General features: G+C 69.2%; 49 protein-coding genes and 1 pseudogene (2 of these 50 running past the window's edge). 21 read left to right on the top strand and 29 right to left on the bottom strand.

The annotated features are described in order from the left end of the window. Positions 1 to 2,078, bottom strand: partial view of a DNA polymerase gene (locus tag ABN034_RS22730; RefSeq protein WP_349693029.1) — the 5' portion only. It extends 10 nt beyond the left edge of the window; only the first 2,078 of its 2,088 coding nucleotides appear in the window; it begins with the start codon at positions 2,076 to 2,078; its stop codon lies beyond the left edge, outside the window. An 88-nt stretch (positions 2,079 to 2,166) separates the two neighbouring features. On the opposite strand from ABN034_RS22730, the gene ABN034_RS22725 reads away from it, so the two are divergent. After that, positions 2,167 to 3,795, top strand: coding sequence for a serine/threonine-protein kinase (locus ABN034_RS22725; protein ID WP_349693028.1), 1,629 nt, complete (start codon positions 2,167 to 2,169; stop codon positions 3,793 to 3,795). 38 nt (positions 3,796 to 3,833) lie between these two features. Here ABN034_RS22725 and ABN034_RS22720 read toward each other — a convergent pair whose 3' ends face one another. The 3 genes from ABN034_RS22720 to ABN034_RS22710 all read right to left on the bottom strand — a co-directional run bounded on the left by ABN034_RS22720 (position 3,834) and on the right by ABN034_RS22710 (position 6,255). Continuing rightward, complete coding sequence (locus ABN034_RS22720) at positions 3,834 to 4,997, bottom strand: winged helix-turn-helix domain-containing protein (protein ID WP_349693027.1); 1,164 nt, start codon at positions 4,995 to 4,997, stop codon at positions 3,834 to 3,836. A gap of 176 nt (positions 4,998 to 5,173) precedes the next feature. Beyond that, the gene (locus tag ABN034_RS22715; protein WP_349693026.1) at positions 5,174 to 5,377 is read right to left on the bottom strand and encodes a DUF397 domain-containing protein; all 204 of its coding nucleotides are present in this window, start codon (positions 5,375 to 5,377) and stop codon (positions 5,174 to 5,176) included. A 5-nt stretch (positions 5,378 to 5,382) separates the two neighbouring features. After that, on the bottom strand, positions 5,383 to 6,255 hold the full coding sequence (locus ABN034_RS22710; RefSeq protein ID WP_349693025.1) for a helix-turn-helix domain-containing protein: 873 nt from the start codon (positions 6,253 to 6,255) through the stop codon (positions 5,383 to 5,385). 261 nt (positions 6,256 to 6,516) lie between these two features. Between ABN034_RS22710 and ABN034_RS22705 the strand changes: the two genes are divergently transcribed. Then, positions 6,517 to 6,846, top strand: coding sequence for a hypothetical protein (locus ABN034_RS22705; RefSeq protein ID WP_349693024.1), 330 nt, complete (start codon positions 6,517 to 6,519; stop codon positions 6,844 to 6,846). Between the two features lie 179 nt (positions 6,847 to 7,025). On the opposite strand, the gene ABN034_RS22700 is transcribed toward ABN034_RS22705, so the two are convergent. Together ABN034_RS22700 and ABN034_RS22695 are read right to left on the bottom strand one after the other, a co-directional pair. Beyond that, positions 7,026 to 7,475 carry a hypothetical protein gene (locus ABN034_RS22700; protein ID WP_349693023.1) on the bottom strand — a complete coding sequence of 150 codons (450 nt, stop codon included), beginning with the start codon at positions 7,473 to 7,475 and terminating at the stop codon, positions 7,026 to 7,028. A gap of 36 nt (positions 7,476 to 7,511) precedes the next feature. After that, a complete protein-coding gene (locus tag ABN034_RS22695; RefSeq protein ID WP_349325829.1) occupies positions 7,512 to 8,285 on the bottom strand; it encodes a phytanoyl-CoA dioxygenase family protein in 774 nt (257 codons plus the stop codon). Between the two features lie 101 nt (positions 8,286 to 8,386). On the opposite strand from ABN034_RS22695, the gene ABN034_RS22690 reads away from it, so the two are divergent. Beyond that, positions 8,387 to 9,199 (top strand): helix-turn-helix transcriptional regulator, encoded by an 813-nt coding sequence (locus ABN034_RS22690; RefSeq protein ID WP_349693022.1) that lies wholly within the window; start codon positions 8,387 to 8,389, stop codon positions 9,197 to 9,199. 230 nt (positions 9,200 to 9,429) lie between these two features. Here ABN034_RS22690 and ABN034_RS22685 read toward each other — a convergent pair whose 3' ends face one another. From ABN034_RS22685 to ABN034_RS22670, 4 genes are all read right to left on the bottom strand, one after another. Beyond that, a complete protein-coding gene (locus ABN034_RS22685; protein WP_349693021.1) occupies positions 9,430 to 10,722 on the bottom strand; it encodes a glycosyltransferase 87 family protein in 1,293 nt (430 codons plus the stop codon). Then, the gene (mptB, locus tag ABN034_RS22680) at positions 10,719 to 12,296 is read right to left on the bottom strand and encodes a polyprenol phosphomannose-dependent alpha 1,6 mannosyltransferase MptB (protein WP_349693020.1); all 1,578 of its coding nucleotides are present in this window, start codon (positions 12,294 to 12,296) and stop codon (positions 10,719 to 10,721) included. Before mptB ends, ABN034_RS22685 begins: the two co-directional genes overlap by 4 nt. 215 nt (positions 12,297 to 12,511) lie before the next feature. Continuing rightward, positions 12,512 to 13,357 carry an alpha/beta fold hydrolase gene (locus ABN034_RS22675; RefSeq protein WP_349693019.1) on the bottom strand — a complete coding sequence of 282 codons (846 nt, stop codon included), beginning with the start codon at positions 13,355 to 13,357 and terminating at the stop codon, positions 12,512 to 12,514. Between the two features lie 11 nt (positions 13,358 to 13,368). Next, positions 13,369 to 15,267 carry an IS1634 family transposase gene (locus ABN034_RS22670; protein WP_349693018.1) on the bottom strand — a complete coding sequence of 633 codons (1,899 nt, stop codon included), beginning with the start codon at positions 15,265 to 15,267 and terminating at the stop codon, positions 13,369 to 13,371. 230 nt (positions 15,268 to 15,497) lie between these two features. Here ABN034_RS22670 and ABN034_RS22665 point away from each other — a divergent pair, with 230 nt between their 5' ends. Together ABN034_RS22665 and ribA are read left to right on the top strand one after the other, a co-directional pair. Beyond that, positions 15,498 to 18,125: a bifunctional FO biosynthesis protein CofGH gene (locus tag ABN034_RS22665; RefSeq protein WP_502879077.1), complete on the top strand. Its 2,628-nt coding sequence runs from the start codon at positions 15,498 to 15,500 to the stop codon at positions 18,123 to 18,125. Then, complete coding sequence (ribA, locus tag ABN034_RS22660; RefSeq protein WP_349693016.1) at positions 18,122 to 18,772, top strand: GTP cyclohydrolase II; 651 nt, start codon at positions 18,122 to 18,124, stop codon at positions 18,770 to 18,772. Before ABN034_RS22665 ends, ribA begins: the two co-directional genes overlap by 4 nt. A 23-nt stretch (positions 18,773 to 18,795) precedes the next feature. Here ribA and ABN034_RS22655 read toward each other — a convergent pair whose 3' ends face one another. Continuing rightward, complete coding sequence (locus tag ABN034_RS22655; protein WP_349693015.1) at positions 18,796 to 19,290, bottom strand: hypothetical protein; 495 nt, start codon at positions 19,288 to 19,290, stop codon at positions 18,796 to 18,798. A 1-nt stretch (position 19,291) separates the two neighbouring features. On the opposite strand from ABN034_RS22655, the gene ABN034_RS22650 reads away from it, so the two are divergent. Then, positions 19,292 to 19,696, top strand: coding sequence for a DUF4352 domain-containing protein (locus tag ABN034_RS22650; protein ID WP_349693014.1), 405 nt, complete (start codon positions 19,292 to 19,294; stop codon positions 19,694 to 19,696). A 61-nt stretch (positions 19,697 to 19,757) separates the two neighbouring features. Here ABN034_RS22650 and ABN034_RS34520 read toward each other — a convergent pair. After that, a pseudogene (locus ABN034_RS34520) lies at positions 19,758 to 20,081 on the bottom strand (VOC family protein); the annotation flags it as partial. 20 nt (positions 20,082 to 20,101) lie between these two features. Continuing rightward, positions 20,102 to 21,067, bottom strand: coding sequence for a magnesium transporter (locus ABN034_RS22645; protein ID WP_349693013.1), 966 nt, complete (start codon positions 21,065 to 21,067; stop codon positions 20,102 to 20,104). Positions 21,068 to 21,210: 143 nt separating this feature from the next. On the opposite strand from ABN034_RS22645, the gene ABN034_RS22640 reads away from it, so the two are divergent. Beyond that, positions 21,211 to 22,011 carry an IclR family transcriptional regulator gene (locus ABN034_RS22640; RefSeq protein ID WP_349693012.1) on the top strand — a complete coding sequence of 267 codons (801 nt, stop codon included), beginning with the start codon at positions 21,211 to 21,213 and terminating at the stop codon, positions 22,009 to 22,011. Between the two features lie 78 nt (positions 22,012 to 22,089). Here the strand turns inward: ABN034_RS22640 and ABN034_RS22635 are convergent, their stop codons facing one another. The 5 genes from ABN034_RS22635 to ABN034_RS22615 are packed head-to-tail and all read right to left on the bottom strand — an operon-like array spanning position 22,090 to position 26,020. Beyond that, a complete protein-coding gene (locus ABN034_RS22635; protein WP_349693011.1) occupies positions 22,090 to 23,247 on the bottom strand; it encodes a PAS domain-containing sensor histidine kinase in 1,158 nt (385 codons plus the stop codon). Positions 23,248 to 23,301: 54 nt separating this feature from the next. Then, positions 23,302 to 24,372, bottom strand: coding sequence for a SpoIIE family protein phosphatase (locus ABN034_RS22630; RefSeq protein WP_349693010.1), 1,071 nt, complete (start codon positions 24,370 to 24,372; stop codon positions 23,302 to 23,304). Continuing rightward, entirely contained in the window at positions 24,369 to 24,791 is a 423-nt protein-coding gene (locus ABN034_RS22625) for an anti-sigma regulatory factor (RefSeq protein WP_349693009.1), read from the bottom strand. The genes ABN034_RS22630 and ABN034_RS22625 overlap by 4 nt, the downstream gene beginning before the upstream one ends. Before the next feature lies 1 nt (position 24,792). Then, positions 24,793 to 25,170 (bottom strand): STAS domain-containing protein, encoded by a 378-nt coding sequence (locus ABN034_RS22620; RefSeq protein ID WP_349325843.1) that lies wholly within the window; start codon positions 25,168 to 25,170, stop codon positions 24,793 to 24,795. Further along, a complete protein-coding gene (locus ABN034_RS22615; RefSeq protein ID WP_349693008.1) occupies positions 25,163 to 26,020 on the bottom strand; it encodes a PAS domain S-box protein in 858 nt (285 codons plus the stop codon). The genes ABN034_RS22620 and ABN034_RS22615 overlap by 8 nt, the downstream gene beginning before the upstream one ends. A gap of 800 nt (positions 26,021 to 26,820) precedes the next feature. Here ABN034_RS22615 and ABN034_RS22610 point away from each other — a divergent pair. Further along, positions 26,821 to 28,029: a cytochrome P450 gene (locus ABN034_RS22610; RefSeq protein WP_349693007.1), complete on the top strand. Its 1,209-nt coding sequence runs from the start codon at positions 26,821 to 26,823 to the stop codon at positions 28,027 to 28,029. Between the two features lie 13 nt (positions 28,030 to 28,042). Here ABN034_RS22610 and ABN034_RS22605 read toward each other — a convergent pair whose 3' ends face one another. From ABN034_RS22605 to ABN034_RS22595, 3 genes are read right to left on the bottom strand one after another with little or no spacing between them, the layout of a single operon-like run. After that, complete coding sequence (locus tag ABN034_RS22605) at positions 28,043 to 28,888, bottom strand: SAM-dependent methyltransferase (RefSeq protein ID WP_349693006.1); 846 nt, start codon at positions 28,886 to 28,888, stop codon at positions 28,043 to 28,045. Further along, on the bottom strand, positions 28,888 to 30,015 hold the full coding sequence (locus ABN034_RS22600) for an ABC transporter ATP-binding protein (RefSeq protein WP_502879074.1): 1,128 nt from the start codon (positions 30,013 to 30,015) through the stop codon (positions 28,888 to 28,890). Before ABN034_RS22600 ends, ABN034_RS22605 begins: the two co-directional genes overlap by 1 nt. Next, positions 30,005 to 31,111 (bottom strand): ABC transporter ATP-binding protein, encoded by a 1,107-nt coding sequence (locus ABN034_RS22595; protein ID WP_349693005.1) that lies wholly within the window; start codon positions 31,109 to 31,111, stop codon positions 30,005 to 30,007. The genes ABN034_RS22600 and ABN034_RS22595 overlap by 11 nt, the downstream gene beginning before the upstream one ends. Positions 31,112 to 31,321: 210 nt before the next feature. On the opposite strand from ABN034_RS22595, the gene ABN034_RS22590 reads away from it, so the two are divergent. From ABN034_RS22590 to ABN034_RS22560, 7 genes are all read left to right on the top strand, one after another. Beyond that, complete coding sequence (locus tag ABN034_RS22590; RefSeq protein WP_349693004.1) at positions 31,322 to 32,533, top strand: dipeptidase; 1,212 nt, start codon at positions 31,322 to 31,324, stop codon at positions 32,531 to 32,533. Next, the gene (locus ABN034_RS22585; RefSeq protein WP_349693003.1) at positions 32,530 to 34,155 is read left to right on the top strand and encodes an ABC transporter substrate-binding protein; all 1,626 of its coding nucleotides are present in this window, start codon (positions 32,530 to 32,532) and stop codon (positions 34,153 to 34,155) included. Before ABN034_RS22590 ends, ABN034_RS22585 begins: the two co-directional genes overlap by 4 nt. Positions 34,156 to 34,188: 33 nt before the next feature. Further along, entirely contained in the window at positions 34,189 to 35,148 is a 960-nt protein-coding gene (locus ABN034_RS22580) for an ABC transporter permease (protein ID WP_349693002.1), read from the top strand. Next, positions 35,145 to 36,119: an ABC transporter permease gene (locus ABN034_RS22575; protein ID WP_349693001.1), complete on the top strand. Its 975-nt coding sequence runs from the start codon at positions 35,145 to 35,147 to the stop codon at positions 36,117 to 36,119. Before ABN034_RS22580 ends, ABN034_RS22575 begins: the two co-directional genes overlap by 4 nt. Before the next feature lie 3 nt (positions 36,120 to 36,122). Then, the gene (locus tag ABN034_RS22570) at positions 36,123 to 36,962 is read left to right on the top strand and encodes an alpha/beta fold hydrolase (RefSeq protein ID WP_349693000.1); all 840 of its coding nucleotides are present in this window, start codon (positions 36,123 to 36,125) and stop codon (positions 36,960 to 36,962) included. Further along, complete coding sequence (locus tag ABN034_RS22565) at positions 36,962 to 37,933, top strand: Lrp/AsnC family transcriptional regulator (RefSeq protein ID WP_349692999.1); 972 nt, start codon at positions 36,962 to 36,964, stop codon at positions 37,931 to 37,933. The genes ABN034_RS22570 and ABN034_RS22565 overlap by 1 nt, the downstream gene beginning before the upstream one ends. 280 nt (positions 37,934 to 38,213) lie before the next feature. Continuing rightward, positions 38,214 to 39,113, top strand: a complete 900-nt coding sequence (locus ABN034_RS22560; protein ID WP_349692998.1) for a hypothetical protein — start codon at positions 38,214 to 38,216, stop codon at positions 39,111 to 39,113. Between the two features lie 55 nt (positions 39,114 to 39,168). On the opposite strand, the gene ABN034_RS22555 is transcribed toward ABN034_RS22560, so the two are convergent. Continuing rightward, complete coding sequence (locus ABN034_RS22555) at positions 39,169 to 39,990, bottom strand: phytanoyl-CoA dioxygenase family protein (protein ID WP_349692997.1); 822 nt, start codon at positions 39,988 to 39,990, stop codon at positions 39,169 to 39,171. A 45-nt stretch (positions 39,991 to 40,035) separates the two neighbouring features. Then, positions 40,036 to 40,803 carry a phytanoyl-CoA dioxygenase family protein gene (locus ABN034_RS22550; protein ID WP_349692996.1) on the bottom strand — a complete coding sequence of 256 codons (768 nt, stop codon included), beginning with the start codon at positions 40,801 to 40,803 and terminating at the stop codon, positions 40,036 to 40,038. Between the two features lie 298 nt (positions 40,804 to 41,101). Between ABN034_RS22550 and ABN034_RS22545 the strand changes: the two genes are divergently transcribed. Beyond that, complete coding sequence (locus tag ABN034_RS22545; protein ID WP_349692995.1) at positions 41,102 to 41,479, top strand: VOC family protein; 378 nt, start codon at positions 41,102 to 41,104, stop codon at positions 41,477 to 41,479. A 70-nt stretch (positions 41,480 to 41,549) separates the two neighbouring features. On the opposite strand, the gene ABN034_RS22540 is transcribed toward ABN034_RS22545, so the two are convergent. The 3 genes from ABN034_RS22540 to ABN034_RS22530 all read right to left on the bottom strand — a co-directional run bounded on the left by ABN034_RS22540 (position 41,550) and on the right by ABN034_RS22530 (position 44,379). Then, positions 41,550 to 42,443, bottom strand: a complete 894-nt coding sequence (locus ABN034_RS22540) for a GNAT family N-acetyltransferase (protein ID WP_349692994.1) — start codon at positions 42,441 to 42,443, stop codon at positions 41,550 to 41,552. A gap of 134 nt (positions 42,444 to 42,577) precedes the next feature. After that, complete coding sequence (locus ABN034_RS22535; protein ID WP_349692993.1) at positions 42,578 to 42,814, bottom strand: hypothetical protein; 237 nt, start codon at positions 42,812 to 42,814, stop codon at positions 42,578 to 42,580. A gap of 341 nt (positions 42,815 to 43,155) precedes the next feature. Then, complete coding sequence (locus ABN034_RS22530; RefSeq protein WP_349692992.1) at positions 43,156 to 44,379, bottom strand: MFS transporter; 1,224 nt, start codon at positions 44,377 to 44,379, stop codon at positions 43,156 to 43,158. A 408-nt stretch (positions 44,380 to 44,787) separates the two neighbouring features. Here ABN034_RS22530 and ABN034_RS22525 point away from each other — a divergent pair, with 408 nt between their 5' ends. From ABN034_RS22525 to ABN034_RS22505, 5 genes are all read left to right on the top strand, one after another. Further along, on the top strand, positions 44,788 to 46,476 hold the full coding sequence (locus ABN034_RS22525; protein WP_349692991.1) for a rhamnosyltransferase WsaF family glycosyltransferase: 1,689 nt from the start codon (positions 44,788 to 44,790) through the stop codon (positions 46,474 to 46,476). After that, positions 46,470 to 47,048, top strand: coding sequence for a hypothetical protein (locus ABN034_RS22520; RefSeq protein WP_349692990.1), 579 nt, complete (start codon positions 46,470 to 46,472; stop codon positions 47,046 to 47,048). The genes ABN034_RS22525 and ABN034_RS22520 overlap by 7 nt, the downstream gene beginning before the upstream one ends. Positions 47,049 to 47,051: 3 nt before the next feature. Further along, the gene (locus ABN034_RS22515) at positions 47,052 to 50,300 is read left to right on the top strand and encodes a glycosyltransferase (protein ID WP_349692989.1); all 3,249 of its coding nucleotides are present in this window, start codon (positions 47,052 to 47,054) and stop codon (positions 50,298 to 50,300) included. 69 nt (positions 50,301 to 50,369) lie between these two features. After that, positions 50,370 to 51,053, top strand: a complete 684-nt coding sequence (locus ABN034_RS22510) for a class I SAM-dependent methyltransferase (RefSeq protein ID WP_349692988.1) — start codon at positions 50,370 to 50,372, stop codon at positions 51,051 to 51,053. Positions 51,054 to 51,066: 13 nt separating this feature from the next. Then, on the top strand, positions 51,067 to 52,275 hold the full coding sequence (locus tag ABN034_RS22505) for a glycosyltransferase family 61 protein (protein WP_349692987.1): 1,209 nt from the start codon (positions 51,067 to 51,069) through the stop codon (positions 52,273 to 52,275). Here ABN034_RS22505 and ABN034_RS22500 read toward each other — a convergent pair. The 3 genes from ABN034_RS22500 to ABN034_RS22490 all read right to left on the bottom strand — a co-directional run. Continuing rightward, on the bottom strand, positions 52,268 to 54,922 hold the full coding sequence (locus tag ABN034_RS22500; protein WP_349692986.1) for a glycosyltransferase family protein: 2,655 nt from the start codon (positions 54,920 to 54,922) through the stop codon (positions 52,268 to 52,270). The genes ABN034_RS22505 and ABN034_RS22500 overlap by 8 nt on opposite strands. After that, positions 54,919 to 55,728, bottom strand: coding sequence for a class I SAM-dependent methyltransferase (locus ABN034_RS22495; RefSeq protein ID WP_349692985.1), 810 nt, complete (start codon positions 55,726 to 55,728; stop codon positions 54,919 to 54,921). Before ABN034_RS22495 ends, ABN034_RS22500 begins: the two co-directional genes overlap by 4 nt. Positions 55,729 to 55,834: 106 nt before the next feature. Continuing rightward, positions 55,835 to 57,042, bottom strand: partial view of a glycosyltransferase gene (locus ABN034_RS22490; RefSeq protein WP_349692984.1) — the 3' portion only. Its footprint extends 1,018 nt past the window's final position; the window shows 1,208 of its 2,226 coding nt (coding positions 1,019–2,226); the start codon falls outside the window, past its right edge; it ends in the stop codon at positions 55,835 to 55,837.

Raw genomic sequence — 57,042 nt, 5'->3', positions numbered from 1 at the left:
GCGTCGGACCAGCGGGATACGCAGGTGATGTCGGCGACGAACCGCACACCACTGCCGGCCGCCCACACACCGGCGGTGGAGTCCAGGGCCCGGGCCAACAGCCCGGCCGCCGCCTCAGCGTGCTCGGCGGGCACATGGACGAGCAACTCGTCATGCAGGCACAGGACAATCTGGCCACCGAAAGCCTGCAGCCCGATCCGAGCGGCGGCAGCCCACGCCTTGAACAGTTCGGCCGCCGCGCCCTGGACCACGGCGTTGCGCGCGAACCGGCCGTGCCCGGTGACGGCGTGGCTACCCTGGCCCGGCCCCACGTCATGGACCGAGGCGGCATCAGCGCCCTCGACGCGTTCCTCGGTGGCCTCCGGCCAACCCAACCGGATGAGCCGGCCGCCGAACGTGCGGACGTCCTGGCGGTTGTTGCCGGCCTGCTCGGCGGCGCGAAGGTAACCGATCGCGTCCGGATAGGCGCGTTCCATCCGCTTGAGCGCCTCCCCTGCCGCTCCCGACGTCTGGCCGTACATCGCGGCCAGGACCGCGACCTTGGCCGTCGGCCGGTCGCAGTGGAGCGCGGCGGCGACCGGTGCGTACATGTCGTCGGCGCGGGCCGCGGCCGTGAGTCCGGCGTCGCCCGACACCGCGGCGAGCACACGTGGCTCGACCTGGCCGAGGTCGGCACGGACCAGGGCGTGGCGCGGCTCGGCCACGACCGCGACCCGCAGCCCGGCCGGAAGGTTGTGCAAGCCTGCCGACGCGGTCATCCGGCCTGCGGCGGCGTCAGCGGCGCCCCACTCGCCGCGCAGCCGGCCGTCGGACCCGACGTGCCGGTCGAGCCAACCGTAGCCGTAGGTCGTCGCGATGCGTTCGGCCTTGCGCCAGTCGAGCAGTGCCGCCACGCCACGATGGGTCGACCGGAACGGTTCCAACCGCCAGGACCGCGTGTCGGGATAGGCGAAGCCGACCCGCGAGAGCAGGTCACGCACCTGCGCGGGGTTGCGCAGGTCGCAGCTCACGCCGGCAGGGAAGTGCGCGAGGACGGCCGCGTCCCGGCGTTCGCGGACGGCGACCGCCTCCTGCTCGTCGGCCGGGCGCGGACCGATGAACTCCGCGATCATCGCCTCCGCGGCCTGCCGGTCGATCGGCAGACCGTCGTGTTCGAGCTCGAGTGCGAGTAGTGCCGCCGCCGACTCGGCATACGCGGTGAGGACGGACAGCGGCAGCGACCGTGGTGCCGCCCGGGGGTCGGGGAGGGCGCGGAGGGCGCGCTCCTGGCGGGTCTGGACCGCCAGGGCGAGGGTTGCCCAGGTCGGCGCGGCCGCGAGCAGGTCTGCAGCCTCGGCGGCGTCCACAGCGTCGGCGGAGCCAGCAGCGTCGGCGAGGGCGTTGGCCTCGGTGGGAGGGACGCCGGCCAATGCCCAGTCGCGGTCGGTCCACCGACGGCGGAGCTGGCCATCGGGGCGGAGGGCGGCCTCGGCTCCGCCGCCCATTCCGCCGCCTATTCCGCCGCCTATTCCGCCGCCGAGGTCGCGGGCGCCCACGCCATCGATCCCGCCGCCCACCCCGCCCGCCACCCCGCCGCCGACCCGGCCATCGACCCCGCGGCTGATCCGGCTGGCGCCGGTGGCCGGCGCGACCGCCTCGTCGTCCTCGTGCGCGGCGAAGTCGAGCAGGGTCACCTCCCGGCGTACGACCGGTCTCGGCGGTTCAGGTAGGCCGTGACAGGCCGCCCACACGGCGCCCGGGTCCCCCCGGTGACCGCCGTGGAGCACCCGGTGAACGGCCGCGAGGTCCCAGCACGTCGTCAGACGTACGCCGGACTCGAGCAGCGGCCTGGCCGTCGTTCGCGCGTCCCACCAGACCCACCGGGGCCGCAGCAGCGCGGCGACCTCGCCCACCACCCGCGCGGGATCGCCGGCGATGCCCCACTGGGCGGAACCGTCGGGGGTCGCAGCGACGCCGACGCCGGTCCCCGGCGCCACGACGAGCGCCAGCGGGTCACCCGGGCCGACCCCGGCTGCGACGAGGGCGTCGACGAGCCGCGGGACGTCCACCACCTGACCGCCAAGGCTCGGTTGCCGCACCCGCCCATCTTCGCGCCACCCACCGACACCCCGTCGCGATTAGGCTCCTCCCTGACGACGCAGGCGTCAGGAGTGGGAGATCCTTCCGGTGCAGCCATTGCAGAGCGGCGACCCGCGGCAGATCGGCGTGTACGCACTGCAGAGCCGCCTGGGCTCGGGCGCGATGGGCACGGTCTACCTCGGCATCTCCCCCGGCGGGCGTCCGGTCGCGGTCAAGATGGCCAGGGCCGAGCTCGCCGACGACCCGGACTTTCGGGAGCGGTTCCGCCGTGAGGTCGAGATGGCCCGCTCGGTCGGTGGCTTCTGGACCGCCGCCGTCGTCGACGCGGATCCCGACGCCGAGCGGCCCTGGCTCGCCACGGAGTACGTCGCCGGGCCCAGCCTGCACCAGGCCGTCTCCGAGCACGGCGCGTTGCCCGAGTCCGCCGTACGCCGGCTCGCCGCGGGCCTCACCGAGGCCCTGGCGGCGATCCACGCGGCCGGCCTCATCCACCGCGACCTCAAGCCGTCCAACGTCCTGCTGGGCGGCGACGGGCCACGGGTCATCGACTTCGGCATCTCCCAGGCGCTCGAGTGCGCGAAGCTGACGGCCACCGGAACCTTCCTCGGCACACCCGGGTTCCTCTCCCCCGAGCAGATCGCGGGCGATGCCGTGGGGCCGGCGAGCGACGTCTTCGCGCTGGGGGCGGTGCTGGTCTACGCGGCGACGGGACACGGGCCCTTCGGCGATGGGCAGACCTCCGCCCTCATGTACCGCGCGATGCACGCCGAACCCCAGATCGACGGCGTACCCGATGCGCTGCGCCAGCAGATCGCCGCGTGCCTGCGACGCGACCCGGCACTGCGGCCGTCACCCGCCGCGTTGCTGAGCGAGCTGGGTGGGGCCGAGATCCCGCCGGCGACGGCGCCCGGATGGCTACCGCCGCCGGTCCAGACCCTGGTGGAGAAGTACGCCACCCAGCTGCGGGACCATGCCGGACCGGGCGGGGCGATACCGTCCAGCGCCGTGGTCGTCGCTTCGGAGGTCCCGGGCACCGGGGCTGGTCCGACCGGCACCGGTCCGACGGGCACCGGTCCGACGGGCACCGGTCCGACGGGCACCGGTCCGACACCGACCAGGCCGTACACCCAGCTCTTCCAGCCCGGGAACGCCGGACAGCCGCAGCCACCGGCCGCCGCGCCCGCTTACAACGGCGCCGCCACCGGGGGCGTACGCTTCGGCAGCTCCCGCGGCACAGCGCTCGCCTGGGGAGGCGCAAGCGCCTTCCTGTCGCTGATCGCCGTCGACATCGCCCGGGATTCCACGGATGCGCAGCAGCCCGTGGTCGCGCTCGTCGCGTTCATTGCCTTCGTCATGCTCCTCGTCACGGCCGCGCGGTTGCTCTACATCGCCGCGCGCCCGCAGCTCAGCCTGGAGGTCAGCACCGAAGGCCTCACCGTCGCCAAGGGCCGCGACCGGTGGCAGCTGCCGTGGTACGCGGTCGCCCGCACCCGGGTCGTCCAGCAGGGCTCGCGTCCGTGGCTCGCGGTGTGGCTGGCCCCTGGGTGGATGCCGCCGCGGACGTTGGGCGGCAGCGCCATTCGCACGTACCACGGTGGAATCCGGCTCTTTCCCGTCGCGCACGAGCGCCGGAGGCGTCGGCGGGAACGTGAGGTCCGCGAACTCCGGGCCGCGCTGGCCTGGCACGGGCCGCAGGCGTTCGACCGCAGCCCCTGACCGCCGCGCACCGCCCAGCATCCGTCACCGGCGCGCGCTCAGGAGCGCAGCTGGAACGTCTCGAACCGGTCGAGCTCTGCTTCGATGCGCGCCTTGTGGGCGGAGGCCGTGCCGTTGCCGACCCAGGTCCACTGCTGGATGAGCAGCGCGCCCTTCTCGCGGTCGGTCTTGAGGTCGATGGCCGCGACGATCTCGTCGCCCACGAGCACCGGGAGCGCGAAGTAGCCGAAGACCCGCTTCTCCTTCGGTACGTACGCCTCGAAGATGTGCCGGTAGTCGAAGAAGAGCGCGAGCCGTTTGCGTTGGATGATCAGCGGGTCGAACGGCGACAGGACGCGCACGAGTTCCTCGGCAGGGGCGGCGGTCGACTCGAGGGTGTGCGGCTCGGCCCAGTGCTCGACCTTGCCGGCACCGTCGAACGTCACCGGTACGAGTTCCTTCCGGCGCACGCGGGACTCGATCAGGGCACGCATGGCCGGCTTGGCCCTGGGCTCGTGGTAGCAGGCAGAGTCAAGGCTCACCAGGCCCTGCGCGCGCAGAGCACGGTCGAGTTTGTAGGCGAGAATCTGCCGCTCGGTCGCCGGCCTGGGTGGCTTGTCCCAGCCGAAGTGCCGGCCGGTGAGTTCGTACGTCTTGACCATGCCGGTGCGTTCGCTGACCGTGACCACGCCGCGGCGGAACTGCTCCTCCAGCGCACGCTTCGACGGTTTACGGCTCGCCCAAAGCCAATCCTTTTCCACCAGGACGTCATCGGTGATATCGCGGATGGTGAGGGCGCCGTCTTTGCGAATCAGGTGGTGGACCTTGCGCAGATCCTCGTCGGTGACCGTGCGGTTCCAGGGCATCCTGGGTGCTTGACGGTTGCGCTTCATCCCCGGCATGAAGAACCGGAAATCGTTCGACGGCACGTACGCGAGGGCGTGGGTCCAGTACTCGAAGACGGTCTTGTCGATGGTCTGCGCCTGATGGAGATGCGCGCGCCGATAGTCCGGGATCCGGGTCCAGAGAATGTGGTGGTGGCAGCGCTCGATGACGTTGATGGTGTCGATCTGCACGTAGCCCAGGTGCTCGACCGCGGAGTGCGTCGCTCCGGCCCCACCGCCGAACGGTGCGCGGGCGTCGAGCCGCTGGGCACGCAGCCAGATGCGCCGGGCGTCGGTCTTGGTGAGCGCCAACGGTGCGCGTCGGGGCGAGGTGGCCATGGCGCGTCAGGGTAACCGGAGCGCGACTCGGCGCAGAAGCCCTCCGACCTGCCGCCGGTGGGCCCGGCCCAGGTCCAGCAACATCGGTACGGACTGTGAGAATGGTCCGCCGAACGACAGCGGCACCCCACATGCCTGTGGGGTGCCGCTGCCCTGCGTCGACTGAGCCCGATCAGCTAGCGATCGAAGTCACCGGCACGGATGCTCGAAACAAAAACGTTCCACTCGCGTGACGTGAACGCGAGCACAGGACCGCTGCGATCTTTTGAGTCACGAACACCCATCGCCGCTCTGTCGAGAACAGCGACCTCGACACAATTTCCGTTGGATGCGCTGTAGCTGCTTGTGCGCCACGTGGGCGCAGTGGACGTGGACTTCACGGACCTCACCTCGACTTCGCCTCCTGCGCTCTGACACGTCGGGCGAGCAGCGCCTTTGTCTCGCCAGGGTCCAGTGCCATTGCGCTCAAATGTCTATAGGCCAGGCTATACCGGTGCACTTCGTGCGGGTCAGCAAGATAGGTGTTTCTGGTCATCGTTTCTAGGTAAACCACGTCGGCTTCCCAGCTCTCCGGAAACTCGAGGATGGCGAATGCCCCGGTCAGACCCGGGTGAGCGCCCTTCACCGCGGGGAGTACCTGCAGATCGATGTTCGGGAGTTCGGCCAGGTCGAGCAGGTGTCTCATCTGGTCGACCATCACCTCCGGCGCCCCGACAGTGGTGTCGAGCACGGTCTCGGCGATGATCACCCACACGTGGAGCGGGTCCGTCTGCCTGGTCAACGCGCCCTGGCGCGCCATCCGGATCTCGAGCCGGCGGTCGATCTCGCCGGGTGAGAGCAATCCCATCGAGTGGCCCTCCATGATCGCCCGGGCGTAGCTCTCGGTCTGCAACCGGCCGTACAGCACGCTGGTGTCGAACGCACGGACGCCGACGGCGAGTACCTCCATCTCCAGATACTCCGTGTAGTCGGCGGCGACGAACTGCTCGTAGGCCGCCCACTGCCGCCGGCCGGCCGTGGAGGCCCGCTCCATGAGCTGCGCGCGGCGTTCGGCGGCGACGCCGTAGTAGTCGAGAAGGACACCGAGGTCCTTCAGACTGACCCCGCTGACCGCGGTCTCGACCCGCCCGAGTTTGGCGGTTTTCCATCCGATGGCCTCTGCGACCTGCGCAAGCGTGGTCTGCCGGGTCTCGCGGAGGAACCGGAGCTCAGCCGCGAGACGGCGTTCTCGCAGAGTGGGCTGTCGTCGGCGTGGCATGTGCGGTGTTACGCCTCCCCGCGGTCGAGCGGTCGCGGTCTGCAATCGATTGCGAGCTATTGTGCCCTGCCCGCCGGACACGACAACTTTGACTCTGGGTGAGAATTCTTACCGCAATTGCTTGCCGCCCACACGATTTGAGTACTACGGTCGGTTTCGTCCCGCGGACAGTCTGTAGCGTCCCTGCCCCCGATTGCTCGGCGCCTTGCGGGTCGACCGAACAACGGCAGGGTGACCCGACCTCGACGGGGAGGACTCGGAATGATCTGGGCTGAACTGGAAGCAATCGCCGACCGACGTCTCGCGGAGCGACGATCGATCCAGGAACAATACGTCCGAAAGCTTTACGACCGTGTCGTCACGGACGGTTACCGCGCGGAGGTTCTCGACCAGTCACGCGACGGCTGGCACGTCCGCGTCCAGTACCCGCCGTCGTCCGACGTGTGGATCACCGTTCGCTGCGTCGTCGCCGACGGTCGCGCCCGCTTCGAATGGTGCAGGTGGCTCCCGTGGACCTGCGCGGCCGACGACATCGACACCGCGGCGTCCTTCCTCCGCGACCTGCTCGGCGCCCCTGACCAGACTTTCTGACCTACGCCGGTTCGACCTGACGTACGCCCAGAAGCACAGCACGGCACCGCACGCGCCCGGGGGAGGGTGATCCGGCGAGGGCCACCGTGGCCTCACCCGAGTGAGTACACGGTGGCCCTCGTCGCTTTCTGCCTCGCACCGCTGGACACGGCCGGCGCCTGACTCCCTGACCTGTCCGATCAGTTTTCGGCGATCAGGCAGGCGTACGGCTGCTGCCCACCGCGTGGGCGGCAGCCGGCCGCCACGATCTTCCAGTTCTTCGCGCTCACCGCGAGGAAGACGGTGTCGCGGGCAAGCGCCACCTGGGCCTGGTCGCCGGCGAGACGGACGGTACGTACGTCACCCGCCGCGGCGAGCTTCCCGGCGAGGACAGCCTTCGCGCACGGGAGCTGGCTGACACGTTCGAGCGCTCGCCTCGTCTGCGGTGCCAGCAGGTCACAGGCCGCCGGGCCCTGGCGGTGGTCGACCGCGGCGTGAAAGGCGCGCGCGACCGAGGCGGCCGCCTTCTCCTCATCGGCCGGCGCGCCACAGCCGGCCGCCGTGGCGAGCGCGGCAGCCACGGCGAACGACGCGACCGCGGCGGCTGCCGCACGCCCCACACTTGTTACTTCGTGACCTGATGCCATCACGCTCCGTGGCATACCCGCCCGGTGGTGTGCTATGCCTCAGAGCTGGGCGACCACGTTCCCGCCATCGAGGAACTGCTCGAACGACCCCCACGGCTCGGTCCCGTCCTTGCTCATGATGACCTCGCCGGAGTACTGCGCGAGGTAGACCCGGCGCAACCTGTCCGTCGTGTTCGGCCCACTGCGGTGCAGGACCACACTGGAGAAGACGACGATGGACCCGGCCGGCGCGGTCATCGGCAGGCCGGGATCGGAGCCGAAGTAGCCCACCCGGTCGTTCACCCTGGGGTCCTCGATGTGCTTGACGTAGGAACGGATGCCCGAGCGGGAGTACGGCAGCAGGTAGACCGAGCCGTTCTCCTCCGTCACGTCGTCGAGCGCGATCCAGCAGGTGAGGTAGGGCTCGTGGTCCTCGTGGACGTAGCCCGAGTCCTGGTGCCAGGCGAAGGACGTGTCGGGGTCGGCGGCCTTGATGACGTACTGCTCCCAGAACAGATAGGCGTTCTCCCCCAGCGTCGCCTGGCAGATCTGCGCCATCGTGTCGCTGAACAGGAACTGCCGCAGCTCCGGACGGTCCTGGTAGATCATGTTGCTGAAGTACCGCTTGCCGCGCGCGTTGATCCCGATCCGGTCGACACCTGCCTCGTCGAAGGCGGCGTCGAGCTTGTCGACGGAGTACTGCGCGCCGCCGCGGAGCAGTTCCAGCTGCTCGTCGGTCAGGGCGCGCTCGAGGACGAAGTAGCCCTCGTTCTGGTACTGCTCACGCATCTCGTCGGTGACCAGGCCGGTGCGTCGGGCGTCGGTCGCGGTCATGGGCTCCTCCATGGCGGGCTCGTCTCGGTGCTACGACGCTAAGCCGCGAAGGCGACCGGCTGGAATGGTCGAGCCCGACCGGGACATGTACGTTCTGGCGTGTGGATCCCCGCGACCCCCGCGCCAGGATCGCCGTCTCCGACGCGCCGCAGACGAGGCTCGGGCAGCTGGTGCTCGCCGGCGAGGTGGTCGACGACGAACCGGTGATGCCGGCGGGGCTCCGCGTCATGCCGGCGTACGTCCTGTCGGTCATCCTCGCCGGGCAGGGGCGCTACCGCGACGCTGACGGGCGCGACGAGCCGATCACCGCGGGCGCGCACACCCTGGTGGGTCCGGGCGATCCCCACTGGTACGGAACGGCGCCCGGCGAGCGCTGGACCGAGCTGTTCGTCGTCTTCAGCGGGCCGCTGTTCGACACCCTCGCCGAGACCGGGGCACTGGCGACGACCGGGCCGCGGTATCCGCGACCCGCGCCGTCGATGGCTGCGCTGCGTACGGTCCTGCGGGCCACTCCGCGCTCGCACCGGGCGGCCGAGCACCAGTTGCTCGCCCTGGCCGACTGGCTCCTCGACACCGCCGATCCGGTCGGCGCCACCGGGCCGAGCGCGGCCATCGCCGCGGCCGTCGACCGACTCGCCGACGACCTCACCGCCCGGGTCGACATGCGCACGGTCGCCGCGGAGACCGGCCTGTCCTACGACACGTTCCGCCGGCGGTTCACCGCGGAGGTGGGCCAGCCGCCGCTGGCGTTCCGCAACTCCCGGCGGCTCCAGGCCGCGGCGACCCTGCTGCGGTTGACCGACATGACGCTCCGGGAGATCGCGCGGACGCTGGGGTTCACCGACGAGTTCCACCTGTCGCGGCGGTTCCGCGCACACTTCGGCATGCCGCCCAGTGCCTACCGCCGTCCGTAGCCGCTGGCACGGCGTCCGCTGCGAATGACCACGCTGAGCATGGTGCTCCCCTGCGAATGACCACGCTGAGCATGCCTGTGAGCGCAGGACAGGCGTCGATGCCCGTTCCTGGGGCTACAGGCATGCTCAGCGTGGTCATTTGCAGCAGCGCGGCCCGGGGCCGCAGGGCGGAGGACCAGCGCGGAGGACCAGGGCGGAGGACCAGGGCGGAGGACCAGGGCGGACGGCGGCTACCGCCGGCCGAGGCCTTCCCGCCCGGGCGCCGCTCCCGAGCCCGCCTGCCGATATGCCGCACCCGGGCCCACGTGCCCAGGCGTCGCGCCCGCCATGGCTGCCGGATGCGTCCCCAGAGGCAGGGCGGCGGTCGCCGTTCCCCGCACGACCGGCAGGCTCATCAGCAGGCCGAGGGCGACCCACGTGAAGGCGCTCCCCCCGAGGAACCCGTCCACCCCGCCGGCATCGAACCGCCAGAGGAAGACGAGGCTGCTGCAGAGGACGAGGTACGCCGCCGCGGCCGCGCCCAGCAGCCGGCGGCGTCGCGCCACCACGGGCTCGCGCAGTCCCGCGTCCACGGTCAGCACCAGCCCGGGGATCAGCCAGACAAGATGGTGGACCCAGCTGATCGGGCTCACCAGGCATGCCACCGCACCGGTCAACGCGAAGCCGGTCAGGACGTCGGACCGGTCGAGGGAGCGCCGGACGTGGTACGCCCACAGCGCCAGCGCCGCGGCCACCAGCACCAGCCAGACCAGCGTGCTCGGCGGCCTCGACGGGTCCAGCCGCACGAGCGCCCCCAGGATCGACTGGTTCGAGATGTACGCCAACGAGCCGACCCGCTCTGTCTGCCACAACGTCGCCGTCCAGTACGTCCACGACGTGCCCGGCGCGATCACGGCCGCGAGCAGCGTCGCGCCGGCGGCCGTCCCCGTGGCGATCGCCGCAGCACGCCGGCGGCCGGTCAGCACGAGATAGATGACGAAGATCGCCGGGGTCAGCTTCAGTGCGGCGGCGAGACCGATGCCCACCCCTGCGTACCGGCCGAAGCGACGGAACCGGGTCGTCCCCGCGAGCAGCCGGGCGTCGGCGAACACCAGCACCATGAGGACGAGGTTGACCTGGCCGAAGCTGAACGTGTCGTACACCGGTTCGAGCAGTGCGAGCAGGCAGGCCGCCGCGATGACGGCGAACCAGGGCGTCCATCGCCGTCGGCGGGCGATCGGGGTGACGAACCAGTACGCCAGCAGGGCAAGGCAGCCGAGGTTCGCCAGCACGCTTCCCGCGATCACGACGGGCCAGCTCACCACCGCCATGGGCGCCATGGCGAGCGCGGCGAACGGCGGATAGGTGAAGCCGTACGACGTCTCCGGCAGCAGGTAGTCGTACAACGCGCCGCCGTCGGACCAGAAGCGCACCGCGCCGAAGTAGATGCTGAGGTCGAAGAATCCCCGCCAGTACTGCACGCCCGCGAGGAACCCCACGGTCACCGTGACCATGGCGATGGCGAGCGCCGGCCGGGCTCTCATCGCGGGTACGCCTGGTAGGCCTGCACCGCCTGGGAGGTCCGGTACGCCGCTGTCCCCGCCGCCTGCGGAAGCGGCTCGGTCCCGTGGAGCGGCCAGTCCTCCCGGTCGGCGAGGGCACTGGCGATGAGCAGCGCCCCGATGGCCATCGCGACACCGAGCACCGCGTGTCCGATGTCGGAGTACTCAGGTGCGAAGCCGTTGGGCAGCACGACCATCGCGAGCACGCCACAGCTCGCCGCGATGGCCCACAACAGTCGAGGCGACAGCGAAGTGACGGCGAGCAGGACGACGGCCCACAGCAGGTACCACGGCCGCAGCGCCGGGCCGAGCAACACGATCGCGCCCAGTGCGAGCCCGAGCGCGCGGACGGGCCCCAGCCGTTCGCGCTGCCACCAGCAGGCGACTGCCGCGACGACCGCGAGACACAGGCCGACCCACCGCCACAGCTCCAGCACGTCGGCGGCCACGCCGACGCCGACCAGGTCGAGGAAGCGTGCGGTGATCCTGGCGAGGGCGCTGGTGATCGACCAGTTGCTCGGTGACGCGGGCGTGCCGAGCGCGTGCACCCAACCGAACCCGGTGCCCGCTGCCGCGGTCAGTACGACGGTCGCGCCGGCGGCGACCGCGGCGGTGCTGAGGCCGGCCTGCACCTCCCGCCACCGGCCTGTCGCCCGGGCCGCCGAGGGCGAGGCCTCGCGGGCGGCCGAGTGGGCAGTCGCACGGGTCGCCGCGTGCGCGGCCCAGAGCGGTACGACGAAGAGCAACCCCACCACCGCCGGCACCTTCACCAGGGCCGCCATGGCGATCAGCGTGACCCCGACGACCCGGCGTCCGGCCGTCACGAGCGCGAGCCCGGCGACGAGCAGGGCGAGCATGACCGCGTCGTTGTGGGCGCCGGCCACCAGGTGCGTGAGTACGAGCGGGTTGAGGACACCGAGCCACAGGGCCTTGGTGGGCGAGGCGCCACACCGGCGCGCCAACCAGGGCAGGCAGACCGCGAGCCCGGCGACGCCGAGCAACGCGACCGCGCGCATGGCGAAGACGCCCAGCACGGTGTTGGTGCCGACGACGTGCGCGATCGCGGTGGCGTAGAGGACGAACACCGGGCCGTACGGTGCCGGCGTGTCCTGCCAGATCGCCGGTACCTCCGCCGCGAGCGGCCCTCCGAGGGTGGCTGGACCGTGGCTGTAGATGTCGATTCCCGCACGCACCATCTCGCCCTGGGCGAGATAGCTGTAGACGTCGCGGCTGAACAGTGGCGGGCAGAGGACCAGCGGCGCCGACCAGGACACCAGCGTGACGAGCAACGCGTGCCTCGTCACTCCGGTCTCGGGGTTCGTGAGCAGTCGCCCCAACCGCCACCAGGCCACGACCAGCAGCGTCAGTCCGAGATAGACGCAGACGACGGCGGGATCGACGTGGTCGCCGATGAGGCGGGTACGTAGGGCCACCAGCTGCGGTCCACCGACCGGCAGCGATCCCGCGAACGAACCACCCGCGGCGACAGCGAGAGCGCCGATCGTCCCGAGTGCGCGAATCTGGACAAGGGACAGGCGCGGTGCGGCTGTCAGCACCCCGGCACCCTGCCACTGGCGTGTTGCGCGCAGTCGACGTGGCCCTGTCGGGACGGTGTCCCGCCCGTCGGCCCGGGAGCAGCCCGCCGTCGACCCGCTCGCATAGGTCCTGTCCGCACGGGCCGACGATAGCGTTCGGTGTACCGCGAGTCACATACGCACGGAGTGTCCCGCGCAGGTTGTGCGGATGACGCGGCGTACGCCGCCGAGCGATGTCACCCCGCGTAGCGGCGGAGGAATTCGGTGACCGCGGCGAGGTAGGGCTCGCGACGGTCTCTGCGGATGTTGTGACCGGCGCCCTCGATGTGCACCGACGCGAACTCCCCCGCCGCCGCGTTCGCACACTCGGCGGCCACCTCGGCCGAGATGAGCGACCCACGATCGGTGTCGCCGTACAGCAGGAGAACAGGGCAGCTCACCTTGGGCAGCACGTCCGGGAGGTAGGCCATCGGCTCGGACGGCAGGTCGAACACGTGCATGTCGAAGCGTTCCTTCGACAGCGCCCATGGCTCGTGCTCGTCGTCGGGCCAGTCCGGGTTGCCGGCCCGGTTCGTCGCGATCCTCTCGGGAAGGTCGCGGTCGCGTGCGGCGACAAGCCAGTCCGGTGTGAGCCGGCGTTGCGGCGCGCCCTCCGACGGCTGGCGTTGACCCGGCGGCGGGTCCTCCAGGATGACGGCGGCCACCAGATCCGGCCGGCTCTCCGCGAACGCGGCGGCCGTCACCGCGCCCATCGAGTGGCCGGCGACGATCGCGCCGCCGGATCGTACGCCTCCCTCCGCCGCCAGAGCGTCGAGGACCTGGGCGACGTCGCGGGCGTGGGCGGTCCGGCCGAACGTCCCCTCGGGGAGCCCGGACGAACCATGCCCGCGGGCGTCGATCGCGAGCGCCTCCCACGGGCCCTGCAGCGCCGCGACCAGCGGCCCCCAGCAGTCCGCCGAGTCGGAGAATCCGTGGAGGAGCACAAGGTCGACGAGGGGCGCCGTCCGCGCCCAGGCGAGGTGACCGGTCGCGCCGCGTTCGGTGAACGGGCTCCGGTCGCTCGCCTCAGATGTGTGGCCCATGTCCGCCGACGTTACGGATCGGGCGCGTACCTCGCTAGCCCGAAGAGGTCGAACAGCCGCTCCTGGTCGGCGTCGCGTTCGGCCAGGATCCTTCTGGTGCGCGGCCGACCGCCCGTCGACCGGTAGCGCAGCTCGGTCTCCTCGATGCCGGAGAGCCGGTCGAACAGCTCCCGTACCGACAGGTCGAGACCCTCGCGCTGCGCCGACTGCCGCATCAGGTGCGTGACCGTCGTCGCCAGGATCCGGACGTAGGAATGGACCGCGATCCGGTGATCGTCCCATCGCCAGCCGGTCGACGGCGAGCCGATGACCGGCCCGCCCCAGTGCCGCAGGGTGCCCTCGATGCGGTAGCGCGCGCGGTACGCGGTGAGGACGTCGGCGACGGACCAGTCGTCGTGGTCGGTGACGAGCAGCTGGCGACCGAAAACCTCCTGCGCCAGCCGCGCCCTGGCGGACTCGTCGACAGACCAGCGCAGCCGCAGGTCGGCCGGCTCGGTGCCGGTGAGGGTCGTCGACAGCACCCGGTCGACCCACCGGAATCTGGTGATGCGCGCGATCTCAGCCAGGACCCGTTCCCGCGGCAGGCGTTGTGTCCCCTGGCGCAGGGCGGCCGCGAGCTCGTCGAGGCGGCGAGTCGCGCTGGCAAGGTCCTGGGCGAGGCCGCGGGCCTGCGCGTCGTGCAGGAGGCGGGAGTGCAGAGCGACCGCGCGGCGGTCGACGCCGGCGACGCGGATGCGGGTGTCATAGGCCGTCACGCCCGGGAAGCGGGCAGGGTCGACGGCGCGGCGTCTGCTGGCGGGGACGGCGAGCAGCTCGGGGTGGTCGCCGGGCGGGAGGGAGGCGACGATGTGCAGCCCGGCGAAGCTGCCGGCGCCGGGCTGGCTGCTTTGACCGGCGTCGACGACCACGGTGATGCCGTCCTTGCCGGTGGGCGCATCACCCCTGTCCCTGCTGTCCTCGCTGTCGTCGCTGCCCTGGTCGTCCCCGTCGTCCGGCGGCTGGGCGGTGAGGGAGCGGTGCCGGTCCGCGAGCCGCCTGACCAGCGCGGTGAACGTGTCGCCAGGCGAGTCCCGCCCGCTGCCCTCGCGGTGCCAGTACACGTCCGACACGAGCGGGACGGCGCCGTCGAGGGTGACGATCACCCCGAGCCCGGCGAGCCGATCGCCTGAGTCGCCGCCGTTCCCACGATCGCGGTCGCCCGTGGTCGACGTGCGTGCGTACGTCGCGAACGCAGGGACGTCGACCGCCAGCACCGGCACCCTCGGGTTGTCGGAGGTCTGCCTGCGCATAGGCGGGCCGACGTCCGAAAGCGCGTGCACGAGGCGGGGAAACAGCGCCGCCTCGAGCTGCTCGAGATGGGACTCGGTGATCCGGCTCATCGCCCGCCAGAACCTGCGCCGGTCCAGCAGGTCGGGATCGACTCGCGGCCGAACGAAACGTGCCGCCGCCGACTGCCGCCACCACGCCGCGAGGTCCAGCCCGGGGCCGTCGAACGCGAACCCGGCGCCGGACGCGACGGCCTGGTGGAGTACGCCGAGTGCGACGTAGGTCCCGGTCGAGATCTTCGTACGGCGGCTGCCGACCACCTCGTCCACCAGCTCCGCGAGGCCGAGATCGGTGAGCACTCCCCACACCGCGGCGACGTCGCCGAAGGCGAGGTGGCGCGTGCGGTCCGGACCGCCCCGGCCCGGCGCTCGCCCTCCCGCCGCTCCCCCACCGGGCGCTCGCCCACCGGGCGCTCCCCCTCCCGGCGCATCACCGTCCAGTACGGCAGAGACCGCCGCCGCGATGTCGGCCGCGGTACCGAGGTAGCGCTGCGCCACGATGCGCGGCTTGCCGTCGACCCGCCGCGACTCCACGAGGTAGTAGTACGTCCGACCGTTGATGCGCTTGCCGACCACCGATGCCACACTTTAGGTAATACCTGCTGCAGACTCTGGCCGCAAACCGCCGCAAGGCCGGTGACCAGCGCAGATACCCGTCCCCACCAGCGTCAGCGGAGACCAGTCTCCGGTTCGGGTGCCGACACGCTGGCCCGGCGACGCTGCACCTGCCTACGGTCTCGGCCGTGACTGTCCTACGTCCAGATCCCCCGGCCCACGGTCCCCAGCAGGTCCCGGACCAGCCGCCTGCGTCGGCCATGCGCCGTGCTCTCGCCCGCGCCCGCGACGGCAAGACGCTGAACGTCGACGAGGCCGCGGTTCTCCTCCACGCCCGTGCCGGCGACCTCGACACGCTGACCGGCCTCGCGAGCCGGTTGCGCGACCAGGGCCTCGAAGCGGCAGGGCGGCCTGGCGTCATCACGTACAGCCGGAAGGTGTTCATCCCGCTCACCCGCCTGTGCCGCGACAGGTGCGGCTACTGCACCTTCGTCACCGTCCCGCACCGGCTCCCCGCCGCCTACCTGAGCCCTGACGAGGTGCTCGACATCGCTCGGCAGGGTGCCGCGATGGGCTGCAAGGAGGCGCTCTTCACCCTCGGCGACCGGCCGGAAGACCGCTGGCCGGCGGCGCGCACGTGGCTGGACGAGAACGGGTACGACGACACGCTGTCCTACGTCCGCGCGATGGCGATCCGGGTGTTGGAGGAGACCGGTCTGCTGCCCCATCTCAACCCGGGCGTGCTGTCGTGGCAGGACCTGCAGCGGCTCAAGCCGGTCGCGCCGTCGATGGGCATGATGCTCGAGACGACCGCGCGGCGGCTGTTCACCGAGCGCGGCGGGCCGCACTTCGGCTCGCCCGACAAGGACCCGGACATCCGGCTCCGGGTGCTCGAGGACGCCGGCCGCAGCTCTGTGCCGTTCACGACCGGGATCCTCCTCGGGATCGGCGAGACGCTGACGGAGCGGGCCGAGTCGCTCTTCGCGATCCGCCAGGTCGCCCGGGCGTACGGCGGCGTCCAGGAGGTGATCGTCCAGAACTTCCGGGCCAAGCCCGACACCAAGATGCGCGCGACACCGGACGCCGACCTGCAGGACCTGGCGGCGACGATCGCCGTGGCGAGGCTGGTGCTCGGCGCGAAAGTCCGCATCCAGGCGCCGCCGAACCTCATCGACGACGAGTACGCCCTGATGCTGCGCGCCGGCATCGACGACTGGGGTGGCGTGTCGCCGCTGACACCGGACCACGTGAACCCCGAGCGGGCCTGGCCGCAGATCGACGACCTGGCGGCGCGCACGGCTGAGGGCGGGTACGCCCTGCGGGAACGGCTGACGATCTATCCGGAGTACGTCCGTACCGGCGAACCGTGGCTCGATCCCCGGCTCGCGCGACACGTGGCGGCCCTGGTCGATCCGGCCACCGGGCTCGCCAAGGACGGCGGACTCCCCCAGGGACTGCCCTGGCAGGAGCCCGACGGTGGCTGGGAGTCGGCGGGCGCCGGTTCGGGGCGGACCGACCTGCACGTCACCATCGACTCCGAAGGCCGCACCACCGACCGCCGGGAGGACTTCTCCTCGGTCTACGGCGACTGGGACGAACTCGCCGCGCACGTCCCGTCCGGAGCGGCCGGACCGGCACCGGCGTCGTTGGCGGCTGCGGCGCGTCTCGACGGCGCCGTCAAGGACGCCTTGCGTCAGGCGGAGAGGGACCCCGCGGGCCTCACCGACGGCCACGCGCTTGCCCTCCTCGACGCCGACGGTCCGGCGCTGGAATCCCTCAGCCGGTTGGCGGATGGGCTTCGCCGGGACGTCGCGGGCGATGACGTGACCTTCGTCGTCACCCGCAACATCAACTTCACCAATGTGTGTTACACCGGCTGCCGGTTCTGCGCGTTCGCCCAGCGGCGGACCGACGCCGACGCCTACACGCTCTCCCTCAGCCAGGTCGGCGATCGGGTCGACGAGGCGTGGGAGGCCGGTGCGACCGAGATCTGCATGCAGGGCGGCATCCACCCGGACCTGCCGGGGACGGCGTACTTCGACCTCGCACAGGAGGTGAAGCGCCGCCAGCCGGATGTCCACCTGCACGCGTTCAGCCCGATGGAGGTCATCAACGGCACGTCGCGGACCAACCTGCCGGTGCGTGAATGGCTCGTCCGGGCCCGCGAGGCCGGCGTCGACTCGCTGCCTGGAACGGCCGCCGAGATCCTCGACGACGACGTGCGATGGGTGCTCACCAAGGGAAAGCTGCCGACGGCGAGCTGGGTCGAGGTGGTCAGCACCGCGCACGCGCTCGGGATCCCCACGACGTCGACGATGATGTACGGACACGTCGACACGCCGGCGCACTGGGTCGCCCACCTGCGGGTCATCGCCGACCTGCAGCGCAGATCGCTGGAAAACAACGGCCATCGCGGCTTCACCGAGTTCGTGCTGCTGCCGTTCGTACACACCAGCGCGCCGATCTACCTTGCGGGGTTGGCGCGCCCCGGTCCGACACCGCGCGAGAACCGCGCCGTGCACGCCGTCGCCCGGCTGCTGCTCCACGGGCTGATCGACAACATCCAGTGCTCGTGGGTGAAACTCGGCCCGGAGCTCTGTCAAGCCGTCCTTGACGGTGGCGTGAACGACGTCGGCGGCACGCTCATGGAGGAGACGATCAGCCGGATGGCCGGCGCCGGCCACGGGTCGTACAAGACGATCAGCGACCTGCGCGCACTCGTCGCACCGACCGGCCGGCCGCTGCGCCAACGCACCACCGACTACGGCACGCCCTCCGCCGAACGCATCGCCGCGGCAGAGGCGAGCGACGGTGTCTGCGCCGCGGTACGCAACCCGGGCCGACGCGACCTCCCGGTGGTGTCGCTGTCCGGGCCCGCCACCGAATGACGACGACCGAGCGGATCCGCCGGGTCGCGAAGGCCCGGATGCCGACGGCTCATGGCGTGTTCACGGCGTACGGCTATGCCATCGACGGCCGGGAGCACGTCGCGCTCGTCCACGGCGACCTCAGCAACGTGCAGGCGGCCGGCGATTCGGTCGGCGAAGCGGTCGACGGAGCGGTCCTCGCCCGCGTGCACTCCGAATGCCTGACCGGCGACGTGTTCGGCTCCCTGCGCTGCGACTGCGGGCCGCAGCTCACAGCTGCCCTCGCCGCCATCGCCGCGGAAGGCCGCGGCGTCGTCGTCTACCTCCGCGGCCACGAGGGACGCGGGATCGGGCTGCTGGCCAAGCTCGCGGCGTACACCCTGCAGGACGCCGGGCACGACACGGTGGACGCGAACCTGGCACTGGGCCTTCCGGCGGAGGCCCGCGACTACCGAGCCGGAGCGCTTATTCTCACCGATCTGGGCGTACGCACCGTCCGGCTCCTCACCAACAATCCCGCCAAGATCACCGGGCTCGCCGCCTACGGCATCACCGTCGCTGGTCGCGTCGCTCTGCACGTCTCGCCCAATCCGGAGAACGCCCAGTATCTGCGGACCAAGCGGACACGCCTGGGCCACCACCTCCCGGCCGAAGCCCACGACGCCTGAGGGGCAGGATTCACGATCACGTTTCACGAATGGCACTTGTCGCGGCTGAGTCGTGCCATCTCGGCGAGCTGGTTATGATCACGGCGCCCAATCGTCCGGAGTCGCCGATAGTCCGCCATATTGTCAACCAAGGTGGGATTGAGGCGGACTCTCACCTCGTCGCGGTCTTCAGCAGAGATGAGTACACGCCCTGACGCAGGACGAAGCCGACCGTCGATGGGTTCATCCAAGAACGACGTTCGACCAAAAGTACGAGGGTTCGACCAAAAACCAAACGCCCGCAGAAGGCCCACCTGCCGTGAAAGCCTGCACGCAGGGGGAACAACCATGAACAGCCAGATTGCGGCGCAGGGCGCATCGCTGTGCGCGAAGGGAAGAAACCGGCACCGGTCGGCGCGACTGGTCCTTGCTGTCGCTTGTGCCGCGACCTTGTTGTTCTTGTGCGGATGCAGCGGTCCGTCGGTTCCGGTGACGATGGCGACACCCGACCCCGCGGCGAGGAAAACGCCATCGACCACGATGGTCGGTGTCGGGCAGACCTTCCGTAACGGCAGCTTCGAGGTCACCGTCACCGAGCTGACCACCGGCGTGAAGAAGTACGCGAAGGAGCTCGGCGTCGCCCCTCCGGTCGCCAGAAACGGTCAACTCATCGTCGTACGCATGAAGGCGAAGAACGTCGGCATGGCCCCGGCGCAGTTCGGCGGCGACTTCCATCGGATCGTCGACACCAGGGGACGGCGTTTCGGTCCGACACAGGTCCGGGGCTTCGACTACCGGGCGCAACTCAATCCGGACCAGATGACCCATGGCGTCGTGATCTTCGACGTCGCGCCGACCGTCGCGCTCGCCCATGTGATCGTGCAGACCGACGACAACGCCGTGGGGCGGAAGGCAAGGACCTACGTCGCCGCGTCGAAACCCTGAACCGGCCCCACGACGTCGCCGCGTCGATCATCGTGGTGGGGTTGCTTCTGATCACCGAGAAGTGCGCACCCTGCGGGTCGGCGAAGACCGCCATCCGACCGTAGGCCATGAAATCCATCGGCGCGGACAGGACGGTGCCGCCGGCGGTCTCGACCGCTTCGGCGGCCTTGTCGGCGTCGTCGGTCTGGACGTAGGTCGTCCAGACCGGAGGTTGGCAGGCCGCGACGAGCGGCCCCGCACCCGCGACCGTCTTGCCGTCCTGGGTGAACATGGTGTCGCCGCCGGCTTTCGGTTCCGGCGACACGTGCGCCTGCCAGCCGAACAGCGCGCCGTAGAACGCCTTCATTCCCTCGATGTCGAGTGAGGCGAGGTCAACCCAGCTCAGCCGGGGACCGCCCGGGCGGCTCAGCCGAGGATTGCCCGCGCGATGACGAGGTAGATCGCGATGGACAACAGGTCCTGGACAACCGTCGCGAGCGGACCGGAGCCGAAGGCGGGGTCCCTGCCGAGCCGATGGAAGAGCCACGGCAACGCCATGGCCACCACAGTGGCGATCGAGCACGCGGCGAAGAGCGCCAGGGAGACGGCGAGCGAGACACCGACGTTGCCCCAGACCGCGACGGTCACCGGCAGGGTGAGCAGGGCCAACAGCAGGCCGACCAGCAGTCCCGTGACGAGTTCGCGGACGACGACCCGCCGGATCCCGACGCCGACCGAGAGCCCCCGGATGACCAGCGTCTCGGTCTGGGTGCCTACGGCGTCGGCCATGTAGACGACGCCAGGGACGAAGAACGCGAGCAGCACCTGCCGCTCCAGGTCCGCCTCGAAGCCGCCGATCAGCCCGGCCGCCACCAGAGCACCCAGCAGACCGAGCAGCAGCCACGGCACGCGGTGCCAGAGCCGCAGGCGTACCCGTTCCTCACTCGCGGCCCGTGCGGTGGCGGCCGACCTCAGGTACCCGCCGAGTCGGGCGAGGTCCTCGTCGTGTTCCTCGAGCAGGACGGCGAGCAGTCGTTGGGGTGGGATTACCCCGCGAAACGTCCCGTCGGCGTCGACGACGGCCAGCCCCGACTCGCCCTGGCGGATGGCCGCCCACGCCGCGTGCTCCTGGTCGGTGTCCGGTGCGACGACGGGCGGCTGGCGGTCCGAGACGTCGAGGACCCGCGCTTCAGGCGGTGCGACCAGGAGGCGTTCGATCGTCACAAGGCCCACCAACCGGCCCGATGTACAGACCGCGATGACGGCCGCGCTGTCGAACCGCCGGCCCCGCAGCGCGTCGATCACGTCGGCTACCCGGTCCTCGGGCCCTGCCACCGGGATCTCGGTCGATGCGTGCTGGGCCGCGGTACCGAGGATCTGCCGCTCTGCCATGAGGTTCCTCCACGGTCCACGTACCCCGCCACGGATTGGACAGCATCGTCACGCTCTGCTATTCCTTGATACGGATCAGAGCTTTCGCGCACTGGAACCGGCTCCTTGTACCCTCCCCGTCCGACGACCACTAAGGTTTCGCCATGCGGAAGCAGAGCCGGCAAGGCACTCCGTCCCAGCCGTCCCCGTCCCAGCCGTCCCAGCCGTCCGGGGCGGTCCAGTCGGTCGAGCGTTCCCTCGAACTCCTCGAGCTCATGGCCGACGCCGCCGGGGAGGTCACCCTCAGCGAGCTGGCCAGCTCCTCCGGCCTGCCCGCCCCCACGATCCACCGGCTGCTGCGGACCCTCATCGCTGGAGGATACGTACGCCAGGAGGAGTCCCGGAAGTACGCCTTGGGCCCGCGGCTGATCCGCCTCGGCGAGAGCGCGAGCCGGCTGCTCGGATCCTGGGCCCGGCCCTGCCTCGACGAGCTCATGCACGCCACCGGCGAGACCGCGAACCTCGCCCTGCTCGACGGTGACAAGGCCGTCTACGTCGCCCAGGTGCCGTCGCGCCACGCGATGCGGATGTTCACCGAGGTCGGCCGGCGCGTCGAGCTCTACTGCACGGGCGTCGGCAAGGCCCTGCTGGCCCAGATGCCGGACGACCGCGCCACCGCACTGCTGAAGCGGGCCGACCTGCAGCCCCGCACGCCGCGTACCCTCACCGATCACGCCGCCCTCCTCACCCAGCTCGACACCATCCGCGACCAGGGCTACGCCGTCGACGACGGCGAGCAGGAGGTCGGCGTCCGCTGCGTGGCGGTGACGGTCCCGGACACGCCGATCGCGACCGCGCTGTCCATCTCCGGTCCGGCCGCCCGGATCACCGACGAGGTGGTCGCGCACGTCGCGCCCGAGTTGCAGCAGGCGGCGGCCAGGCTCTCGGCCGAACTCAGGTCCTGAGGCAGCTCACCGCGACAGTGGCGATGCTGATCACCGCGACCGAGGGCACGCCGATCACCGCGACCGAGGGCACGCCGATCACCGCGACAGCGGGACCCGCCAGTCGATCCTGGTGCCGGCGCCGACCTCGCTGTGCAGCTCGAAGCGTCCACCGTGGGACTCCGCCCGCTCCCGGAAGTTGCGGAGTCCGCCCTGATGGCGGGCCGTGTCGAAGCCCCGGCCGTCGTCTCTCACCTGCAGGACCACCTCGCCGTCGGCGACCTTGAGCACGACCGAGGCGCTGCTCGCCTGGGCGTGCCGCGCGATGTTGGTCAACGCCTCGCGCAGTACGGCGAGCACCTGGACAGCCACCTCGTCCGTCACCGTCGTGTCGACCGGCCCGTCGAAGCGGACGTTGGGCGAGAAGCCGAGCCCGTCCTGCGCGGCGGTCGCGAGGTCGAGAACCTGCCCACGCACGCTCGTCGAACGCTGCCAACCGCCGTGGAGCGCGAAGATCGTCGTACGAAGGTCCTGGATGGCCCCGTCGAGCTCTCCGATCACCGTCTCGATCCGCTCCGCCACCTCAGGGCGGATGACCAGGGTGGCGGCGCTGTGCAGCATCATCTCGGCGGCGAAGACCCGCTGGATCACCATGTCGTGCAGGTCGCGGGCGATCCGGTCCCGGTCGTTCATGACCTCCTGGAGCGCCCGGGCCTCGGCGAGCTCAGCCTGCGTACGAAGGCGGTGGGAGATGTCGCGCGCCACCACGCTGAAGCCGATCAGGCCGCGGTTCTGCGCCTCCCGCATCGCCGCGACGGCCACGCCCACGTCGACCGTGGTTCCCTCCCGGTGCCGCCACCTGGTGTCGTACGCCTGCACACGCCGGCCAGCGCGTACGTGTCGTACCGCCGCATCGAACTCCGGCGGCGACTCGTCGGCGACGAGCACCTGCATCGAGTGCCCGACGATCTCGTCACTGCGATAGCCCAACAGGCGTTGCGCGCCGGGACTCCACGTCTGGATGGTCAGCTTCGGACCCAACGCGAGCATCGCGTCGTCGGACGACTGGACGATGGCCGCCAACCGCGCCTCGGCCTGGCGGGCGTCCACCAGTTCGGCGTGGACGGCGATCAACCCCCGGTTGGTCTTCTGGAGCTCGTGGTTGAGTTCGGCGACCGACAGCTCGCGTTCGCGCATTCGCTCCTGGCAACGTCGAAGCGCGGCCCGCAGCTGGGTCAGTTCCGCATCGGCAGCCATGGGTCATCACCGCCGTCCGTGAGCCGCCGTCCGTGAGCCGTCGGCCATGAGCTCCTACGCATGTTGTACCGGGTTCCTCAGGTCGCGGACGACCAGGAGGGCGGCGTCGTCGTTGCCCTCGCTGTGGTCGCGCTCGACGATGGCGGCGATCAGCGCCGGGTCGTGTGCGAGCAGGGCGGGATACTCACCATCCTGGTCCCAGTGCGCCTTGATCCCGTCGGTGGCGAGCATCAGGGTGGCACCCGGCCTCCACTCGCCGGTCGCCACCTGCATGTCCGGCACCGGAATCTCGGTCCCGAGGACTCCGACCCGGCTGAGCAGCCGATGACTGCCCTGGCCGCAGAAGACCCGCCCGTGGATGTTTCCGACACCGACGTAGGTGAGTTCTCCGCTCTCCTGATCCAGTACGCAGAGGCCGAGGACGCCTCCCCTGGTGGAGAGCATGGCCTCGTGGACATGGCCGACGAAGCTCCGCGGATCGCGCATCGACCAGTGCTCGAACTCCGTCAACGCCACCTGAGTCGCGGCGGCCGCATGCTCGCCGTGGCCCAACCCGTCGACGACGAGGGCGACAAGCCGCTGGTCCACGCCGACGGCCCAGCCGTCTCCGGAGACGCCGGACCCACCCAGCGGGACGTTGACGCCGCCCCACTGCCAGGACGCGGTCCGGGTGGAGTCTGACGCGCCGAGCCGCGCGAGGATCGCGGTGCCAGCCGACGTGGCGTACCAGTCGAAGTCGACCGAACGCCGGCGGACGGTGTTGAGTCCCGCGCCGAGGCCACGACTCCCGTCCCGGGACTCACGCGGGACAGGCGGCCGCTGCGGCTCTTGCAGGACTGGTTGTCCTGTCTCGCGGTTCGGGTCTGGCGGGACATCTCCCGCCCGCAGGCCCGGGCCGCCGTCGAGGGCGAGCAACTCGATCCCGTCGGTGAGCGCGCGGTAGAGGACGTAGCCACCCTGGTCCGTGTGCCGGAGGAGGTTCGTACCCAGCTCGGTCGCGACCAGATCCGCGTCGCCGTCACGAAGGGACGGCAGGTCGGCGGCCATCTCGGCAACCGTCCGGCGCAACGCACCGACGTCTTCTTCGACCCGGATCGGGTGCCGTTGGTGGACGGGGCTGTTCACGGGCGCCACGACCGATCACGCCGCCACTTGACGATCTCGACAACGGTGCCCGACCCCACCTCGGTGGTGATGGTCATCTCGTCGACCAGCCGCTTCGAGCCCGGAAGACCGATTCCCTGACTTCCGCTCGTACTGAAACCATCGACGAGAGCCTGGTCCACGTCCGGAATCCCCGGCCCTTCGTCGAAGAACGTCGCCTTCACCCCTTGCCGGCCCGACCTCGCGACGTCCTCCACCCGCACCCCACCGCGGGAACCGACCGCGTGGGTGAGGATGTTGCGGGCCAGCTCGCTGCCGGCGGTGATCAGCTTCGTCTCGTCGACCAGACCGAGCCCGACCCGCTGACATCTGGCGCGCAGAACCTGCCGCACCCGGATGAGGTCGGCCTCAGCAGAGATCGTCAGGGCGACCTGCGTCATGTCAGTCAGCTCGAGTGGCATTTCGGCGTAGCCGTCGCAACAGTGCGACGCCCTGCTCGGCGTTCAGTGCGGTGTCCAGATGACCCATCGGCACTCCCAGCTCGACGAGCGTGATCGCCACCGCGGGTTGGATTCCCACGACGGCGGCCTGCGACCCGAGGAGCCGGACCATGCCGATGAACCGGGCGATGACCCTTGCACTGAACGAATCGATGACGGACAACCCACTCACGTCGATCAGGATTCCCGTCACATGGGTACGTACGACCTCCCTGGTCAGCTGGTCCTCGATCGCGATCACGGTCGTGTCGTCAAGGTCACCTTGCAGGCTGACCAACAGGGTGTCCTCGATCCGCAGGATCGGTGCTGCCTCACTCACGTGCAGTTCCCCCGCCCAAGGTCGGACCAGAGCCGGCGGCGCCCGGCTGGTCCCGCAACACCTGCAACGCCAGCTGCAACGCGTCCCGCAACGTGTTACGGGAGCGCAACTGCCCCAGGTCCACACCAAGATTCACCATCGACTGGGCCACCTCGGCCCGCACGCCAGAAAGGATGCTGACGGTCCCCATCAGCGCAGCGGCCTGGACCGTCTTCAACAGGTGCTGGCCGACCTGGGTGTCGATCGTGGGTACGCCGCTCACTTCCAGGATGATGACCTCACCCTGGTTCTCGGCGATCTTCTCCAAAAGGTCCTCGGTCAGCCGGGCGGCCCGCTGCGAATCGAGGGTGCCGATGATCGGGAGCACGAGAACCTTGTCCCACACCTGGATCACCGGGGTCGACAGCTCGAGGATCTCGTCGCGTTGGCGTTGCAGTCGTACTTCCTGTTCACGGCGTTCGGTCTCGTCCCTGGTGACCTTCACAAAGCCGGTCACGTCGCCGTTCTCGTCCCGGATGGGCGCGAGAATCACACTCGCCCAGAACCTGCTGCCGCCCTTGCGTACCCGCCAGCCCTCGAACTCCACCCGTCCCGTGTCACGGGCGGTCTGCAACTCCCGCTGGGTCAGACCGGCCGCGTTGTCCTCTTCTGTGTAGAACATCGAGACCGGCTGCCCGAGGACTTCGTCCGCGGAATATCCCTGAACCGCCTCGGCGCCTGGATTCCAACTGGCGATATTGCCTGACTCGTCCAACTTGATGATCTGATACTCAGTAATAGCATTGAGCATCGCTTCGAGTTCGCGGAGACGCTCATCCGGGTCTTGCGCACCGACCGGGAATGTTGGCATGAGCGGACCTCCCGTTATTCTCAATTTCCCGGCGGCTCGGACTCCTTCCCTCGACTACCCAAGGGAATGCACGTCTGCCTCTCGAGCCGTGGTTGCCATGATGCCACTGCCTACCGCGCATGGGCAGCGCGCGGCAGGGACGCGCGAGGTCCGGCGGGAGGTCGGCCCGATCTCAGCTGTCCGTTGTGGGCTTGACGGAAATACCGCAAGCCCACATATCAGGCGCTATGCAGCCATTCGGAAATCGTGGAGTGCGTGATATTGGACGACCGGTGCAATGCAAGATTGTGACCCGTGTCGGGGACCGTGAGAATGGTCAACGACGCGGCACGAGGATAGAACGCCGCCTCCCTCTGCTGCACCGCCGGCCGGTCACGGCAGTCCAGCAGCAGGCCACAGAACAACGCGTCGTGCTCACCCACCATCACGAGGACGGGAACGCGCACCCTGCTCGTGGAGTTGAGCGCCGGCGGCAGCTTGTTGACCAGAGCGGACGTGGCGAGGGTGAGTTCGGTCGTGACGTCCTTGTGTGCCTCGTCGTCCGGAGATGGTCGCCGTGGGTCGCGCCCCCTCGGTCAACGCCACCGTGCGCTCGACGTCGCGACACGAGGAAGCCGCCTGCTCGGCACTAGCCGGTGTGGACACCAAGGCTGTGGCGACCGTGAAGCCGGCGGGGGCAAGGACGCCTGCGACAGCACGCCGAAGAGCACCGCTGATGATCATGCGGGGCGCGACAGTGCACCCCGGCGATGCGGGACAGTACAGTGATCAACTGCCAGCCCCGAGCGGAGGATTCCGTGATGAGTCAGACGCCGGCAACACCGCTGCCCTACCGACGCGGCGGCGCCAGCCCGTTCGATCCCGCACCGGAGATCGACCAGCTGCGCGCCGAGCAGCCCGTCAGCCGGATCCAGTTGCCGAGCGACGTCTCCGTGTGGTTCGTCACGCGGTACGCCGACGCCCGTCAGGTTCTCGGTGACGCCCGGTTCAGCAACGCCGCGACCCCACCGTGGCTCCTGCGCCTGCCGATGGTGAAGGGCAGTGCTGAGGCGGCCCCGACCGAACCCGGCAGCTTCATCGGCTTCGACCCGCCCGCACACACGAAGTTCCGCCGGATCCTCGCCGGCGCGTTCACTGCTCGGAGGATGAGCGAACTCCGTCCGAGGGTCACCGACATCGTGACCGAGCACCTCGACGGGATCGCCGGGTCCGCACCGCCGGTCGACCTCGTGTCGGCGTTCGCGTTCCCCGTCCCTGCGCTCGTGATCTGCGAGCTTCTGGGCGTGCCCTACGCCGACCGCGACGAGTTCCGCGACCGCAGCAACCTCATCCTCGACCTCTCCCAGCCACGGGAGCAGTTGTTGCTCGCCTTCAAGGACATGGCGATGTATCTCGCCGGCCGGGTCGCCGCCGAACGCCGCGCGCCGGGCGACGCGCTCCTCGGCCGGCTGGTCCGCGAGCACGGCGAGGATCTCTCCGATGCCGAGCTGGCCGGCATCGGCCGGCTGCTGCTGTTCGCCGGACACGAGACCACGGCCAACATGCTGGCACTCGGCACATTGCTGTTGCTGCAGCATCCTGAGCAGGCGGCCAGCTTGCGGGACGACCCCGATGCGGCCGCGCCCGCGGTCGAGGAGCTGCTGCGCTATCTCACGATCGCCCAGACCGCCGTCATCCGTACGGCCACCGAAGACCTGATGATCGGCGACCAGCAGGTCGAGGCCGGCGACTACGTCATGGTGTCGCTCCCCTCGGCCAACCGCGACGACGCGCTCTACTCAGATCCACACACGTTCGACCTCGCGCGGACTCCGCAACCGCATGTGGCGTTCGGCCACGGCATCCACCACTGCCTCGGCGCACCCCTTGCGCGGATGGAGATGCAGATCGCGTTTCCGGCGCTGCTCCGCCGCTTCCCCACTCTGCGGCTGGCCGTGAACTTCGATGAGCTGAAGTTCCGTACGATGACCACGGTCTACGGCATACCCGAGCTTCCCGTGACGTGGTAGGTACCGCGCCCGATCACGGCTTGCGGCCGACCGCGGCATAGAGGGCACGCGACGCGTCGTCGTCAGCGACCTCGGGATCCTCTGCCCCCCAGAGGCCGCCGAACGTGACGTCCGGCTTCGCACCGTCATACGGCGGGACGATCTGCAGACCGGCGAAGAACCTCTCCACATCGGGCTTCGACCGCGGGTACACCTGCTCGTTGGCGTTCTGGTAGATGGCGGTGGCGCGTTCGACGGTGGCGGGGGCCTGCTTGTCGTAGGTCCCCTGGGAGAGCACGAGATAGCTACCCGGCACCAACGCGTCGAGGTAGTGTCCCACGAGCTTCCAGGGGTCGAGCTCGTCGGCCACGAAGTGGATGACGGCGGTCATCAGCAGGCCGATGGGCTGGGCGAAGTCGAGTTGTGCCCGCACGTCGGGGTTGGCGAGGATGCCGTCCGGCTTGCGCAGGTCACCGTGGACGAAGCTCACCCGACCGGTGTCGCTCAGCAGACGGTGTGCCTGCTCGGCGACCTGCTCGTCGTTGTCGACGTAGACCACCCGGCAGGCTGGGTTGACCGCATGCACGACGTCATGGGTGTTGTTCTGGGTGGGCAGCCCCGAGCCGATGTCGAGGAACTGCGTGATGCCGACCTCCGCCGCCAGCCACCGTGCGGCCCGCTGGTGGAACCCGCGGTTGCACCATGCCCAGTCCTCCAGCTCGGGAAAGAGGGCCTTGATCTGCTCGGCGGCGAAGCGGTCGGCGGCGGAGTTGTCGGTGCCGCCGAGGAGGTAGTCATAGACCCGCGCCACGCTCATGCCCGGGACTGCCGAGGCAGCTGCGGTATCGCCGTCGTCATGCCGTGTGCCGTCGACACTCATCAGCGCTCCTCCGTCCCCGCGGTCGAACGCATTCTAGGACGTCGGCCATCGGCGTCCGGTTGCGCGGGTGACCGCCCCCGGTCGCCCGAATCCGGAAGGATCGGATGGATCGGATGATGACACGCGACCGCGCCGAGTCCCTGGTCGATCCCGGCCACCGGCGCCAGCTCGGGAACCTCGGAACGGCACCGCTCGTCCGCACGCCAACAGCGGGTGTGGAACCGGCATCCCGGTGGCGGATCCGCCGGACTGGGAGGCTCACCGGCGAGCCGGACCCGGGCGTACGACCCTCCGGCACGGGAAGCGCGCAGCGTCGGGTCAGGGATGGGAACGGCCGACAGCAACGCTTGCGTGTAAGGGTGTGCGGGCGCCTCGAACACCTGGCCGGCGCTGCCGAGTTCGGCGAGCCGGCCGAGATACATCACCGCGATCCGGTCCGCCACCACGCGCACCAGTGCGAGGTCGTGGGCGATGAAGACGAGTGCAAGGTCCAGTTGCCGTTGCAGGTTGCGCAGCAGGCTGACGACCTGGGCCTGTACGGAGACGTCGAGGGACGACACCGGCTCGTCGCAGATCAACACCTCGGGTTCGAGTGCGAGCGCTCGGGCGATTCCGATCCGCTGGCGTTGACCACCCGAGAACTCGTACGGGTATCTGGACAGCAGGTCCGGGTCCAGCCCCACGAGCGTGAGAAGCTCCGCCGCACGGACCCGGCGCGCCGTGCGATCACCGGCGAGCCCGTGCACGTCCAACGGTTCGGCGACGAGGTCGAGCACACTCATGCGCGGGTCAAGAGAAAGGTACGGATCCTGGAACACCATCTGCACCTTGCGCGCCAACCCACGCCGGGCCCGGCCCCGCACCCCCGTCAGGCCGGTGCCACGGAACAACACCTGCCCGGCATCAGGGCGTTCGAGCCCGACCAGCGTCCGCGCCAACGTCGACTTGCCGCACCCTGACTCGCCCACGATGCCGAGCGTCTCCCCCGCATGCAAGGTCAGGTTGACACCGGCGACCGCGCTGATCCGGGCGCGGCGCGCGCCGACCAGCGGCAGTGACCGGCCGGAGGCGAACCCCTTGTGGAGGTCGCGCGCCTCCAGCAACACCGGCTTCTGGTCAAGGTTCACCGCAGCCGCTCCCCTCCAGCTGGTCAGCACCGCCCGTCACGCCCGCGCTGTCCGTCACGTCCGCACGGCCCGTCACGCCCGCGCTGTCCGTCACGTCCGCGCTGCCGACGTCCTCGCGCCGGTGGCATGCGGACATGCGTACGTCCGGGCCGCCGACGGGCGCGAGATCGGGGCGGACGTCCGCACACACTCCGACCGCGTATCCGCACCGCGGCCGGAAGGCGCATCCCGACGGCAGTGCGAGCGGACTCGGCGGCGTACCAGCGATCGGGTGCAGCTCGGCCGCGGGCCGGTCGATCCGCGGAACGGACCGGAGCAACGCCTCGGTGTAGGGGTGGCCGGGTGCGGCGAAGATGTCCTCGACCGGCGCCGTCTCGACGATCCGCCCGGCGTACATCACCGCTACCCGGTCGGCGACCTCGGCCACGATGCCCATGTCGTGGGTGATGAGCAGGACCGCCGTGCCCATCTCGCCGCAGAGTTCGGCCAGGAGCTCCAGCACCTGCGCCTGCACCGTCACGTCGAGTGCCGTCGTCGGTTCGTCGGCGATGAGCAGCGGCGGTTGGAGCGCGATCGCCATCGCGACGAGCAGCCGTTGCCGCATGCCGCCGGAGAACTGGTGCGGATAGTTGTCGACGCGGCTGTCGGGTGCCGGGATTCCCACCCTGCGCAGCAGGTCGACCGACCGGGACCGCGCGACGCGACGGGATGTCCGTTCGTGGACGCGGAAGAGCTCGCCGATCTGATCGCCGACGCGCAACACCGGGTTCAGCGCCGACAAGGCGTCCTGGAAGACGAGCGTCATCCGCGAACCGCGCAGAGCCCGCCGCTGGTCGGCGGGCAACCCGAGCAGATCCGTGCCACCGAGCGCCAGCCGGGTCGCCTCGACGTCGACCTCACGGCCGGCCAACAGGCCCATGACTGCACGCGCCGCCACCGACTTGCCTGAACCGGACTCGCCGAGCAGCGCCAGCGTCTCACCGGGTGCGATCGCGAAGGACACGTCGTCGGCGGCGGTGAGCACGCGGTCGCCAGTACGGAAACGCACCGAGAGGCCGACGACTTCGAGGACCGCATCCCCACCCGCGTGCGGCATGCGCCTCCTTGGCATCGGCCGTAGCGCCGGCTTGGTGGCATCGGCGCTACGGCCGATATCCCCATAATTGACCATGATGCCGACTTATGGCAAGAATGATCTTACGTACGCCGAGTACCAATCATGCGGGGGCCTGGCGTTGCCGAAAAGTTGCGGTCCCGGGACGAGGGTCGGTGTTCGGACTCCGGCCCTCCGCGAAGGGAGCTCCCGGTGCGGGAGAGCTTGAAGCGCTACACCGGTTACCGCTCATACAGCTACCTCGATGCCGGCGTCGACTATCAGCAGTTCGCCCTGGCCCCTGAGGTCGGTCGCGTACCCGCCTACTCCCGGCTGCACCTGTCCGACTCCCAGCGCGTCCGTACGCACCGGTTGCTCGACGAGAGCATCGCCATCTCCCTGCACGAGCACCCTGCGGTGTTTCCCGACCCCATCAGCGACAGCGTCGACTACAACCGTGCCGGGCGGCACCGCACCGGTTATGAAGGACTCGCGCGTTCGGGGCTGACCGCGGTGTTCGACAACTTCATGGACGGCATCGCCTGCGTGACGAGTCAGGCGGGCTGGAAGTGGACCGACATCCTCGCCGACCTGGGGATGCGGTTCTCCGACCTTGCGCACCAGGACCTCGTGCTCAAGGCGGAGAAGGTCGCCGACATCCATCACGCGCACGACTCCGGCCGGATCGCGCTGGTGCCGGGTCTGGAGGCCGCGACGCCGATCGAGAACGAACTCGACCGGATCGACATCCTCTACGGCTTCGGCGTACGCCAGATGGGCATCGCCTACAGCGAGACCAACGCGCTCGGCAGCGGGTTGAAGGAACGCCGCGACGGCGGGTTGACCGACTTCGGCCGGCGGGCCGTGACCCGCATGAACAAGCTCGGCATGGCGATCGACGTGTCCCACTCCGGTGACCTCACGTCGCTCGAGACCATCGAGCACTCGACCGTGCCGATCTTCCTCACCCACGCGGGCGCGCGTGCCGTCTGGGGCAGCCTCCGGATGAAGCCCGACAGCGTGCTCGAGGCGTGCGCCGAGCGGGGCGGGGTGATCGGGATCGAGGCCGCGCCGCACACCACGATGTCGCTCGCGCACCCACGACACTCGCTCGAGTCGGTGATGGACCACTTCACCTACTGCGTCGACCTCGTGGGGATCGACCACGTCGCCTTCGGGCCCGACACGCTGTTCGGCGACCACGTGGGACTTCACGAGGTGTTCGCCGGTCATGTGTCCTTCGACGCCGTCCAGGGCGACCTGAGCTACGAGAAGGTGGACTACGTCGACGGCATGGAGAACCCCGGAGAGTCCTTCGCCAACATCGTCGGCTGGCTCGTCTCCCACGACTATTCCGACGACGAGATCCGTGCGGTGATCGGGGGAAACATCCTCCGCGTCCTCGAGGAGGTATGGGTTTCATGAGCTGGTCAAGCGCCCTGACGGGGGTGGTGGCGGCGGCCGCGTTGCTCGCTGCCGCGTGCACGCCGAGCGTCCCCGACGAGACCGCTCCAGGTGCCGACGCCGGTGAGAAGAAGTCCACCGAACAGAACAAGCTCGTCATCGGCACGACCGCCGACGTCGTCAACTTCAACCCGCTCGTCGGCAACAGTCGTACGGACCTGATCGTCACCAACCTCATGTATCCGCGGCTCATGCAGATGGACCTCACGGGGACGAAGTCGCCGCTCGCGGCCACCGAGTGGGGGTACGAGGACGGCGGGCGCACCGCGTGGATGACGCTGCGCGACGACCTCACCTGGTCCGACGGGACACCGTTCACCGCCGAGGACGTCGCGTTCACCGTGTCGGCGATCTGGAAGGAGAAGATCGGCGTCTACGCCGGCCTGATCCCGTCGTTCAAGAAGGCCACCGCGGTCTCCGACACCCGGGTGGAGTTCGAGCTGTCGCGTCCCGACGGCACGTTCCTCACCAGCCTCGGCTTCTGGGTGCCGATCGTGCCCGCCCACGTCTTCGGCAAGGCCGAGAGCGTGCAGGACTTCCCCAACACCGAGGACTGGGTGAGCGCAGGCCCCTACAAGCTCACCTCGGTGGAGAAGGGCGAGAGCTACCAGCTCGAGGCGGTGGACTCCTATCCCTTCGCACCCGGCGGCAAGCCGACCCTGGACGAGGTGGAGTTCCGCGTCTACCCCGACGTCAACACCGAGGTACTGGCGCTGCGTAGCGGTGAGCTGGACATCGTCTCCAACGCCATCCCGCCGGCACAGGCGAAGTCGCTGCAGGACGTCGAGGGCGTCAGCCTGCAGGAGGTGCCGTCGCTCGGCTACGCCCATGTGCAGTACAACACCAAGCGCGAGCCTCTCGACCGCGTGGAGGTACGCCGGGCACTGGCCAAGACGATCGACGCCGCCGCGATTCGCCGGGTCGTCCTGCAGGGGCAGGCTAAGTCGACCGGCTCGAGTGTGGTGACGCCGACCCTTGACTTCTGGCACGACCCGAGCCTGAAGGAGTACGCGTACGACCCGGAGGCCGCCAGGGCCGAGTTGGAGAAGGCCGGGTTCGAAGACGGCGACGGCGACGGTCTGCTCGACGGTCTGCAGCCGACGCTGATCTACGACAAGGCCGACCCGATCCTCGCCTCGCTCTCGCAGCTGGTGCGCGACTCCAGCCGGGAGGCCGGCATCGACATCAAGCTGTCGGGCCTCGAACGCAACACCTACGGCGAGAAGACCGCCGAACGCGACTTCGACATCTACGTCGGTTCGTGGGCCATCATGGAGGACCCACCGGCCTACCTCGGACTCGCGTTCAAGTCCGGTGGGTTCATCAACTACGGGCAGGTCACCGATCCCACCCTCGACGCGCTGATCGACCGGGCGCAGAAGGCGACGACCCCGGAAGAGGCGCGGGAGCCGGTCCATCAGATCGCGCGTCGAGTACACGACCAGGTTTATGACGTAGTGCTCTATGTGCAGACGTTCAACATCGCCCACGACTCCTCGTGGGGCAACTTCGTGGTGCAACCGAGCGAACTGCTCTCCATCATCAACCCCCAGTCGCTGGCCCAGGTGCGTCAGCGGAACTGAAGCGATATGACCACAAGGCTGGACTGATCGGGCATGCTGGCGTTCACGGGGCGGCGACTACTGCGTGGGTTGATGACGCTGTGGTTCGCCGTGACTGTGACGTTCTTTCTCGTCCGGCTTCTGCCCGGTGACCCCGCGCTCGTGGTCGCCGTCCCGGGCATGACCGAGGAGCTACGGCAGGAACTCCTGCACGACTACGGCCTCGACCGACCGCTGGTCGTGCAGTACGCCGCGTACCTCGGGGAACTCCTGCAGGGAAACCTCGGCGTCTCCCTGCGCGAGTCCGTGCCGGTGAGCGCGATCCTCGCCGAGCGGATCCCGTGGACGCTCATCCTCACCGGGTCGGCGATGCTCGTGACGCTGCTCGTCGGCGTACCCCTAGGTGTGCTTGCGGCCACGCGTGCCCGCAGCGGGATCGACCGGGTGGTGCAGATCGGCGGTGTCCTTGGCCAGTCGCTGTTCGTGCCGAGCGTGGGCGTCTTCCTGTTGTACGTCTTCGGACTGACTCTCGGTTGGTTCCCGATCGGTGGGGCGATGGACAGCGACGTGAGAAGCCCGGTCGAGGCCTACCTCAGCATGCTCCACCACCTCGTCCTGCCCTGCATGTCGCTGGTGCTGGTGCAGCTCGGTCCGTACGTCCTCACCCTGCGCGCCACGTTGATCGAGAGCCTCGGCGAGGACTACTGCGAGCTCGCCCGCGCCAAGGGTGTTCCCGAGCGGGTGGTGGTGTGGAAGCACGCTCTGCGCAACGCCCTGCTTCCCACGACGACAGTGGCCGGTCTGCAGCTCGGTTTCCTGGTCGGTGGTGCGGTCCTCACCGAGACGATCTACGCTTATCCTGGGCTCGGTCGCGCGATCTATGACAACGTCGGGCGCCTCGACTTTCCTGTCCTGCAAGGGGCTTTCCTGCTGCTGGCCGCGACCGTCGTGGCGGCCAACCTGCTCACGGACCTGCTCTACGGCATGCTCGATCCGAGGGTGAGGTCGCGATGACGACGACACCCGCCGACACGTCAGTTGGTGGCACGTCAGTTGGTGGCACGTCAGTGGGTAGCACCGCCGGGGGTGGCACCCCACCTGCGCCGGGTGGACCCGGCGGGCCCGGTTCGCCTGGCGCACCGGGCTCGCCGGGTCCGCCTGGCGTACGCACCTGGCGGGAGTTCCGGCGCAACCCGATCGGCGTCGGTTCGCTCGCCGTCCTGCTGCTGCTCGCCGTCGTCGCACTCGCCGCGCCGTTGATCGCGGCGTTCCCGCGAGGTTACGGCGAGGCGGTCCTCGCGCCCCCGTCGACGACCCACTGGTTCGGCACCGACGACCTCGGGCGCGACCTCTTCGCCCAAGTCGTGTGGGGCACCCGGGTGAGCCTGACCGTCGGCCTGGGTGCCTCGCTGCTCGCCATCGTGGCCGGTGCGCTGATCGGCATGGCCGCGGCCTATTTTCCCCGCATCGACACCGCGGTTGGCCTGGTTGTCGACCTGTCCCTGTCCCTGCCGATCCTGCCGTTGATGATTCTCGTCGCGGCCCTCGCCGGGCCAGGCATGGGCACGCTGGTCGTCGTCATCGCGGCGTTCTCCTGGCCGGAGGTCGCCCGGGTGGTGCGTTCCCAGGCGTTGTCCGTCGTACGCCTGCCGTACATGGACGCCGCGAGGGTCATCGGCGGTTCACACGGCTGGATCATCCGCCGCCACCTGCTGCCCGCGGTCGCGCCCGTTGTCGCGGTCTCGGTCGTCCTCACCGCGTCGCGCGCGGTGCTGACCGAAGCGTCCCTGTCGTTCCTCGGCCTCGGCGACCCGGACAGCTGGTCGTGGGGAACGATCCTGCACAACGCACAGCGTTCGGGCTCGCTCGCATCCGCGTGGTGGACGACGTTGTTCCCGTCGCTCGCCATCCTCACGCTGGTGGTCGCGGCCACCCTCGCCTCCTTTGCCTACAACGATGCCCGCAACCCACGGATGAGGAAGTAAGGCATGCACGTCACCATCAATGGGACCCGGCTGAACGTCAAACTGCTAGGCAGCGAGCTCGTCGACAGACCCGTCATGATCGCTCATCACGGGGCGCCTGGGCTGGGGTCGATGGCCGAACCTGACGCGGCGTTCGCCCGGTTCGCCCACGAGCTTCCGCTGCTCGTCTTCGACGCCCGCGGCTCGGGCAGGAGCGACGGGGAACCTCCCTTCAGCCACGCGCAGTGGGCCGACGACATCGAAGGCCTGCGGGTGTGGAGCGGTGCCGAGAAGGTGGTCGTCGCGGGTGGTTCGTACGGCGGATTCATCGCGATGGAGTACGCGATCAACTATCCCGACCGCGTGCAGGCCCTCATCCTGCGTGACACGACCGCCGACAACACCCACATGGACCTGGCGCTGCGCAACGCGATGGAGTCGAGTCGGGTCACGATCGACCGGGCGAAGTTCGACCGGATCGTGAGCGGGACGGTCAAGGACGACGCCGACCTTGCCGACTGCTGGCGGGAGATCCTGCCGTTGTACGACCACGACTACAACCCCGAAGCGGTCGAGCAACGCGCCAAGGCGACGCCGTACCGCTACCAGACGCACAACTACGCGTTCTCGGTCCTGCACAAGAACTACGACATCAGGGACCGGCTTCCCCAGATCACCTGCCCGACCCTCGTCACCGTCGGCCGCCACGACTGGATCACGCCGGTCGAGTGCAGCGAGGCCATCGCCGCGCTCATCCCGAACTCCGAGCTCGTCGTCTTCGAGAATTCTGGACACTCGCCACAGGTCGAGGAGTACGACCGCTTCTCCAGCGTCGTCCACCAGTTCCTGCGGGCGCACACCTGATGGCCCGCCTCGAACCGCTCGACGACCTCGACCGGCGGATCGTCGTAGCCCTGCAGAACGACGGCCGGGCGAGCTGGACCGAGATCGCCCACACCACCCAGACGTCCGTCGCCACCGTCACCCGCCGTGGCCAACACCTCATCAGCCAGGGTCTCGTCCGGATCGCGGCGGTCCCCAGCCTCGGCCAGTGGGGACCGACCGAGCAGCTGCTCATCCGCGTCCGCTGCGAGGCCGGCTTGCAGGCCAGGGTGGCGCGGATCATCGCCGAACGTCCGTACGTCCGCTTCATCTGCCTGGTCACCGGCGCGTACGACATCGTCGTCGAGGTGATCGTCCCCAAGGGCAGCGACCTGGTGAGCGTCCTCACCGAGGAACTGTTGAGCATCCGGGGCGTGGTGTCCAGCGACGCCGACCTGGTGCTGCACACGTACAAGGTCGGGCACGACTGGAGCCGGCAGATCCTCGGCGAGAGCGCGCGCACCGCGAAACGGTCCGAGCAGCACGAATGCGCGCCGGGCGACTTCGACGACACCGATGACAAGATCCTCGGCATCCTCCGCGAGGACGGGCGGACCAGCTTCCCGGCGGTCGCGCAGGTGCTGGGCGTCAACGAGTCGACCGTACGCAGGCGCTACGAGACGCTGACGTCGCGCGGCTGCCTGCAGATGGTGACGCTGGTGCCGGCGGCCTTACTGGGCTACGAGACCGAGGTCCTGCTGTGGCTCGAGGTGTCACCGTCCCGCCTGGACGCGGTCGCACGGGAGCTGATCGAGCATCGGGGCGTCCGGTTCATCGCCGCGACCCTCGGCCAGTCCTCGCTGATGTGTGAGGTGATCATGCCGACGACGAACGACCTGTTCACCTTCACGACGTCCACGCTCGCCCACCTGGAAGGGATCCAGTCGTGGCAGGCGAGCATCGAGATGCTCACCCTCAAGCGCGGCTTCGTCATGTGCCCCTGGGCCCAGTAAGCCTGCCGGCCAGGTGGGCAGGCGTTCATCATCGGGCCACCACCGTCCACATCATCCCGAGCACCACGCACACCACGAACGTCGCGATCCGCCATCGCACCGCCACCGCCTCCCGTGTCGAGGGCGCGACGGCCACGCCTCCGGGTCGCCACCCCTGCTTGGATGTGGCGTCAAGCGTGCGGCGTGCCACCGGTGTCCGGAAGGTGCGACCCAGGTGACATTCGCGTAGCACCACCGGCGCTGTGCGAGACTCGGCAAGCATGGGGCAGGAGTTGCCGTCGTGGTCTCGGCGGATCCGCCGAGAGCGCCAGCTGCGCGGCTGGTCACAGTCCGATGCCGTGGCCGTCCTCGTCACACTGGGTGGGAAGAGCACGCCCGCCCAGCCGAGCGTGCTGAGACGCTGGAAGTCCTGGAGGCAGGAGAGCACCTGCCAGACGACCACTACCAGAAGCTCATCGCCCAGAGCTTCGGTACGGTCCAGCACGCGATCTTTCCAGCGCCCACCCGACGTGACGCAGACGCAGACCTGCTCGCCGCGACCGGTCTGGGCACCCTGGAGATCCTCGCCCGTGTCCAGCGCTCTGACGTCGACAACACCACGATCGACGCGCTCAGAATCATCGTCGACCGGCTCTGCTCGGACTACCCGTCAGTGTCGGCCGACCAGCTGCTCACCCAGGGCCGACTCTGGCTCGCCCGCGTCGCCGAACTCCGCAATGGACCGCTCACCCTTGCCCAGCACCGGGAGGTCCTCGCACTCGCCGGCTGGCTCGCTCTGCTCGTCGGCTGCGTCGAGAACGACATGGGCGACCGGCCCGCCGCCGAAGCCACCAGACGTGCCGCACTCAGCATCGGCACCGAAGCCGGCCACGGCGAGATCCAGGCGTGGGCACACGAGATGCGGGCCTGGTTCTCCCTCACGACCGGCGACTACCGCGGGGTCATCGAAGCGGCGAAGGCCGGCGCCCAGGTCGCCAGCGGCCACAGTGTCGCCGTCCAGCTCGCCGGCCAGGAGGCCAAGGCCTGGGCGCGGCTCGGAAACCGCCGCCACGTCGAGGTCTCCCTCGACCGCGGCCGGGACAAGCTCGAGGCGCTGCCGTATCCAGACAAAACCACGGACGGGCTCACCATCCCGTTCGTCGATTACCGCCCGGCCGCTCCGCCCTACGCTTTCCCGTGATCATGATCGTGATCATGAAAGGTTTGTGGGTGCATAGCCCGCTTTTCTTTCACGATCATGGGAGCGGGGGCGCTGGGGGGCGGGCGGGGGGTACGGGCTCGAGGATCTTGCGACGCTCGGGCGGGAGCCGGTCGAGGAGCTCACGGGAATACTCGTAGTTGAACCGGGTCCGCGCCCACGAGGGTCCGTAACGGTAGATGAGGATGCGGCGTTCACCTTCGTTCGTACGACTGCTGCCGCCGTGCATCATCCCGTCGACGAAAAGCAGGGCGTCGCCCTTGTCGAGATAGACCGGAACGGCGCCGTCGAGGGTGTCCATGCGCTCGCCACGTCCGTAGTCTCCCGACAGCGGGTGCGGGAAGTTCGACTTGTGGCTGCCCGGAATCACCATCGTCGCGCCGTCGCCCTCGCCGATGTCGGTGAGCGCGAGGATGATGTTGACCTGGCCGCAGCGGAAGACGCCGTTCTTGTAGCCGTACGCACCACGCATCGCGCCGCGGTATCCGCCGCTGTGCACCGGGTGATGCCCACCCGAGGTACGGATCGAGGCGATGCACTCGTCGATGAAGACGCCTTGGACGTAGCAGTCCTCCTCACCGGCGAAGTGCAGGACGTGGTTGATCCACGACGGATGGTCGATCAGCCGCTCGAACGGCTCACCCGCCTCCACGCAGTTGTGTAGCTCGAACCCGGTCTCCTCGGTGTAGTCCCGGCGCTGGGCGTTGCCCCACCATTGCCCCGGTGCGAGGTCGGGGAAATTGTCGAAAGCGTGATTGAGCTGATCGAGCAGTTCGGGCTCGACGGCGTTCTTGAGAATGAGATAGCCGCGAAGGTCGAACAGGAAGTCATCCAGCGGCGTGGGTTTTTGAGGGTCCATTCTGCGCCATCCAATCTTTCACTCTCGCCCGGGACGCGACCGGGATCAGTCGAAAATCAGGGTGTAGTTCTCCCGGCCCTTCGTATGACGTGTGCGCGCGTCCATATAGCAGACGCTGAACGCCCGACGCGGAATATCGGTGGAGTTCACGTCGGACGAATGCAGCAGCCAGTTGTGGAGGAGCACCGCCTGCCCGGCATCGAGTTCGAGATAGGTGATCTTGTCCTCCGGGCAGTGGTGTACCGCCTGGTCCTGGTCGAGAAATCCCGATCCGTGCGACGGGTTGATCAGCCCGAGCCGATGGCTGCCGGGGATCACCTTGACGCAGCCGTTGGCCACGGTCGCCGGGTCGAGTGCCGTCCACACGGTGATGAGCGGGTCGCGGTCGAGGAACGCCCACCGGTCCTGATGCCAGGGAAGATGCGTACCCTGCCGGGCGGGCTTGTTCATGAACATCGCGCGGAACGCCGCGACCGGCGCGTCGCAGTAGGTACGCCGACAGATGTCGGCGAAGACCGGCCGGCGCATGTAGGCAAGGAACAGCGGATCGAACTCCAGGTCCTGGATCTTGCGATAGTCCAGCGTCGCGCCCTTGAACCCCTTGGACTGCCTGCCCGCGTCGGCATAGTCGCCGGTCCGGCCGTCGAGCTGCATCAGCATCTTGTCGTAGTCGACGTCGGCGCGCCCGAGCATGATGTCGTCGATGCGCTCCCCGAGGGCCTTGAGATCACGGTCGTCGAGCACCCCGTCGAGGACGACATAGCCGTGCTCGTCGTAGAACTCCCACTGTTCCGGTGTGACGGTTGCCGTCATGCGCCTACCTCCGCCTCGGCGTCCCACGATTCGGGCCACGTGGTTGGGCGGCGGGGTGGCCGTGGTCGCGGGCGCGCCTCATCCAATAGGTCCGTATGAAGGGTCCCCTCATCCAAGGGTCCACGTCCGCGAGCGGGCCGGTGTCGGCCCGACATCGACCGAGATCGGCATACCGGATCTCGCCGCACGCCCGGCCTGATCCCCGTGGCCGCCCGGAGCGCGGGGTTCTACGGTCGCCTCGGCCTCCGCTCCTGGGACATCATTCGCGGAGCAGCTCGATGATCCGAACGGAGTAAGCATGCCGGTTTCCCTGTACAACGTGGCCTTCGACTGTGCCGACCCCTATGAGCTCGGCCAGTTCTGGAGCAAGGTCGTCGACCAGCCGCTCCACGAGGAGGACCGGCCCGGCGATGACGAGGCCATGATCGCGCTCCCCGGTGGGCCGAACCTGTACTTCCAGCGTGTGCCCGAGCCCAAGACCGTCAAGAACCGGGTCCACGTGTGCCTGCGTCCGGACGGTGACAGGGACGTCGAGGTCCAGCGACTCATCGGCCTCGGCGCGAGCCTCGTCGAGGACAAGCGTGGTCCGGAGGGCCGCGGGTGGGTGATCCTCGCCGACCCGGAAGGTAATGAGCTCTGCGTTCTCCGCAGTTCCGTGGGCCGCGCGGACAGCTGAAACGGGAGCCCTGATCGACGCGGCGGCGATCACCCTCGGCAACGTGCCGCGCGGTCGGGCTGGCCCCACATCAGCCTGCCGGGCGGGACGGGCCGATGACGCGGACCCGGTGGCCCTCGGGAAGGCAGAACACGAACTCCCGCCTGTGCCACGGCATGTCCTCCGGCGGCGCGACGACCTTCACGCCGGCCGTGAGGGCGCGCTCGTGGACCACATCGGTGGGTACGCCGATGTCGACCGAGACCGTGGCCGCGGCGATGTCGCCGTCGGCGGCCCGGCTGACGTCGATGCCCGGGCTCCCCGACCATGGCCCCACACCCAGCCGGGCGAACGTCGGCGGGTCGCCGTGGTCGAAACCGAGACTCAGCCCGAGGACGCCGGTCAGGAGCGTGCAGGTCGCCGGAACGTCGCGAACCGGCAGGCTCGGCCGGGCCGCGAGTACGTCCTGGTCGCGGGGTTCGGCCGCCCGGGCCATGACGATCTGCTGGGCGGTGTGGTCGGCGTACACCCGAGGTAGCCTGGCCCGCTCGTCGAGGCGCGCCCTCCGCGCGACGCCCAGCGACCGGGTGTTCCGGGTGTCGATCCACGCCTCCACCCCGTCGATGCCCGGCTGCGCCAGGAGGTGGTCGACGACGACCGGCGCGGCCTCGCTCATCAGGCCCCGACCCCAGTGGTCACGCCGGAGGTACCAGCTCAGACCGCGGATCGACGTGCCCTGGTCGAAGAACAGCCCGATGGTGCCGAGGGCATCGGTCGCCGGGCGGAGCCGGAGTACCCAGGTCCAGCCGCCGTTGCCCTCCAGCTCTTCCGCGAGCCGGGTGCGGGTTGCCGCCACGTCGGGGGTCGGATCGTACGGGCCGTACGGATCGATCTCCGGGTCACCGTGCATCGCGTGCAGGCACTCGGCGTCCCGGTCGGGATCGAGGGGTACGAGGTCGAGGCGTTCAGTCGTCAGCGTCTGCATGCGGGTCTCCTGTCGTGCGTGCTCGGCGACCTCTTGGAGGCTTGTCGCTCTAGAAGCCGATGAACCTCCAACAGGTCGGCGGAGGGGTCACTCATCGGGACGTTCGGCAGTGGTGAGCGGGCTGAGCAGGGCGATCACGGCTTCCTGCCCGTATGCCGGGGCCAGCTGGCGAAGCCGTACTCCCGGGCAACCGCGAGCTGCGCCGTGCTCAGCGAGAACGCGGCCGGATCGTCGGGTACGCCACCGGGGTGCTGCCGCTCCACCCGTTCGGCGGCAGAGGCATCGCCAGCGCGCACCGCCTCGCGCAGCGCACGCGCCTGGTGTCGCAGATGGTCGAGACCGGGATTCGGCGGGAGAGAGATGGTCGGCACAGCGACCTCCTTTCGTACCACCTGATGTCCGCATCGTCAGGGGCGAAAGGAGGGCCAGGGCCACACCGGGCAGTCCACGCACAGGTGGGCTTGTGCCCTTCCCGCGGACCGGCGGCTCCCTGGAAGCCGGACTCGACAGTAGCACCGGCAACCGCCTCGCGGAACCTCGCTCGTGGGCGTAGGGAACGGCGCTCGTTCATGATCATGCGCGAGGAACCGGCCACTTCGACGTCGCGAAACGGCCAACTTCTCGCGCATGATCATGCCGCGCCGCTGATCGGACTCCGCAGATGGTCCGGCGCGGCGGGCCAGGCTCGGAGGGCGCGGCTACCGACTACCGGCTACGCGGGCTCCTCGCGCAGCGCCCACGCGAGCCCGAACGCCGCGACCGACGCGACTGCCGCCGCGCTCCAGAACACCGCCGACAGGTCCTGCGCGGCGATCAGTCCGCCGAGGGCGCTGCCGACGATCTTGCCGCCGCCGAGGACGATCATCGCGTACAGACCCTGGGCGGTGTGCCGGATCTCGTCGGGCGCGTACCGGTCCAGGATCACCCGGCCGGCGACCATCGACACCACGATGACCAGCCCGTGCAGCACCTGCGTACCCACGACGATGCCGACGGTCGGGATCGCGGCGAGCAGGGCGACGCGGACCGCCATCCCCGCCGCGCCGAGCACCATGAGCCACCGCCAGCCCAGCCGGGCGACGAGCCAGCCGAACGCCGCCATGTAGCCGAGCTCCAACGCCACACCGAGGTTGGTGATCAACCCGATCCATCGCGGTGAGAGGCCGACGACCTCGGTCGCCTGGAGCGGATAGAACGCGAAGTAGGCGCTCATCGACGCCTGCAGCAGGAACATCGACACGATGAAGACGACCGTCGTCCGCCGGCGCAGCAGGCGCCCGGCCGCCCGCGCCAACGTCCGCATGTCCGTCCGTCCCGCCGCCTGCGTCGGCGCCCGTCCGCCCCGGCCCCCCGGGCCGCCGCTCGGTAGCGAAGCGGCCGAGACTGAAGCCCGGCGCCGGCTCGGCAGGAACAACGCCGCCGCCACCCCGAGAACGGCGAGCCCGCAGGAGAGCAACGGGAGCGAGTCCAACGCCTCGCCGTCGACGAGAACGAAGTAGAGGATCACGCCCGGCACCATGAAGCCGAAGGTCCCCCAGAACCGCACGCGGTGGTACTTCACCTCAGCCAGGGCGGGAATGGTCCGCTGCGACGTGAAGAAGATGCCGTCCAGCAGCGGCCGGGTGGGCTCGCGGACGAGGCTGAACGCCGCGTACACGATGAGAAGCCACCAGAACCCGCCGACGAACGCGAACACCAGCAGCGCCACCGACGAAGCCGCGAGCATCGTGACGAGCAGCAGTTCGGCGCGGCCGTAGCGGTCCGCGAGCACCGTCAGCACCGGTGGCGCCACGATGGCGGACACGCTGGCGGCCGCCATGACGAAACCGATCTGGCTCGCGCTCAGCCCATGAGCGTACGCAAGGAAAAGCGACAGGAACGGCAGCAGCGCGCCGTCGACCGCGTACAACGTGGCGTAGGTCGTGTTGGTCGCCACGAGCGGATGGGGATGGTGCCACGGGAAGCGGGAGCCTCGCCGGCCGGCGGACCGGCGCGGCCGGTCTGGCGGTGATGACGGGTCGGTCGCGGGACGTGAGCCAGGAGTGGAGCTTCGGTTGGTGGCTGGCAAGCGGGTTCCCATCTCGTCGCACGCGGCGCCTCCACCGTGCCCCGGGGCGGCGCGGAATGCCCACCGGACTGCCGCGATCCGAGATGCCGCGGGCCGTAGGTGGCCGTGAGCGGCCACTTCGCTATCGACACGCCCTGCGGCGTGAGGTGTTTCTCCTTTGCCGGGGCCCCGCCGAGGTGCACGCCCCGCGCTTCGGTTCAGGTCCCGCAGGGCGTGCATACCAATCCGCACCCGCGGGAACGGTCACATCATCCTGTCCCGTGGGGGGAGCCCAAAATGCCGACCGGTACACGAGTTATACCTGCGCTGTTCATCGCGGCCTCGGCCGTCGCTGTCATTGTGACCGGAATATTCGAGAGGACCGCCATCCTCGCGGTCGCCGGAAGCTGCACCCTCGGCCTCGTCCTCGTCCAGGGATGGCGCCAGAACCGTTCGGTGATGGCCCGCCTGGCCAGGATGGAACGCAAGGCCGCCGCCGAACGCAAGGCCGCCGCCGAACGCAGGAACCCGGACGGTTCCAGCGCGACCGCGGTGGACGAGACGGTGAGCGAGATCCGCAGCGACCTTCGACGCGTTCGCCAGGACCAGCTGCAGATCGCGGGTCGCCCGACCACCTGGCAGGAGCAGGCGTCGACGATGATCTCCCGCCTGGACCGGATACAGGAGCAGGGCGACGCGGCGACCACCCAGGTGAGAGCGCTCTCAGACTCGGTGAACGCCCTTCTCGGGCGGCCGGCGGAGCTGCGTTCGTTCCTCGACCGGCCCGCTCCCGCCGGCGCGGGTGCACACGCGAGTGGCGGCGCGCTCACGCTGGACACGCTCGTTCCTGGCGAGCACACGTTCCGGACCGTGGTGTTGCAGCCTGGTCGGGCGTCTGTGGTGCTGGTCGTGGACGAGCTCGATCCGCATCGTTTCGACGACCTCGGGACCGCCCTCGCTACCGGTCTGGCCGCAGCGGAGAAGCTGCAGCGTCCGCTGCGCGTCGTCGCGCTCAGACTCGCGCGGCCGCGCGACGAGGTGACCGGACACCTGCGTACGTGGGTGACGGAGAACACCGCATCGAAGTTCCAGGCCGGCGATGTCTCCGTGACGCCCGGCGACGCGGTCGCGGAGGAGCCCTTCGATCCCACCGACGCCTGGATCGTGACGAGCTGGCGAACCGCGCATGCGTTGTCGGCCGCGTGCCACAACGAAACCGTGTCACCGGAGCAGGTCATCTACCTGATCCAGGACTACGAACCCGGTCTCCTGGGCTGGGGCAGCGACCACGCGCTCGCCGTGGAGACGCACCGGCAGGGCTTCCACTCCCTGGTGAACACTCGTCCGCTCGCCGAGGCGCTGACCAAGCAGACAGGTACGCCGATCGACGCGGACCACATCTTCGGCCCCACCCTCGACACGCCCCGACTCCAGGATGCGGCGCGGGCGTGGAAGCCTGGCCAGGGTAACGAAGTGCGAGTCCTCTTCGAGAGCCGGCCGAGCCAGGCGCGCACGATGTTCTCGCTGGGTATTGCCGCACTGCAGCGCTGGGTCGGAACTCTCGAGGACTCCAGCGTTCAGCCCGTCATCTATTCCGCGGGTGAACCGCACACTCCGGTGGACCTCGGTGGCGGCCATGTCGTCGAACCGCTGGGTCACCTCTCGCTCGACAACTACTACGACCTGCTGTCGCGGGTCGACATCGGGCTGGGCCTCATGCACAGTCCGCAGCCCGGACGGTTCGCGCTCGAACTGCCGATGGCAGGGATTCCGACGGTCTCCAACACGTTCGAGTCCTTCCGTACGGCGTGGGTCGACGGGTTGTACCTCGGCGCCGCCACGCCGTCCGGTATCGCGACGGCGCTGGGCGAGACGGTCCGCCGGAGCCGGACGCTCGCCGCGCACACGCCCGCGTCGGCGGACGTCGATCTGGGACGGCCGTTGGAGGAGGCACTCCACAGCATCCTTGGAAAGCGCTCATGGTGAATGGCAACGTCGCCACCGCGGTCAACGGCTTGACGGCGGCCAAGGACTCCGACGGGACACCGGACCTGGCGTCGGACGTGACACCGGAGGTGACCCGGGACGGGGCACGGGACGCGGCACGGGACGCGGCACGCGATGCGGCACGGGACGCGGCACAGGACGCGACACAGGACGTGCCGGCGACGAGCGGCGAGCTCACCGACGTGGACGGTGACTCGACGCCCGGTCGGTCGGGCACGGCGACCCCGTCCGATCCGGTCGCGGCCGAGCTTGCCAGCCTTCGCCACAGCCTCGACCACGCCGTCGACCTCTACGAGGGATACCGCGAGTCCGCTGCCGAACGGGCCCTGAGGATCACCCAACTGCTCACGGATCTGGACGAACGCGAGACCAGGCTGGCGCAGCTACGCTCCGAGGTCCAGCAGAGCACCCGCGAACATCAACAGCAGTTGGCGGCAGCGGTCCGTCGCTATCGGAGCCTCCGACAGCGGCGCGGCGTCCGGCTCGCTCTGCGACTCGCCGCCGCGGTCAAGCGGGTCCGGGGGCCGAGTGGCCGGTCTCCGGGAAGCTGAACGATGGTGACACAGCCGCTCACGGCCGGATTCGAAACCGCGCCTGTCAGCCAGACCACTGCACGCGCCGCGGAGGTCCGGTCAGGAGAGCACCTTCCTGGCGTGGACATCGAGGGACTGCTCTCCCGACTCCATTCGGCACCGGAGACCACCGTCGTGGTTCCGGTCCACAACGGCGGGCCGGCCGTCGAACGCTGCCTGGCCGCGCTCGTCAGGCACACCCGGAACGCCAGGCTGGTCGTGATCGACGACGCCAGCACCGATCCCGAGGTCCTGAAGGTCCTTGCTCACTTCGCATCGTCCGGTGCGCTCGAGCTGGTGCGCCACGACGACAACCAGGGGTACACCAGGACGGCCAACCATGCGTTCCAGCTGTCGACACCGGCCGACGTCGTGCTGCTCAACAGCGACACCGAGGTCGGACCCTGTTGGCTGCAACGCCTGCGATGGGTCGCGTATGCCAAGGACTACGTGGCGACGGTCACCGCCGTTTCGGACAACGCGGGCGCGATGGCGGTGCCGGTACCCGGCAGGCCGAACGCCTGGGGGGATCACCTGCCCTGGGAGGAGGTCGCCCGCTTCGCGACCTGGAACCTGCACCCCTGGTCGATCGAGGTGCCGACCGGCAACGGCTTCTGCATGTACGTACGCCGTGCGGCGATCGACACGGTCGGGCCGTTCGACGCCACCGCCTTTCCACGCGGCTACGGCGAGGAGAACGACTGGTGCATGCGGGCGAGGGAAGCCGGCCTCACGAACCTGATCGCTCCGCACGTGCTCGTCCGGCATGCCAGGGCCCAGTCGTTCGGTAGTGCCCGCGACGATCTGGTCCGTGCCGGCCGCGCCGTCATCGATCGTCGTCATCCCACGTACACCGATGAGGTGCGCGGGTGGATGGCCGGCCCGGAGATGACCGCCATGCGGCGCGAAGCCGCGGACGTTCGCCGCACGATCGCCGCCCGGACCGAGGTACGACCGCGCCGGCTCTACGTCCTGCACCGGGGTGGCGGCGGTACACCCGCGACCAACCGAGACCTGCTCACCGAGCTGGAACCCTTCCAGGATTCGTACCTGCTGGAGAGCAGTGGCGGGGCCGTCGACCTGTCGCGGTGGGAGAACGGGGTCACCCACCGCGTCCTCACCTGGCGCCCGGACGCACCATTCTCGGTCGTCGACTCATGGCGACTCGACTACGCGACATTTCTGGTCGACGTCCTCATCGGTTTCGGGTTCGAGACCATTCACGTCCGGCACCTCATCAAACAGCCACTGACCACACTGCCGCGGGTGGCACGCCTGCTCGGAGTTCCCCTTGTCCTGTCGACGCACGACTTCTATTACGTGTGCCCGACGGTGCATCTGCTCGACGAGCAGGACCGCTACTGCGGTGGCAGCTGCACGCCGGGCAACGGAGCATGCCGGCTACCCACCGGATTCGTCATGGGCGTGCCGCCGCTCAAACATCAGTGGGTGCACGAATGGCGGCGCCGCGCGACGGATGTGCTGATGTCTGCCGACGCCGTTGTCGCGACGACAGAAAGCGCAGCGACGGTCTATTCCACGGTGTTTGGCGAGGAGTTCAAGGGCAATCTGCGCGTGATCGAGCATGGCCGCGATCTCGGCCCTGAATGGGCTCCCGTCCGCAAGTCGGATGAGCGACTGCCCGGTCCGTTACGGATCATGGCGCCGGCAAACTGGGCCGCCCACAAAGGGATCGAGTACCTACGGGAGCTCGCCCGACGCGTAGGTCCCGTCATCGAATGGCACATCATAGGGCAACGCAGTGAGTTCCTTGGTGATGTCGGGATCGCTCATGGAGAGTACGGCCGCGAAGGTCTACGCCCGCGCGCCGAGGCGATCGATCCCGATCTCGTCGGGCTCTTCTCGATCTGGTCCGAGACGTACTCACACACCTTGTCGGAAGCGTGGGGTCTTGGTATCCCGGTGGTCGCCACCGATGTGGGAGCGGTTGCCGATCGCGTACGCCGCCACGGCGGTGGGGTTCTCCTGCCCCTGGACCACCTCGACGATGCGGCGCGGATCCTCACCAGCCTCGCCGGCAGCCCGGCGAAGGTGGCAAGCACACTCCGACCAGTGCCACGGGAGAGTATCCGGAGCCGGCGGACTATGGCCGACGACTATCGCCAGCTGTACGAAGAGGTGACCCGGGGTGGGCCGGTGCCGTCAGCGGCTTATGTCGTACGCGGCCGCCCCGACGCCCATGCAGCGTCGACCCACGTGCGGATCCTGCCGCGGATCGCCCACCAACGATCCCGGCAGCGTGCCATGTGGCGCATGGTGGATCCCTCCGACCTGATCAACGGAGCGGACGCGACGCCGTACCAGGTCTGTCTGGTCCAAAGGGATGCGCTGTCGCCGGAGCTGGTCGAGCCGTTCTTGGCGACCATCGAGAAGTCGGGGATCCGGCTGGCGGTCGAGATCGACGACGACTTGTCCAGCCGCACGGCGCGGGCGCACCTGATGCGGGAGGGCTACGACAGCGAACGACTGGACGGCGTTGTCCGGCTCCTGAGTGCAGCCGATGTCGTGGTCACGAGTACCGACTCGCTCGCGACATCCCTGTGGGAGCTGACCGACCGGGTGGTGGTCGTACCCAACTGTCTTGATCCGCGGCTGTGGCGGAGCGAGGTCACTGCCCTGCCGCCGCCCGTGACGGACGAGGTGCGGATCCTCTACATGGGCTCGAAAACGCACGGCGAGGACCTGCGGTTGCTGCGTGAGGCGGTGCCTGCCGTCGCTGGTGTTCTTCGCCAGAAAGTCGTCCTCGAGGTTGTCGGGATCACCGAGCCGGAGCAGGACGAGTCGTGGTTCCGGCGGTTCCCCATTCCTCCAGGTGGCGCCAGCTATCCCAGGTTCGTTCCATGGTTGCGTACGCACGCTCACCGGTGGTCGGCCGCGGTCGCCCCCCTCATGGAGAGTTCGCGTAGTGGCGCCAAGAGCGACCTGAAACTGCTCGAGTACGCCATCCTCGGCCTGCCGACCGTCGCCTCTCACGTCGGTCCGTACGGCAACGCCGGGCACCTTGCCCGCCTGACCAGCAATGACTGCGCGTCGTTCGCGAGCACCCTCGTCTCGGTTCTCCAGAACCCGATCGCCGCCCAGGTGCAGGCCGGAAGGGCGCGCGACTGGGTGATCGCCCATCGAATGCTGACCGACTCCGACGTAGACAGGTGGTGCGATGCCGTCCTCGGCTCCCATGGCGTGGCGCCAGAATCGGGCGGTCCGGCTTGACTAGCGTGGCATCAGGTATTCGGCGCCTCTGCAACGTCCCGCATCTGAGCTTCCCGACCAGGAGAAACCATGAGCCTCTGGGCCGACTTCCTGACCAACGATCAGCGAAGCATTCATAAGTGGGCGCACTATTTCCCGGCCTATGAGCGCCACCTGGAACGGTTTCGCAACCGGTCAGTGGCAATGCTCGAGATCGGTGTCGGTAGTGGCGGCTCGTCGCAGATGTGGCGGCGCTTTCTCGGCCCGTTCGCTCAGATCGTCGGCATCGACTGCCGACCGGCCTGCAAGGAGTACGAGTCGGACCAGATCGCCATCCGCATCGGCGACCAGGAGGATCCCGAGTTCCTCAGCCGGCTGCTCGCCGAGTTCGGGCCGTTCGACATCGTCCTCGACGACGGCGGCCACCACATGAGCCAGATCGCCGCGACGTTCAACCATCTCTATCCCACTGTGCCCGTTGACGGCATCTATCTGGTCGAGGACCTGCACACCGCCTATCTGCCGGCGTTCGGCGGCGGGTTCGGATCGCCGGACAGCTTCGTCGAGAAGGCGAAGGCGCTGATCGACGAGTTGTACGCCGGTCAACGTGGCGCTCCCCCGGTCACGGATTTCGGCCGTTCGACGCTTTCCATGCACTTCTACGACAGCCTTCTGGTCTTCGAGAAAGGTCGGCACCTCGGCAAGCGGGCCTTTCAGACCGGCGCGAACACGGCGCACTCGAATGTGTCCGCCTACACCAGCAGGTCGCTCTGACCCCGACTTCGCCATGATCTCCAGTGACCTGCCGGTCCACGCCCACGATGTCGGCGTCGACACAGAGCCGAACGTACTCGGCTACGGCGGGCTGAATCAGGGTTGTTTCGGAGCCGAGGTCCGTCGTTTCCGCGTGGTCGGCGTCCGTGGTGTGGACGCTCCGACACCTCCGGATGTGGCCCGCGTGCTCGGTGATACCGAAGTGGGCTGGCGGGGCGCGAATACCGTCAGTGTCCCGGAACTGTGGCCGGACGAGGAGCCTGTCCAGCCCGACCTGTGGTGTCTCGAGAACGCGCACGTGTTCGGCGGGCGGATCCACGACCGCGGGAACGGCTTCCACTACGACGGCCAGTTGCTCATGACCGCGACGGGTGGGTTGCTGCCCTCGTCCCGTGGGGTCATGGATGGAAACCGGACTTTGGCCGGGGACATCCTCACCGGTGTCGGCGCGGGCTGGACGGTGACCACTCCCACCACGGCGCCGACACGTCGGCTGACCGGAACCCACGTCCTGCTCGGCAATGTGCATCACCATTTCGGCCACACCATTCTCGAGGGCCTCACCCGCACCTGGGCCGTGCCGTACCTCTCGGCGGAGCTTCGCCGGTCGGTCCGGTTCCTGGTCTACGAGCCGGAGATCCGGGCGTTCTCGCGGCGGTTGCTCGCACGCGCCGGCATCCCGCCCGACCGGCTGGGGCACGCCTCCCGCTGGGACGTGGTGGAGCGGCTCATCGTGCCCGACTGCGCCATGCGTACGCACTGGTGGATCACGTCTGCCCAGGCCGACGTGTGGAGGACGGTGGCCATCCAGGCATCACCGGGTACCGCTCGGATCTTCCTGTCCCGTGCCGGCGTCAAGTACCGACAGGCGGTCAACAACGACCAGGTGGAGGCTCTGTTCCACCAGGCCGGATGGGAGGTCGTGCGGCCCGAGCAGCTCAGCGTCGACGACCAGGTGCGCCTCGCCGCGCGGGCCCGGTCGATGGCCGGCTGCGTCGGGAGCCAGATGTACCTCTCCTGTTTTCAACCGCCAGGCGGATCCACCATCGTCATCGCTCCTCGCAACTTCTTCCTCCGCGACGACGTCCTGGTCGCCGCCGCGGTCGGCCACGACCTTCACGTCGGGTTCGGTGACATGGTGGACTTCGCCAAACCCAGGGAGGAACGCACCTGGAAGGTGGATCTGGACGTCGTCAAGGAATTGTTGACGCAGGTCAGATGAGGACGTGCGGGGTGGGATCGCCGTGGAAGGCCACCTGGCCCGAACGCAGCAACTCCTCGTCGCTGATCTTCCAGGTGTGCGTACGCGGGTCACTTCTTCTCACAGCGACGAAGTTGAACCGGTCCGCGGAGTAGATGCTCGTGCCGTCCGCCCGGAGCCGCCGTAGCAACTCGGTGTCCACTTTCGCCGGCAGGTCGGCGAAACGGTACGTGCGCAGCAGATCCCCGTCGACGACGAGGGTCGCGCCCTTGACGAGATCAACCCCGGTGTGCTCCTGATGGGCGAACCGCAGGATGGTCACCCCACTCCCCCGGAGCTGGACGTAGTGGGCCCCCTTGCCGACGACCGCCGCGCTGGTGAAGGAGAAGGCGTTCATCGCATCGCCCAGGTATTCGGCGCCGTAGAGGTCGTCGTCATCCATCTTGGCGACGTATCGTCCGTCCGCCGCCTCGATGCCAAGATTCAGGCAGCTGCCCAAGCTGCGCGCGGCATCGGCGCGGAGCACCACCACGTCTTCGATTCCCGCCTCGCGCGCCTCCCTCTCGACCGCCCCGGGTTCCCGATGGACACCGTGCAGGACGAGGACCAGCTGGAGTGGCCGGTACTTCTGCCGGGCCACCTGGCCGAGGGCGTGGGAGATCTGGTGGGGCCGGTTCGTACACACCACCACCGACACCGACCGGTCCGGCGGCTCCCGCCGCAGGCCGATGGCGTCCAGGACTGTGTCGACACGGTGTCCGTACGTGTGCCTGGCGAAGACCTCTCTCATCGCCAGGTGGCCACGCCGAGCCCGCAGGGCACTGTCGTCGAGCAGGTCCTTGAGGGCCTCCGACGTGTCCTCCGGCGACTCACTCACCCGGATGAGGTCGCCGAAGGTCTCCTCCAGCGCGCGGGACGGACCGGAGATGACGGGCGTCGCACAGGCGGAGAGTTCGAAGACCCGCCGGGCGCACATCGTCGGCGACCCCGTGACCGAGTTGACGTTGAGAAACACCTGGTACGCCTTGTAGGCACTGACCATTCGCGGGTACGGCAGTGACCCGACGACGTGATCGGCGTAGGCCGACGGGAACTGCAGTTTCGGGTCATTCGCCCGCCTCGTGAAGATGTGCAGGCCGTATTCGCGGGCGGGTGAGAGAACCGCCTCCATCTGGGAGGCCCGGCCCCGATGCTTGTTTGTGTAGTACGTACCAGCAAAGGCCACGGGGTGCCGGCGACCGCCGGGGACGGACACGGGGTGGTGGATGCGCGGTTGTGCCGCGAAGGGCAGCACGCCGACCCGGTTGTGACCGAGGATCTCCTGGTAGAGCGGTATGCGGTCGGCGTCGACGGTGAACACGTGGTCGAAGAGTCTGGCCGTCTCGAGGAAACGGTAGAAGTGCGGTGGGTCCTCCTTGTTCCAGAAGACGGTGGGGACTCCGTGTTCACGGCACCAGGAAACCAACTCACACAGGGGTTCTCGCGGTCCCCACGACGCGTGGGTCGAGCCGCGACCCGGCGTACTCATCATGCCGGTCCATCGCCCGCCGTTGCCGGCCCATGCTGACTCGACGAAGAGCAGGTGCGGCGCACTGCGTTCGAGGACCTCGCGCCAGTCATCGGGTCCTGGCTGGACCTGGTTCCATTCGTAGGTGAACGCGGGAGCGGAGAACTCGTCGAGGATCACGGCGGCGGTGAGCTCGGGGCGGGCCACGGGGCCGACGGGAAGTTCGACCGCGTTCGGAAGGTCGACCTCGCAGAAGTAGTCGGTCCCGTCCTCGGGTGGACCGCCGGCGACGGCAGTCCTGCTGGTTCCGTCGCCATCCGGGAGGACGGGCAGTGTCGGTGGGGCCACGTCGGCCGCTTCCTTCGCCGGCTTCTGTGGCCGCGGGAGCGGGCGCAGGGCTCGGGCGACCTCACGCGGCAGCTCGCCGGCCTGTGACGGTTGCCGTGCCAGGTCGGTGAGGACTTTGCCCAGGCGCCACCAACGACTCCGCTGCATGGACTCGAGCCGCCAGGTCGCGTAGCTCGTGTGGTACGCCTGATCGCGCGCCCGTGTGTCGGCGACCGCGCGTTCATGCACGAGGGACCTTTGGGTTTGGAGGAGCGCGGCCTCGAAAGCCGGCTGCAGGTCAGCGCCCAACTGGAGTCTGTCGCGCCACGCCATCGGGCCCGGGCGCGCCACCACGCGGAAGCTGCCGTCCATCATGTCCACGGTCTCGATGCTCACGTGGCGGCCGAGCAGATCGATCAGTGAGGAGACGAAGAAGACGGTGCGTTGATCGGCACGCGCCGAATATCCGAGCGGCGTCGTGAGGACGAGGACGCCGTCAGGACGAAGGACCCGGACCGCCTCCGCGACCAAGCGGTCCGGCTCGGCCTGCGCCTCGATGACATCACCCAACAGAACGCTGTGAAAGACCGCGTCCGGAACTTCCGACGTCAGCCCGTCGCCTACCTCGAACGAAAGCAGCGCACGGACGGCCTCCGGCTCCTCGTCCCTTGCCGCGTTCGCCAGGTCGACAAGAGCGGGCGCGAGGTCGATTCCGAGCGTCCTCATCCCCTGCCGGGCGCACAGGATCGAGGCCTCGCCGGTCCCACACCCGAGGTCGAGGACGTCGCCACGCGCCTGGCCGGCGAGCCAACGGACACGGTTGTCGACCTTCATCCGGACGTGACCGCGGACGCCATGTCCTGACGTACGCCATCGGGTCGCCAGTCGGCGAGGGTGCCTCGTGCGCTGAGCGCGAGGTACTCCTCCACGCCGTCGCGTAGGTCCGCGCGGTCGTAGCTCGCCTGTCCGGACCGTCCCGCGACGAGATCGGGCCAGAACGATGCCTCCAGCGCCAGCTCAGGTGAGACGGCACAGCTGCGGTCGAGCACCGGCTCCGGGACCTGTTGCGGGTCGTCCACCACGTACGTCGTGATGATCTCGTCGTAATGCTCGGAAAGAGTTCTGTCGGCCGGATTCAGGCCGAGCACCATCAACAGGCCGGTCGGTTGAGTGTCGAGGGGAACGACCTCGAGGTCGGGTCGATAGCGTTGGAGCACGGGAATGAGCTTGTAGACGTCGCCGGTCCAGTCCTTCGTGTGCCGGTCGCGGGCCGCCTCGTCCACGTTGCGGGGCAACATGTCATCGAAGACGACCACACTCGACCACGCCGAATGACGTTCGAGATTCATGAAGTCGCGCAGGGCGAACTCGAACAGATGCATTCCGTCGATGAACGCGAGGTCCACCACGCCACCGGGTAGATGATCGAACGGTGACTCGCGGGCGAAGAAGTCGTCACTGGTCTCCCTGACGAGCTGGAGATCGCAGTGCACCTCGTGCATGATCCTGAAGTTTGGATCTATGGCGACCGAGGGCACGCGCGACAGAGCGAGACTGCCGCCGACATAGACTCCGATCTCGCAGTACGTACGCGGCTGGTAAATGCCGTGCAGCCCGCCCAGAAAGTCGTGACGCTTCATGGAACCTGACTTTCTCTCCCCCGCCATTGGTCAACCTGAGGCGGGCAACCGCGGTGGCGATCGTAACCGAACCGTTGTTCTGAGACTCCGTGGGCAGCGACGGTCTCTAACGCTCCCAGAGCCGGGAAGCCGCCTTCACCAGCGCTCCCGCTCTGGCGTCAAAGGAGTGTTCACGACGTATTCTCTCGGCAACCAGCAGACGATCGTGCTCGCTGGGAAAACTCTCATCGAACGACCTCGTGAGAAGAGCGCTCAGTTCCTCGACGCCGCGATAGGTGGCAATTCCCTTTCCGAATATCTCCGCCATTCCGGCGACGTCGTCGCTGACGACACGTGCGCCGGCCGCCGTCGCGTCGAAGAGCCGGTTGGAGAGGAATCCTTCCCGGCGCATGTCGCTCCAGTGGTCGTTGAGGACGACCCCGGCCGAACGGTAGGCCGCGGCGACGTCGGAGTTCGGCAGGTGGGAACCGTGAATGAACCGGGCATCCAGCAGGCCGTCCCACTGCAGTCCGTACACCGCGAGGTCGGCACCCGCGTCGATGGCATCTCGTACGACGGGCCGCAGCATCCGGTGCGAGTTCCCGACGAAGAGCCAGCGGTGTCCGGTGTCCGGTTGCGCGACTCCAGGGTGGAAGCGTTCCGGATCCGTGCACTGCAGGAGAGGAATGACCGAATCGTCACGAGACTCCGACATTCGCGCCGCCCACTGGGTGCTTGCCGCGAACACCCGGTCGTACTGATCCATCTCCGCCAGGCTGACCCGATCCGGATGGCTGATCACCCAGAGAAGATTGATGCGGCCCGGCTGAGGTGACACGGGGTGGAGTCCGCGGAGGGTGAGAACGACGTCATCGAGATATGCCGTTCCGCGATGATGCGCCTCCCTCGGGTCGACCACCGCGGTCTGCCCGAGCCGCTCCAGGGCGGCCGCGAGAGCGTGGGCGAAGTGGACGTCGCCCCATCGTTTGCCGGCCTCGCCCGCCGGCGCGGCGGTCTTGATCGCCCACCGCAGGGCGGGCAGGCCGCGCGCCGGGCCCTGTGACACGAGGGTGACCGGGCGGGTCAGGATCGGCCGCGCCAGCTGAGGACGTGCGGCTGCCGGCGAAAGCTCCGGCCTGTAGTGGGACACGGTGAAGCCCGCGGCACGCCAGAGCGGCTCATCTTCGCGCGGGGTGCGGCCGGACCATCGGCGCTGGAATGCGTGCGCGTCCTCCCGAGCCCCGTCGGTCGCGGTGTTCTCCTGCTGGACAACCACGCTGTCCGTCACCACGGCGGCGATGCCGGCCGCCGTGTTCCGTTCGTTCCTCAGGGTTT

This window comes from Actinopolymorpha sp. B11F2 (assembly GCF_040195635.1).
GTDB lineage: Bacteria > Actinomycetota > Actinomycetes > Propionibacteriales > Actinopolymorphaceae > Thermasporomyces.
This window is presented reverse-complemented; position numbering and strand designations above follow the sequence as displayed.

Excerpts from the sequence above, each read along its gene's own strand:
- ribA (WP_349693016.1), top strand. The coding sequence starts at position 18,122 with ATGACGACGACCGAGCGGATCCGCCGGGTCGCGAAGGCCCGGATGCCG.
- ABN034_RS22570 (WP_349693000.1), top strand. The coding sequence starts at position 36,123 with ATGCACGTCACCATCAATGGGACCCGGCTGAACGTCAAACTGCTAGGC.
- ABN034_RS22675 (WP_349693019.1), bottom strand. The coding sequence starts at position 13,357 with ATGGGCCACACATCTGAGGCGAGCGACCGGAGCCCGTTCACCGAACGC.
- ABN034_RS22520 (WP_349692990.1), top strand. The coding sequence starts at position 46,470 with ATGGTGAATGGCAACGTCGCCACCGCGGTCAACGGCTTGACGGCGGCC.
- ABN034_RS22705 (WP_349693024.1), top strand. The coding sequence starts at position 6,517 with ATGATCTGGGCTGAACTGGAAGCAATCGCCGACCGACGTCTCGCGGAG.
- ABN034_RS22650 (WP_349693014.1), top strand. The coding sequence starts at position 19,292 with ATGGTCGGTGTCGGGCAGACCTTCCGTAACGGCAGCTTCGAGGTCACC.
- ABN034_RS22510 (WP_349692988.1), top strand. The coding sequence starts at position 50,370 with ATGAGCCTCTGGGCCGACTTCCTGACCAACGATCAGCGAAGCATTCAT.
- ABN034_RS22695 (WP_349325829.1), bottom strand. The coding sequence starts at position 8,285 with ATGACCGCGACCGACGCCCGACGCACCGGCCTGGTCACCGACGAGATG.
- ABN034_RS22585 (WP_349693003.1), top strand. The coding sequence starts at position 32,530 with ATGAGCTGGTCAAGCGCCCTGACGGGGGTGGTGGCGGCGGCCGCGTTG.
- ABN034_RS22610 (WP_349693007.1), top strand. The coding sequence starts at position 26,821 with ATGAGTCAGACGCCGGCAACACCGCTGCCCTACCGACGCGGCGGCGCC.
- ABN034_RS22555 (WP_349692997.1), bottom strand. The coding sequence starts at position 39,990 with ATGGACCCTCAAAAACCCACGCCGCTGGATGACTTCCTGTTCGACCTT.
- ABN034_RS22720 (WP_349693027.1), bottom strand. The coding sequence starts at position 4,997 with ATGGCCACCTCGCCCCGACGCGCACCGTTGGCGCTCACCAAGACCGAC.
- ABN034_RS22580 (WP_349693002.1), top strand. The coding sequence starts at position 34,189 with ATGCTGGCGTTCACGGGGCGGCGACTACTGCGTGGGTTGATGACGCTG.
- ABN034_RS22575 (WP_349693001.1), top strand. The coding sequence starts at position 35,145 with ATGACGACGACACCCGCCGACACGTCAGTTGGTGGCACGTCAGTTGGT.
- ABN034_RS22645 (WP_349693013.1), bottom strand. The coding sequence starts at position 21,067 with ATGGCAGAGCGGCAGATCCTCGGTACCGCGGCCCAGCACGCATCGACC.
- ABN034_RS22540 (WP_349692994.1), bottom strand. The coding sequence starts at position 42,443 with ATGCAGACGCTGACGACTGAACGCCTCGACCTCGTACCCCTCGATCCC.
- ABN034_RS22495 (WP_349692985.1), bottom strand. The coding sequence starts at position 55,728 with ATGAAGCGTCACGACTTTCTGGGCGGGCTGCACGGCATTTACCAGCCG.
- ABN034_RS22625 (WP_349693009.1), bottom strand. The coding sequence starts at position 24,791 with ATGACGCAGGTCGCCCTGACGATCTCTGCTGAGGCCGACCTCATCCGG.
- ABN034_RS22665 (WP_502879077.1), top strand. The coding sequence starts at position 15,498 with ATGCGCCGTGCTCTCGCCCGCGCCCGCGACGGCAAGACGCTGAACGTC.
- ABN034_RS22545 (WP_349692995.1), top strand. The coding sequence starts at position 41,102 with ATGCCGGTTTCCCTGTACAACGTGGCCTTCGACTGTGCCGACCCCTAT.
- ABN034_RS22525 (WP_349692991.1), top strand. The coding sequence starts at position 44,788 with ATGCCGACCGGTACACGAGTTATACCTGCGCTGTTCATCGCGGCCTCG.
- ABN034_RS22615 (WP_349693008.1), bottom strand. The coding sequence starts at position 26,020 with ATGCCAACATTCCCGGTCGGTGCGCAAGACCCGGATGAGCGTCTCCGC.
- ABN034_RS22710 (WP_349693025.1), bottom strand. The coding sequence starts at position 6,255 with ATGCCACGCCGACGACAGCCCACTCTGCGAGAACGCCGTCTCGCGGCT.
- ABN034_RS22565 (WP_349692999.1), top strand. The coding sequence starts at position 36,962 with ATGGCCCGCCTCGAACCGCTCGACGACCTCGACCGGCGGATCGTCGTA.
- ABN034_RS22685 (WP_349693021.1), bottom strand. The coding sequence starts at position 10,722 with ATGAGAGCCCGGCCGGCGCTCGCCATCGCCATGGTCACGGTGACCGTG.
- ABN034_RS22640 (WP_349693012.1), top strand. The coding sequence starts at position 21,211 with ATGCGGAAGCAGAGCCGGCAAGGCACTCCGTCCCAGCCGTCCCCGTCC.
- ABN034_RS22505 (WP_349692987.1), top strand. The coding sequence starts at position 51,067 with ATGATCTCCAGTGACCTGCCGGTCCACGCCCACGATGTCGGCGTCGAC.
- ABN034_RS22595 (WP_349693005.1), bottom strand. The coding sequence starts at position 31,111 with ATGCCGCACGCGGGTGGGGATGCGGTCCTCGAAGTCGTCGGCCTCTCG.
- ABN034_RS22550 (WP_349692996.1), bottom strand. The coding sequence starts at position 40,803 with ATGACGGCAACCGTCACACCGGAACAGTGGGAGTTCTACGACGAGCAC.
- ABN034_RS22635 (WP_349693011.1), bottom strand. The coding sequence starts at position 23,247 with ATGGCTGCCGATGCGGAACTGACCCAGCTGCGGGCCGCGCTTCGACGT.
- ABN034_RS22515 (WP_349692989.1), top strand. The coding sequence starts at position 47,052 with ATGGTGACACAGCCGCTCACGGCCGGATTCGAAACCGCGCCTGTCAGC.
- ABN034_RS22605 (WP_349693006.1), bottom strand. The coding sequence starts at position 28,888 with ATGAGTGTCGACGGCACACGGCATGACGACGGCGATACCGCAGCTGCC.
- ABN034_RS22500 (WP_349692986.1), bottom strand. The coding sequence starts at position 54,922 with ATGAAGGTCGACAACCGTGTCCGTTGGCTCGCCGGCCAGGCGCGTGGC.